Origin of the sequence: Sorangium aterium (genome assembly GCF_028368935.1) — a bacterium.
GTDB lineage: Bacteria > Myxococcota_A > Polyangia > Polyangiales > Polyangiaceae > Sorangium > Sorangium atrum.
Map to the genome: position 1 here is coordinate 1,612,722 of NZ_JAQNDK010000003.1, position 57,671 is coordinate 1,670,392.

At 72.6% G+C, this 57,671-nt stretch carries 41 protein-coding genes and 2 riboswitches (2 of these 43 cut by a window edge); of the genes, 21 read left to right on the forward strand and 20 right to left on the reverse strand.

All coding sequences use genetic code 11. The annotated features are described in order from the left end of the window. On the forward strand, positions 1 to 263 hold the end of the coding sequence (locus POL72_RS30365) for an FHA domain-containing protein (RefSeq protein WP_272100039.1). The gene continues 967 nt to the left of window position 1, outside the view; the window shows 263 of its 1,230 coding nt (coding positions 968–1,230); its start codon lies off the left edge, out of view; it ends in the stop codon at positions 261 to 263. 116 nt (positions 264 to 379) lie between these two features. On the opposite strand, the gene amrB is transcribed toward POL72_RS30365, so the two are convergent. Then, on the reverse strand, positions 380 to 1,921 hold the full coding sequence (amrB, locus tag POL72_RS30370) for an AmmeMemoRadiSam system protein B (protein WP_272099642.1): 1,542 nt from the start codon (positions 1,919 to 1,921) through the stop codon (positions 380 to 382). An 18-nt stretch (positions 1,922 to 1,939) separates the two neighbouring features. Between amrB and POL72_RS30375 the strand changes: the two genes are divergently transcribed. Further along, positions 1,940 to 2,542, forward strand: a complete 603-nt coding sequence (locus POL72_RS30375; protein WP_272099644.1) for a YkgJ family cysteine cluster protein — start codon at positions 1,940 to 1,942, stop codon at positions 2,540 to 2,542. Positions 2,543 to 2,552: 10 nt separating this feature from the next. Here POL72_RS30375 and POL72_RS30380 read toward each other — a convergent pair whose 3' ends face one another. Beyond that, positions 2,553 to 4,727: a RelA/SpoT family protein gene (locus POL72_RS30380; RefSeq protein ID WP_272099646.1), complete on the reverse strand. Its 2,175-nt coding sequence runs from the start codon at positions 4,725 to 4,727 to the stop codon at positions 2,553 to 2,555. 254 nt (positions 4,728 to 4,981) lie between these two features. Here POL72_RS30380 and hemW point away from each other — a divergent pair, with 254 nt between their 5' ends. Both hemW and POL72_RS30390 read left to right on the forward strand, forming a co-directional pair. Then, on the forward strand, positions 4,982 to 6,226 hold the full coding sequence (gene hemW, locus POL72_RS30385; RefSeq protein WP_272099647.1) for a radical SAM family heme chaperone HemW: 1,245 nt from the start codon (positions 4,982 to 4,984) through the stop codon (positions 6,224 to 6,226). Positions 6,227 to 6,307: 81 nt separating this feature from the next. Then, positions 6,308 to 7,249, forward strand: a complete 942-nt coding sequence (locus tag POL72_RS30390; protein WP_272099648.1) for a pyridoxal-phosphate dependent enzyme — start codon at positions 6,308 to 6,310, stop codon at positions 7,247 to 7,249. Between the two features lie 129 nt (positions 7,250 to 7,378). Here POL72_RS30390 and POL72_RS30395 read toward each other — a convergent pair whose 3' ends face one another. After that, on the reverse strand, positions 7,379 to 8,149 hold the full coding sequence (locus POL72_RS30395) for a carbon-nitrogen hydrolase family protein (protein ID WP_272100041.1): 771 nt from the start codon (positions 8,147 to 8,149) through the stop codon (positions 7,379 to 7,381). 103 nt (positions 8,150 to 8,252) lie between these two features. Further along, positions 8,253 to 8,699 (reverse strand): response regulator, encoded by a 447-nt coding sequence (locus tag POL72_RS30400; RefSeq protein ID WP_012236479.1) that lies wholly within the window; start codon positions 8,697 to 8,699, stop codon positions 8,253 to 8,255. A 270-nt stretch (positions 8,700 to 8,969) separates the two neighbouring features. On the opposite strand from POL72_RS30400, the gene POL72_RS30405 reads away from it, so the two are divergent. After that, a complete protein-coding gene (locus POL72_RS30405; protein WP_272099650.1) occupies positions 8,970 to 13,397 on the forward strand; it encodes a protein kinase domain-containing protein in 4,428 nt (1,475 codons plus the stop codon). A gap of 112 nt (positions 13,398 to 13,509) precedes the next feature. On the opposite strand, the gene POL72_RS30410 is transcribed toward POL72_RS30405, so the two are convergent. Further along, a complete protein-coding gene (locus POL72_RS30410) occupies positions 13,510 to 14,883 on the reverse strand; it encodes a hypothetical protein (RefSeq protein ID WP_272099651.1) in 1,374 nt (457 codons plus the stop codon). A 196-nt stretch (positions 14,884 to 15,079) separates the two neighbouring features. Continuing rightward, the gene (locus POL72_RS30415; protein ID WP_272099653.1) at positions 15,080 to 17,818 is read right to left on the reverse strand and encodes a transglycosylase SLT domain-containing protein; all 2,739 of its coding nucleotides are present in this window, start codon (positions 17,816 to 17,818) and stop codon (positions 15,080 to 15,082) included. 263 nt (positions 17,819 to 18,081) lie between these two features. Between POL72_RS30415 and POL72_RS30420 the strand changes: the two genes are divergently transcribed. The 3 genes from POL72_RS30420 to POL72_RS30430 all read left to right on the forward strand — a co-directional run bounded on the left by POL72_RS30420 (position 18,082) and on the right by POL72_RS30430 (position 21,127). Further along, entirely contained in the window at positions 18,082 to 18,564 is a 483-nt protein-coding gene (locus POL72_RS30420; RefSeq protein ID WP_272099655.1) for a MarR family winged helix-turn-helix transcriptional regulator, read from the forward strand. A gap of 354 nt (positions 18,565 to 18,918) precedes the next feature. Further along, complete coding sequence (locus tag POL72_RS30425; protein ID WP_272099656.1) at positions 18,919 to 20,085, forward strand: hypothetical protein; 1,167 nt, start codon at positions 18,919 to 18,921, stop codon at positions 20,083 to 20,085. 244 nt (positions 20,086 to 20,329) lie between these two features. Continuing rightward, positions 20,330 to 21,127, forward strand: coding sequence for a CDP-alcohol phosphatidyltransferase family protein (locus POL72_RS30430; RefSeq protein WP_272099659.1), 798 nt, complete (start codon positions 20,330 to 20,332; stop codon positions 21,125 to 21,127). Between the two features lie 21 nt (positions 21,128 to 21,148). Here POL72_RS30430 and POL72_RS30435 read toward each other — a convergent pair whose 3' ends face one another. Next, positions 21,149 to 21,859, reverse strand: a complete 711-nt coding sequence (locus POL72_RS30435) for a cob(I)yrinic acid a,c-diamide adenosyltransferase (protein ID WP_272099661.1) — start codon at positions 21,857 to 21,859, stop codon at positions 21,149 to 21,151. A gap of 96 nt (positions 21,860 to 21,955) precedes the next feature. Between POL72_RS30435 and POL72_RS30440 the strand changes: the two genes are divergently transcribed. Then, entirely contained in the window at positions 21,956 to 23,506 is a 1,551-nt protein-coding gene (locus POL72_RS30440) for a hypothetical protein (RefSeq protein WP_272099663.1), read from the forward strand. A gap of 206 nt (positions 23,507 to 23,712) precedes the next feature. Then, positions 23,713 to 24,876 (forward strand): molybdopterin-synthase adenylyltransferase MoeB, encoded by a 1,164-nt coding sequence (moeB, locus tag POL72_RS30445; protein ID WP_272099665.1) that lies wholly within the window; start codon positions 23,713 to 23,715, stop codon positions 24,874 to 24,876. Between the two features lie 75 nt (positions 24,877 to 24,951). Here moeB and POL72_RS30450 read toward each other — a convergent pair whose 3' ends face one another. Beyond that, positions 24,952 to 25,284, reverse strand: coding sequence for a hypothetical protein (locus POL72_RS30450; protein WP_272099667.1), 333 nt, complete (start codon positions 25,282 to 25,284; stop codon positions 24,952 to 24,954). A 183-nt stretch (positions 25,285 to 25,467) separates the two neighbouring features. On the opposite strand from POL72_RS30450, the gene POL72_RS30455 reads away from it, so the two are divergent. The 4 genes from POL72_RS30455 (at position 25,468) to POL72_RS30470 (ending at position 29,102) form a co-directional block, all read left to right on the forward strand. Further along, positions 25,468 to 25,920 carry a hypothetical protein gene (locus tag POL72_RS30455; protein WP_272099669.1) on the forward strand — a complete coding sequence of 151 codons (453 nt, stop codon included), beginning with the start codon at positions 25,468 to 25,470 and terminating at the stop codon, positions 25,918 to 25,920. Positions 25,921 to 26,187: 267 nt separating this feature from the next. Further along, positions 26,188 to 27,204 (forward strand): tetratricopeptide repeat protein, encoded by a 1,017-nt coding sequence (locus POL72_RS30460; RefSeq protein ID WP_272099671.1) that lies wholly within the window; start codon positions 26,188 to 26,190, stop codon positions 27,202 to 27,204. A 136-nt stretch (positions 27,205 to 27,340) separates the two neighbouring features. Beyond that, positions 27,341 to 27,556, forward strand: coding sequence for a hypothetical protein (locus POL72_RS30465; protein WP_272099673.1), 216 nt, complete (start codon positions 27,341 to 27,343; stop codon positions 27,554 to 27,556). Between the two features lie 64 nt (positions 27,557 to 27,620). After that, a complete protein-coding gene (locus POL72_RS30470) occupies positions 27,621 to 29,102 on the forward strand; it encodes a globin family protein (protein WP_272099675.1) in 1,482 nt (493 codons plus the stop codon). 6 nt (positions 29,103 to 29,108) lie between these two features. Here the strand turns inward: POL72_RS30470 and POL72_RS30475 are convergent, their stop codons facing one another. The 7 genes from POL72_RS30475 to POL72_RS30505 form a co-directional block, all read right to left on the reverse strand. After that, a complete protein-coding gene (locus POL72_RS30475; protein WP_272099677.1) occupies positions 29,109 to 30,932 on the reverse strand; it encodes an ArnT family glycosyltransferase in 1,824 nt (607 codons plus the stop codon). Then, positions 30,929 to 31,915, reverse strand: a complete 987-nt coding sequence (locus tag POL72_RS30480; RefSeq protein ID WP_272099679.1) for a hypothetical protein — start codon at positions 31,913 to 31,915, stop codon at positions 30,929 to 30,931. Before POL72_RS30480 ends, POL72_RS30475 begins: the two co-directional genes overlap by 4 nt. 8 nt (positions 31,916 to 31,923) lie before the next feature. Then, positions 31,924 to 33,999: a hypothetical protein gene (locus POL72_RS30485; protein WP_272099681.1), complete on the reverse strand. Its 2,076-nt coding sequence runs from the start codon at positions 33,997 to 33,999 to the stop codon at positions 31,924 to 31,926. A gap of 240 nt (positions 34,000 to 34,239) precedes the next feature. Further along, on the reverse strand, positions 34,240 to 35,748 hold the full coding sequence (locus POL72_RS30490) for a UDP-2,3-diacylglucosamine diphosphatase (protein WP_272099683.1): 1,509 nt from the start codon (positions 35,746 to 35,748) through the stop codon (positions 34,240 to 34,242). Between the two features lie 239 nt (positions 35,749 to 35,987). Next, the gene (locus POL72_RS30495; protein WP_272099685.1) at positions 35,988 to 37,397 is read right to left on the reverse strand and encodes a serine hydrolase domain-containing protein; all 1,410 of its coding nucleotides are present in this window, start codon (positions 37,395 to 37,397) and stop codon (positions 35,988 to 35,990) included. Positions 37,398 to 37,684: 287 nt separating this feature from the next. Beyond that, positions 37,685 to 39,046 carry a serine hydrolase domain-containing protein gene (locus POL72_RS30500; protein WP_272099687.1) on the reverse strand — a complete coding sequence of 454 codons (1,362 nt, stop codon included), beginning with the start codon at positions 39,044 to 39,046 and terminating at the stop codon, positions 37,685 to 37,687. Positions 39,047 to 39,516: 470 nt separating this feature from the next. Further along, positions 39,517 to 40,110 (reverse strand): Uma2 family endonuclease, encoded by a 594-nt coding sequence (locus POL72_RS30505; protein ID WP_272099689.1) that lies wholly within the window; start codon positions 40,108 to 40,110, stop codon positions 39,517 to 39,519. A gap of 49 nt (positions 40,111 to 40,159) precedes the next feature. Here POL72_RS30505 and POL72_RS30510 point away from each other — a divergent pair, with 49 nt between their 5' ends. Beyond that, a complete protein-coding gene (locus tag POL72_RS30510) occupies positions 40,160 to 40,648 on the forward strand; it encodes a type II toxin-antitoxin system RatA family toxin (protein WP_272099691.1) in 489 nt (162 codons plus the stop codon). Positions 40,649 to 40,675: 27 nt separating this feature from the next. Here POL72_RS30510 and traA read toward each other — a convergent pair whose 3' ends face one another. Continuing rightward, entirely contained in the window at positions 40,676 to 42,016 is a 1,341-nt protein-coding gene (gene traA / locus POL72_RS30515; RefSeq protein ID WP_272099693.1) for an outer membrane exchange protein TraA family protein, read from the reverse strand. 197 nt (positions 42,017 to 42,213) lie between these two features. Next, positions 42,214 to 45,081, reverse strand: coding sequence for a helix-turn-helix domain-containing protein (locus POL72_RS30520; RefSeq protein WP_272099694.1), 2,868 nt, complete (start codon positions 45,079 to 45,081; stop codon positions 42,214 to 42,216). A gap of 123 nt (positions 45,082 to 45,204) precedes the next feature. On the opposite strand from POL72_RS30520, the gene POL72_RS30525 reads away from it, so the two are divergent. Next, on the forward strand, positions 45,205 to 45,780 hold the full coding sequence (locus POL72_RS30525) for a prolyl hydroxylase family protein (RefSeq protein WP_272099696.1): 576 nt from the start codon (positions 45,205 to 45,207) through the stop codon (positions 45,778 to 45,780). Between the two features lie 33 nt (positions 45,781 to 45,813). On the opposite strand, the gene POL72_RS30530 is transcribed toward POL72_RS30525, so the two are convergent. Then, complete coding sequence (locus POL72_RS30530) at positions 45,814 to 46,680, reverse strand: NAD-dependent protein deacetylase (RefSeq protein WP_272099698.1); 867 nt, start codon at positions 46,678 to 46,680, stop codon at positions 45,814 to 45,816. Positions 46,681 to 46,805: 125 nt separating this feature from the next. Then, a riboswitch (cobalamin riboswitch) is annotated at positions 46,806 to 47,013 on the forward strand. 255 nt (positions 47,014 to 47,268) lie between these two features. On the opposite strand from POL72_RS30530, the gene POL72_RS52335 reads away from it, so the two are divergent. Genes POL72_RS52335 through POL72_RS30540 form a run of 3 tightly spaced genes read left to right on the forward strand, consistent with a single transcriptional unit; the run spans position 47,269 to position 50,791 of the window. Beyond that, complete coding sequence (locus POL72_RS52335; RefSeq protein WP_276597277.1) at positions 47,269 to 47,451, forward strand: hypothetical protein; 183 nt, start codon at positions 47,269 to 47,271, stop codon at positions 47,449 to 47,451. Then, positions 47,448 to 49,775, forward strand: a complete 2,328-nt coding sequence (locus tag POL72_RS30535; protein ID WP_308738136.1) for a ribonucleoside-diphosphate reductase subunit alpha — start codon at positions 47,448 to 47,450, stop codon at positions 49,773 to 49,775. The genes POL72_RS52335 and POL72_RS30535 overlap by 4 nt, the downstream gene beginning before the upstream one ends. After that, positions 49,772 to 50,791, forward strand: coding sequence for a ribonucleotide-diphosphate reductase subunit beta (locus POL72_RS30540; RefSeq protein WP_272099700.1), 1,020 nt, complete (start codon positions 49,772 to 49,774; stop codon positions 50,789 to 50,791). The genes POL72_RS30535 and POL72_RS30540 overlap by 4 nt, the downstream gene beginning before the upstream one ends. Before the next feature lie 29 nt (positions 50,792 to 50,820). Here POL72_RS30540 and POL72_RS30545 read toward each other — a convergent pair whose 3' ends face one another. Both POL72_RS30545 and POL72_RS30550 read right to left on the reverse strand, forming a co-directional pair. Continuing rightward, a complete protein-coding gene (locus tag POL72_RS30545; protein WP_272099701.1) occupies positions 50,821 to 52,053 on the reverse strand; it encodes a YncE family protein in 1,233 nt (410 codons plus the stop codon). After that, complete coding sequence (locus POL72_RS30550) at positions 52,047 to 54,041, reverse strand: TonB-dependent receptor domain-containing protein (RefSeq protein WP_272099703.1); 1,995 nt, start codon at positions 54,039 to 54,041, stop codon at positions 52,047 to 52,049. The genes POL72_RS30545 and POL72_RS30550 overlap by 7 nt, the downstream gene beginning before the upstream one ends. Positions 54,042 to 54,284: 243 nt before the next feature. Continuing rightward, positions 54,285 to 54,511: riboswitch (cobalamin riboswitch) on the reverse strand. 254 nt (positions 54,512 to 54,765) lie between these two features. Here POL72_RS30550 and dhbC point away from each other — a divergent pair. After that, entirely contained in the window at positions 54,766 to 56,016 is a 1,251-nt protein-coding gene (gene dhbC, locus POL72_RS30555; RefSeq protein ID WP_272099705.1) for an isochorismate synthase DhbC, read from the forward strand. Further along, positions 56,013 to 57,671, forward strand: partial view of a (2,3-dihydroxybenzoyl)adenylate synthase gene (locus tag POL72_RS30560; protein ID WP_272099707.1) — the 5' portion only. 12 nt of this gene lie beyond the right edge of the window; only the first 1,659 of its 1,671 coding nucleotides appear in the window; it begins with the start codon at positions 56,013 to 56,015; its stop codon lies off the right edge, out of view. The genes dhbC and POL72_RS30560 overlap by 4 nt, the downstream gene beginning before the upstream one ends.

The window sequence follows — 57,671 nt, forward strand, 5'->3', positions numbered from 1 at the left end:
CCGCAGCCCAGGCTTCGCCGGACGGTCCGCTCTCCGTCACGCCGATCGCGGGATCGCTCGCACGCGGCCCGCGCATCAAGCCGAACCTCCCGCCCGCGACGGATCCGTCGCTCGCGCGCGCCCGCCTCGAGGACGCCCTCGCCCGGGCCAACGGCTCCGTCGCGTCGGCTGCGCGTGCCCTGGGCATGTCGCGGCAGGCGATCTACCGCGAGGCCGACCGGCTCGGCCTCGACATCGCGCGCCGCAGGGTCCCGCGCGGCTGAGCTGACGCCCATCACACGGCCCGTGAGCCTCGCGTGGCGTCATCGCCAAGGGGGCTCTCGGCGCGCTTCGTGATGAAACGCCAGCGCGCGCCAGGCGGACGCCCAGGCGCGGATCTTCAACCGTAAAATCCGAGAGACGTATGGCTGACGATCGATCCCTCCTCGGGGTCGACGCACTGCTCGTAGTGCAGCATCTCGCCGCGCGATGACGGCGGGAGCGCGCGGAGCAACGTGTAGATGGGGCCGAGGCCGCAGACGCGACGGCTGGCGAGGTCCCGAGCCACGTCGACGAAGAAGCCCGGCGCATCGATCGACGTCGCGCGCTCGATCGAGGCGAGGTCGCGGTCGCGCAGCGCCGTCCGCTGGCGCTCGTCGAGGGGCGCAGGATCACCGAAGCGCGGGCCGACGTGGGCGAGGTCCGCTCCTGCGATGACGAGGACGCGACCGGGACGCTTCGCCAGGGCGTCGCCGAGCGCCCTCAGGAACGACTCGGCCCCATCATCTTGCGCGGGGTCGCGACGCCGCGCCTGACACTCCGAGAGGCCGCAGAGGATCGGCACGATCGACGCCGCGCGGCCGCCGAGGAGGTGCCGCACGAACACGGCCTGAAACTCGATCGAGTGCTCGTTCTTGTGGAGGTACTGGTCCTCGCGCACGTCGAAGCGGCTCGCCGCCGCGAGCTCCGCGATCATCTCTCGATCTGGCTCGAGAGGACCGAGCGGCGTCGCGAACGTCTTCTCGCAAACGGCGTACGGACGGCGCATCGCGGCGTGCGACGTCCCGAGCAGAACGAACGTATCGACGTTCTCGAGCCCTGGGCCTGCCAGCGCCTGCTCCAGCGCTGCGTAGGCGTGCCCGTAGCCCGTCGCGGCCCGCCAGAGATCCATGTGCGGCGCGCAGAGCCCGACCATGCGCGTCGGCGCGCTTTGCGATGCTACGGCGCGCGTCGCTCCGCCCTGCGGCCGCGCGACCTGGAGGCACTTTCGCTCGATGAAGTCGGCGAGCTTCCGCCGATCACCGTGGTACGCGCCGCCCGCGTGCGCGGCCATCCTGATCGGCGCCGCGTCGAACGATTGCACGACGCTCCGCCGGCGCGCGTGGAATCGCGGGCTGTCGAGCATCCACGCGCGTTCCAGCTCGTCGGCCAGCTGCGACACATGGGCGGCGTCCACGGGCTGGCCCGTCGACCGGGCGGCGTCACGCGCGATCTCGTCGATCGATCGCCTCCCGTCGAAGCGCGCGAGCACGGCAGCGCTCGCGCCAGGAACGACGACAGGAGCCGGCGCGATGCCCTCGGTGTCGCGCAGCATCAACGCGCGGCCATGGCGCTCATCCTGGATGACGACGATCTCTAGAGCTCGAAGCTTCGGGCGCAGCACCGGCATCCACCGCGAGAATAGCGCGTGCGCGCTCGCCGCCCAGCGCGCGGCATCGCAGCATCCGGAACAGGGAACAGCGCCGACGCCCCCGCGGTCACAGCGGCAGCTCGCTCCAGAACGGACGGCGCTGGTGCCCCGCGTCAGAGCGCGCGTCACGATCGCGGATTGCCGCTTCGCAGCGGCGCCGCGTGGAACTAGGGTCGCCCCTTGGAGCTCCGCCCTGCTCCCCCACCCCTTGCGCCGCAGCCGCTTCGGGCTGGCAGTACGTCCTATCACCACGAGAGCGCCTCCGAACGAATGCGTCGAACCACGCCCCTCGATCCACCCGTCCGTGAAGCTGATCTGCTCACCGAGCTCGCGGCCGTGTACCGCGAGGCGGAAGAGGTCTTCAGCGGCTGGACGTGCGAGGCCTCGACCGAGTGCTGTCGGTTCGGCATCACGGGCCGCGAGCCGTACGTGACGTCCGTCGAGCTCGCTGCCGTCCGGCGCGCGATCGCGGCTCGCGGGGGCCGCCGAGCGCTCGAAGGGATCGTGCGAGCAGACGGGGCGGGACCGCCCGAGCCGGGCGTGTCCGCCGGCGGCCCGAGCCGGCGACGCGCGCTGCCGCAGGCGTCGGAGCGGCGGTGCCCGATGCTCACCGACGCCGGCCGCTGCGCGATCTACGCGGCGAGGCCCCTCGGGTGCCGCACGTTCTTTTGTGATCGCGCCTCCGCTGGATCCCCGGTCCGCCACAACGACGTGACCCGGCTCGTCCGCAAGGTGCAGGAGATCGCCGCGCGACACGAGCCGAGTGGCGACCTCGGCCGTCCGCTCACCCGCGCCCTGGCGGAGGCCGGACCGAGCGCCGCGGGCGCGCCGCCCAGGACGAGCAGCGCGGCACGCGCTCGCCGCGGCCGCTGAGGTCCACCGCTCAGGTCCGCTCGACCGCCATCACGCCGGGGATCCGCTGCAGGCGCCGGATCACGCTCTTCAGCTGCGCGAGGTCGGAGCAGAGGAACGTGAACGTGTTCATCGCCCGGCCGTCGTCGCCCGCCCGACAGGTCGCCTCGCTGATGTTGATGCCCTGCTCGTGGAACGTATGGCCGACCGTCGCGAGGATGCCCGGCCGGTTCGCCGTCATCACCTTGATCTGTACGGGGCGGTTGATCTTCGCGCGCGCGTCCCAGGAGATCTCCACGCGGCGCTCCGGGTCCGTGTCGAACGCCTTGGCGCAGTTGCGGCGGTGGACGGTGATGCCGCGGCCGCGCGTGATGAAGCCGACGATCTCGTCGCCTGGGAGCGGGTTACAGCACTTCGTGTAGCGGACGAGGACGTCGTCGATGCCGTTCAGCCGGATGCCGTGGCTGTCGCGCCCGGTGACCTTGCGGACGAGCGACTCGATGCGCCCCTCCTTGATCGACTCGGGCGGCGGGGTCGGCGTGCCCTTCTCGTTCTCCTTGGGCGTGGGCGCGAGGAACTCGCACACCGCGCGGACGCTCACCTTGCCGTAGCCGACCGAGATGAAGAGCTCGTCGGCCGAGGCGACCCCGAAGCGCTCCATGACCTTGCGCAGCTCGCCCTCGTTCTTCGTGAGGCGACTCAGGCTCATGCTCCGCTGGTGCATCTCCTTCTCGAGGAGCTCGCGACCGAGCTTGAGCGACTTCTCCCGCTGCTCCGTGCGCAGGAAGTTTCGGATCTTCGAGCGCGCGCGGCTGGTCGAGACGTAATCGAGCCAGTCCTTCGAAGGGTGCTGGCTCGGGTTGGTCATCACCTCGACCACATCGCCGTTCCGGAGCTTCGATCGGAGCGGGACGATGGCGCCGTTGACCCGCGCCCCGGAGCAGTGCTCGCCGACCTGCGTATGGATCGCGTACGCGAAGTCGATGGGCGTCGAGCCGCGGGGAAAGACGCGCACGTCGCCCTTCGGCGTGAAGACGTACACCTCGTCCTGGAACAGGTCGACCTTGACGCTCTCCAGGAACTCGGCAGGATCCTTGAGCTCCTTCTGGAACTCCATCAGCTGGCGGAGCCAGCCGAACCGCGCGGCGTCCTTCGGGTCGATGCCGCCGGAGTTGTTCTCCTTGTACTTCCAGTGCGCCGCGATGCCCTGCTCCGCGACGCGGTGCATCTCGTGGGTGCGGATCTGGATCTCGATCCGCTCGCGCCCGGGTCCGATGACCGTCGTGTGCAGCGACTGGTACATGTTCGGCTTGGGCAGCGCGACGTAGTCCTTGAAGCGGCCGGGGACCGGGGTCCACTGCGAGTGGATCACGCCGAGCGTCGCGTAGCAGTCCGCCACCGACTCGACGAGGACCCGGAACGCGATGACGTCGTAGACCTGATCGAAATCGCACTGCTGCGCCTGCATCTTGCGCCAGATCGAGTAGAGGTGCTTTGCGCGGCCGGTGACGTCGACCGCGAAGCCCTGCTCCGCGAGCTTGCCCGCGAGCACCTTCGAGACCTCGTGGATGTACTTGTCCCGCTCCTTCGCGGTCGTCTTGACCTTCTGCGAGAGGTCCGACCAAGCCTCGGGCTCGATGTACCTGAACGACAGGTCCTCGAGCTCGCTCTTGAAGCGCGCGATGCCGAGGCGGTTCGCGAGCGGCGCGTAGATCTCCATCGTCTCCCGGGCGATCCGGTCCTGCGCCTCGGGCTTCATGAACTCGAGCGTCCGCATGTTGTCGAGGCGGTCGCACAGCTTCACGAGGAGCACGCGGATATCCCGCGCCATCGCCACCAGCATCTTGCGGAAGTTCTCGGCTTGCCGATCTTCCTTGGAAGCGAAGTTGATCTTCGAGAGCTTCGTCACGCCGTCGACGAGGAACGCCACCTCCTGGCCGAAGCTGTTCTCGATGTCGGTGGTCGTCGCGAGCGTGTCCTCCACGACGTCGTGCAAGAGCCCGGCGCAGACGCTCGCCGTGTCCAGCTTGAGCTCGGTGATGATCGCGGCGACGCTCGCCGGGTGGGAAAAGTAAGGGTCGCCGCTCTTGCGGGTCTGCCCCTTGTGCGCATCAGAGCTGTAGGCGTAGGCCCGGGCGATGAGATCGACGTCTGCAGCCGGCTGGTAGGTCCGAACGCGATCGACAAGCTCCGTCAACGTCAGCATGAAGAGTTCGGTGGGCGCAATGCGCCCCCTCCCTTTCGCACGCTAACACCGCGATCTAGACCCCGCAATTGTGTCACCATGCGCGGCGCGCGCGCTGCCCGGCGCAGGGCACGCGCGCTCCGCCGCGCGTCCTCGTCGTTCTCGTCGTCCTCATACGTGTTGCACGCGTCCTCGTCCTCCTCTCCGTTCATCTCGATTCATCTCGGAGTTTCCGCTTCGCCCGCCTGCGTCGGGTCGAAGGTTGTCGCGGATTCATGAAAACCATGGAGCCGATCACCGTCTACGTCCACTTCCCCTGGTGCCTCAAGAAGTGTCCCTACTGCGACTTCGTGTCTTTCGCGAAGGCGCGGGACGCGATCGACCACCGCGGCTATGCCGACGCCGTGCTGGCCGAGCTCCGGAAGCGGGAGGATGTGCTGGGCGAGCGCGAGCTCCGGAGCATCTTCTTCGGCGGCGGGACGCCGTCCCTGTGGGAGCCGAACGAGATGGGCAGGGTGCTGTCGGCCATCACCGCGGCCGCCGGCCGGCTCTCGCCGGACCTGGAGGTGACCGCAGAGTGCAACCCGACGTCGCTCGATGAGCAGCGGGCCCGAGCGTTCCGAGCGATCGGAGTGAACCGGCTCAGCATCGGAGTTCAGGGCCTCGACGTCGAGCGCCTCCGGTTCCTCGGGCGCCTGCACGACCCAGAGGGCGGTCTCGGCGCGCTCTCGGCGGCGCTCCGGTCCGGGATGCCGCGCGTGAGCGGCGATCTCATCTACGGTGTCGCGGTCGGAACGGCCGAAGCGGCGCGGGAGCAACGCCCCGAGCACGCCGCCGCCGAGGCGCGCGCCGTGGCCTCGACGGGGGTGACCCATATCTCGGCGTACAGCCTGACGGTCGAGCCCGGCACCTCGTTTGGAGAGCTCGCGCGGCGCGGTCGCCTGCCGCTCGCCGGAGACGATGGAGTGGCGGACACGTTCTTCGCCATCGACGAGGCCCTCGAGGCAGAGGGGCTCGCCCACTACGAGGTGTCGAACTACGCGAGGCCGGGCCACGAGGCGCGCCACAACCTCGGTTACTGGCAAGGCATCGACTACGTCGGGCTCGGGTGCGCCGCCTACGGGACGGTGTCGCGACCGGATCCGCGCTGGGGCCTGCGCTCGGGCGGCGCGGAGGGCCATGGAGGAGCGTTCGCGGTCCGGTACCGGAACATCGTGAGTCCGGAACGGTACATGGCTGCGATGGCCGATGGCGACGAGGCGATCGCCGTGGAGAGCGAGGAGCGGCTCGAGCCGGAGACGCGGCTGTCCGAGCGGATCATGCTCGGGCTGCGGCTGCGCGAGGGGCTCGATCTCGAGGCCGCTGCGGCGGCGCTCGGGGTGCCGGCGTGGCCGCCCTCGCGGCGGAGGGCCGCGGAGCGGCTCGAGCGCGCCGGCCGCCTGGAGGTGGCCGGCGGGCGGGTCCGCGTCCCGCGAGCCGCCTGGGTCTTCGCCGACGGCATCGCGGCCGACCTGTTCTGAAGTAGCGCCGCGAGGGCAGCGCCCGGGCGCTCGGCGCTCGCGGTGGACGCCGGGCCGCGACCGCGCTCCGATGATCGTCCCATGAGCCGTTTGCCTACCGTCGAGGACATCCGCGGCGCCGCCGTGCGCATCGCGCCGCACGCCCACGTGACGCCCGTCATGACCAGCCGGACGATCGACGGCATCGCGGGGGCGCGCGTCTTCTTCAAGTGCGAGAACCTGCAGCGGGTCGGCGCGTTCAAGTTCCGCGGCGCGTGCAATGCGGTGCTGTCCCTCTCGGACGAGGAGGCGCGGCGCGGCGTCGCCACCCACTCCTCGGGCAACCACGCCGCCGCGCTCGCGCTCGCTGCCCGCATCCGCGGGGTCGCCGCGTACATCGTGATGCCCGAGAACGCGCCGGCCGTGAAGCGCGCCGCCGTGGAGGGCTACGGCGCCCGGGTCGTGGGCTGCGCCCCCACGCTTCGGTCACGCGAGGAGACGATCGCCCGCGTGATGTCCGAGACGGGCGCGATCCTCGTCCATCCGTACAACGACGCGCGCGTCATCGCCGGCCAGGGCACGGCCGCGCTGGAGCTCGCGGCCCAGGTGGACGATCTCGACGCCGTTGTCGCGCCCGTGAGCGGCGGGGGGCTGCTCTCCGGGACGGCCATCGCCACCGGCTCGCTGTCGCGCGCGCGCACGATCGGCGCCGAGCCCGAGGCCGCGGACGACGCCGCGCGATCGATGCGCGAAGGGAGGATCCTCCCCTCGAACGACCCGGTCACGATCGCCGACGGCCTCCGCAGCTCGCTCGGCGAGCTCACCTTCGCGGTCCTGCGCGAGCGCGGGGTCGAGATCGTCACCGTGAGCGAAGAGGACATCGTCAAGGCGATGCGCGTCGTCTGGGAGCGGATGAAGCTCGTCATCGAGCCGAGCGCGGCCGTCGCGGTGGCGGCGGTCCTGCGGCGCTCGGTTCAGGGAGCGCGGATCGGGGTCATCCTGAGCGGAGGCAACGTCGATCTGACCCGGCTCCCCTTCACCTGAGCGCGATCGAGGGAGCCACGCGGGCGCCCCGGCTGCGCCGCGCCCGCGCGGGGCACGCGATCCTTTGCCCGAGCGCGAGCGAGCGTTCGATCCTCCCCGCGAGGGCGCGCTGGCGCTCCCCGCTCCCCCTCAGGTACCGCGCCGGTCTCGCGCGAAGCGCAAGGTGGCGCGCACCGCGCTCGACCCCGGGCCGGGCGGCGCCGCCGCGACCGACCGCCCTTGCGCGTCGAGGATGCGCGAGCCGCCCTGGCCTTCGAGCGCAGGTCGGGACGGCCCCCAGTTGGCGTTCACGATCGAGATGCGATGGCGCCGGGCGAGCGCGGGCAGGAGGTCGGCGCGCATGTCCCCTTCCCCGGGCGAATCGACCCACGCCGTGGGGAAGAGCAGCAGATCGGCCTCGTCGAGCGCGTCGCCCGCGTCTTCGGAGAGGAAGTGAACATCGAAGCAGATCGCGACGGTCAGCTTGATGCCGCGCAGCTCGACGATCGGGGTCCCCAGATCTCCAGGCGCCGCCCAGCGCTCCGGGAACCACGGATGACGCTTGCGGTAATGGCACACGCGCCGTCCGTCGCCGTCGAAGACGAGCAAGCTGTTGTAGAAGCGGCCCCCGCTCGCCTCGACGAGGGGGCCGGCCAGCGCGATCCCGTACCTTCGCGCGAGCTCGGCGAGCCGCGCCGCCGACTCGCCGTCGATCGGCTCCGCGAAGCGGCGCAGATCGCTGTCGCCGCGCGGCGAGACGTAGCCCGTGAGGATGAGCTCGGGCAGCAGCACGAGCTCGGCCCCCGCAAGCGCGGACGAGGCGAGGAGACGGTCGATCTCGGCGAGCACGCCCTGCTGGTCGCCGAAGCGCTGCGGCAGCTCGAGCGCGACCACGTCGAGGAGGCGATCGCTCAAGGGCACCACCGGACGCGCCCGCACCGCGAGCACGCTCCCGCGCCGCCCGGCGGCGATCCGGTCGCGTCGCCCTGGACAGCGCAGCGCAACGCCACGGAGCGCCCCCGGCTCAGCGGTGGTTCCGCGCGACCTGGAGCTGGTGGAGGCTCACCGCCAGGTCGACCTGGCGGCGCAGATCCGAGGCGATCCAGGGCTTCGTGATGATCCGGAAGGCCGCGCTTTCCCGGGAGATCTTCTGGATCTGCTCGACGTCCGTCGGGGCGCAGACCAGCACCGGGACGTAGCTCAGCCCCTGCCGGCGCAGCTCGCGCAGCAGCGCGAGCCCGCTGAAATGAGGCATCCGATAGTCGGCGACGACCACGGCGGGCGGCTCCTTCACCGCAGCCGCCAGCGCGCGGCGAGGGTCCCCGAAGGTGCGGACCTGGTAGCCGGAGCGGAGCGCCCGATCCATGAGGTCCAGGTTGAGCTCCTCATCGTCGACGGCGTAGAGGAGGGCTCCTTGGCCCCGACCACTCGAAGGTGGCGGCATGCTGCCGGAGTGCGGGGCATTGCCCATCAAGCGCGAGGGTATCAGACCTCTTCCTCCCGCACCACGCGCTCAAGCCGAGGCGATCTGGTTGCCTGCATCACGCCAGCGAAGGCAGCCGAGCGCACGACACCACGGGAAGGCCGGTAGAGGTGGGACTCGCGTCGACCCGACACCCGGCCGGCCCCGGCCTGCCTCGCGTCGCTTCAGCCGACCTCGAGGCGGCGCGAGCGATCAACCTGGACCGGCAGCGGCGTTCACGATCCACTCCGGCGGCGTTCGGCGGTAAGAGATCAGGAGATGCCCGCTCGCGATGGATTGCTCGAGGTCGGCGCGCTCGTGGACGGCCGGTATCAGGTGCTCGGCCACCTCGGGAGCGGCGGCCATAGCGTCGTCTACGATGCGCGCCAGATCGTGACCACCCAGCGCGTGGCGCTCAAGCTGCTTCGGCCCGAGGTGCTGCGGCGCTCGCGGGAGTCGGGCTCCCAGGAAGCGCGCTTCGAGCGGGAGATGCAGGTCATCGCCCAGCTGAGCCACCCGAACATCGTTCGCCTGCTCGACGCCGGGCGCCTGCCCGAGGGCGAGCTCTACCTTGCGCTCGAGTACGTCGACGGCGAGACGCTGACCGCGCGCTGCCAGCGTACGAGGGGGGTCGAGCCGAGCGAGGCGAAGCGGCTGATGCTGCAGGTGCTCGACGCCATCGGCTTCGCCCACGAGCGCGGCGTCGTGCACCGCGACCTCAAGCCGCACAACATCATGGTCGCCGGGTCGGGCAAGCGGACACACGCCAAGGTGCTGGATTTCGGCATCGCCGCGCTCATCGGCGAGGCCCGGTCCGCCGACTACCGCGCGCTCACCCCCACCGGGGAGTTCAACGGGACCCCGGCCTACATGGCCCCGGAGCAGCTCGTGCAGTCCACCCCGACCACAGCGGCGGACATCTATGCATGGGGGCTCACCTTTCTTGAGTGCCTGATCGGCGCGCCCGTGATGCACGAGGCCACGGTCGCGGAGGTCATCTTCCGCCAGCTGAGCCCCGAGCCGGTGCCGATCCCCCGCGCGCTCCGCGGCCACCCCCTCGGCGCGCTGCTCGAGCAGGCGACCGCCAAGTCGCCGGCGCACCGCTTCCGGTCCGCCCGCGAGGCCTACGAGCTGCTGGAGGAGTGCGACGTGTCGGAGATCCCGTGGCCGCTGCCGCCCGATCCCGGCCACGCCGCCTCGCAGAAGGAGCGCGGCGGCGCCCTGGAGCAGCGGGCGATCGCGACGCGACCGGCGCGGCAGGTCGAGGCCGAGCAGGAGACCCAGCTCGTGCCCTCCGAGCAGATCGAGCCGCCGCCGGGCACGGTGCGCAAATCCCCCGAGCAGCAGCGGCAGGACGAGCGGCTCGGCGCCGCGCCGACGCTCGCGATCCCAGGCCGCAACCTCGCGCCCGCCGCGGCGCCGGCGAGGCCGATCCGCAACGCGTCGATCCACCTGGGCGCCTCCGGGAGCCCAGAGACGGCGCCGGCGACGAACTTCACCTCCCGCCCCAGCGTCGCGCCCGGGACGCGGCCGATGTCCACCAGCGGGCGCGGCGAGCGCCGCCAGCTCACCGTGCTGGTCTGCGGGCTCGCCGGCGCCGAGCGCATCGCGGACACGGTCGACAGCGAGGCGTTCCACGAGCTCGTCCAGATGTATCAGGCGGTGTGCGCCCAGGTGATCGGGGCGCACGAGGGGGTCTTCCTCCGCTCCCCAGGCGAGGAGACGATCGCGTATTTCGGCCACCCCGTCGCGAGGGAGGACGACGCCCTCCGCGCCGTGCAGGCGGCGCTCGATCTGGTCGAGCAGATGTCCCGCCTGAACGCGCGCGAGCTCGTGTCCATGCCGCTGTCCGTGCAGGTCGGCGTGCACACAGGGATCGTCGTCGTGGCGGACAGCGACGCCGCGCCCTCGCTCGCAGGCCCGACCTTGAACGCCGCGACGCAGCTGAAGGCCCACGCGGAGCCGGGCACGGTGCTCGTCAGCCGCGCGACGCTGAAGCTCGTCGAGGGCTATTACCACGTGGACGCACTCGGCGAGATCAGCCCGAAAGAGGCGCGCCAGCCGATCGAGGTCTTCGCGGTGCACGGGCGCACGACCGCGCGGGACCGGCTGGACGCGAGGATGCAGCACGGGCTCACGCCGCTCGTCGGGAGAGACAGCGAGCTCGACGAGATCGCCGCCCGGTGGACGCGGGCCGCGGGGGGCGCGGGGCAGGTCGTGCTGATGACGGGCGAGGCGGGGATCGGCAAGTCGCGGAGCGTGCGCGCGTTCCGCGACCGGCTGGCCGGGACGCCGCACCTGTGGCTCGAGGCGCGCTGCTCGCCGCAGCTCCAGAACAGCGCCTTCTATCCGGTGATCGAGCTGCTCAAGGCGCTGCTCGCGGGCGATCGCGAGCGCGCGAGCACGCTGAGCGGCGCCGCGCCGTCGACGGAGCGCGGCGCAGGGATCGAGCCGCGCGAAGACCGGCTCGCGCGGCTGGAGAAGCTGCTCGCCGAGGCGGAGGCGGGGCCGCTCGCCGTCCCGCTGCTCGCCGCGCTGCTGTCGATCCCGACCGAGGGACGCCACCCCGTGCCGGCGCTCACCCCGCAGCGCCAGCGGCAGGAGACCATCTCTTCGCTCCTGCAGCTCTTCCTCGGGCTCGCCGATCGGCAGCCGCTCGTGCTCACGGCCGAGGACCTGCACTGGGCCGACCCGTCGACCCTGGAGCTGCTCGGCCGGCTCATCGACGAGGGGCGGCCGTCTCCGCTGCTGCTGCTCCTGACCGCGCGCCCGACGTTCGCGCCGCCGTGGCCGGTGCGTTCGCACTTCACCCAGATCTACCTCGCCCCGCTCAACGCCGAGCGAATGCGGGCGCTCGTCCAGCAGCTGGCCGGCGCGTACGCGACGAGCGGCGCGCCGGGCATGAAGGCGTCGCTGCCGGACGAGGTGATCCGGACGCTCGCCGAGCGCAGCGATGGCGTCCCGCTGTTCGCCGAGGAGCTCACGCGCATGGTGGTCGAGTCGGCCGCCGCGCAGGCCGCCGCAGGGGAGTCGACCGGCGCGCCGAGCGCCGCGCGCCCGGGGGTGGGCGCGCTCGAGATCCCGACCACCCTCCAGCACTCGCTGATGTCGCGCCTCGATCGCCTGGGCCCCGCCAAGGAGGTCGCGCAGCTCGGCGCGGTGTTCGGCCGATCGTTCGGCTACGAGGCGCTCGAGCAGTGCGCGGCGGGCAGCGCGGGCGCCGAGCCGCTGCTCATGGCGTCGAGCCCCGAGGCGCTGCGCGAGGCGCTCGCGCAGCTCGTCGACGCCGAGCTGCTCTTCCAGCGGGGGCGCCCCCCGCGCTCGACGTACACGTTCAAGCACGCGCTGGTGCAGGATGCCGCCTACCAGTCGCTGCTCCGCAGCACCCGGCAGGTGTACCACGCGCGCATCGCCGCCGTCCTCGCCGAGCGCTCCACGGATACGCCGCCCGAGCTGCTCGCGCGGCACTACACAGAGGCCGCGCTGATCGGCCCCGCCGTCGCTGCGTGGCAGCGCGCGGGCGAGGCCTCGCTGTTCTCGTCGGCGCACGCCGAGGCGATCAGCCAGCTCAGCCGCGGGCTCGAGCTCCTCAAGCAGCTCCCGGAGACGAACGAGCGGACGCGCCACGAGATCACGCTGCAGACCACGCTCGGCGTCCCGCTGATGATCACGCGCGGCTACGCCGCCCCGGAGGTCGAGGCGACGTACGCGCGCGCGCACGCGCTCTGCCGCGAGGCGGGCTCCTCGCCGCAGCTCTTCCCCGCGCTGTGGGGGCTCTGGATCTTCTTCCACGTCCGCGGCGACTACGCGCTGGCGGAGCAGCACGGCGAGCAGCTGCTCGCGCTCGCCGAGAGCACGGGCGACGCCGGCATCACGCTGGGCGCCCACCAGGCGCTCGGCGCGACGCGCTTCCTCCGCGGGCACCTCCGCGAGGCCCGCGAGCACTTCAACAAGGTGCTCGCGCTCTACGATCCCGCGCGTCACCTCCCGCTCGCCTTCCTCTTCGGCCAGGACGCCGCGGCGTTCTCCCTGTCCCACCTCGCCTGGATCGCGCTCCACCTCGGCGAGCCGGAGCGCGCCAGGGCCTCGGTCGACGAGGCGATCGCGCTGTGCGAGGAGCTGAACCAGCCCGTGAGCCGCGGCTTCGTCGAGCACTTCGCGGCCGTGCTGTGCTGCCTGCTCGGCGATCTCGCGGGCGCGGAGGCGCACGCGCACGCGCTCAGCAAGCTCTCCGAGGAGGTGGGCATGCCCCACTGGGCGGCGCTCAGCCAGATCGACCTCGGCTGGGCGACGGCGGCGCGCGCGGCCGATGGCCCGGCCGGCGAGGCGGCGCGCGCGCGCCACGCGGAGGGCGCCGCGCGCATCCGCGGAGGCCTGGCGATGCTGACGGGCGTCGGCAGCCGCGTGTCGCTCACCTACTGGCGGTCAGCGCTCATCGAGGCGGAGCTCGGCGCGGGCAACGTCGACGAGGCCAGCGCGCTGCTCGCCGACACGCGGGCCTTCGTCGAGAAGAGCGACGAGCGCTACTTCGAGCCAGAGCTCTATCGGCTCGAGGGCGAGATCGCCCTCGCGCGCGGCGCGCCGACGGCCGCGGAGGCGCGAGATCGGGCCGAGGCAGCCTTCCGGCGCGGGCGCGAGATCGCGGAGGGTCAGGGCGCGCTCGGCCTTCTGGCGCGTCTCTCCGAGCGCCGCGCGGCCCTCCCCTGAGCGGAGGGCGACGCGCTGGAAGAGATGAAGCAGCGCGCCCAGGCGGCGCGTCCCGCCGCGTCCCGCCGCGATGCGACCGCCGGAGACGCCGCAGGAGCTCCGGAGCGCGGCGCTAGAGCGCGCCGTGACTGGGCATCGGCACCCGCCAGGCGACGATCTCGGCGTGCTGCTCGCGGCTGAAGGGCCGCTCGAGGAGCCGCGAGCAGGACTGCCGTGAGCGGAACAGCTCGAGGATGTAGCCCATGCGCTCGGGCAGCGACGCCCAGTCCTCTGCGCCGCAGCCGTGCGTCGTCTGGTCGTGCGCGCCGTACTCGCTCAGGAGCTCGCGGAGCTCGCGATCCTCGATGGTCGCGAGCTCGGCGCAGTGGAGCGGCAAGCCGGGCGGCGCGGGCAGGTCGTGGCCGAGATCCAGGAGCTCGTCCGGCAGGCGCATGGTCATCATTTCCTTCGTGGCCAGCAGGCGCCAGAGCGCCTGCACCTTCTCGGCCTGCTCCCGGATGACGGACCTCAGCGCCTCGGGCAGGAGCCGTCCGGGGACGCCGACCGAGTCGCGCACGCAGCGGACGGGCGCGTTGAGCGCCCGCGCGATGTACGGCTGGAGCCGCACCTGCTCGTGCAGCCCGACGAGCGCATTGGCGAGGAGGATCAGCTCCGCTTTCCTGTCCTTGTCCTCCGTGAGCATCGCCTCGTGGTAGCGCACCACGGCGCTGCGGAGCAGCCCCTGTCCGCCCTCCCGAGACTCCCCTGTCTGCAGCCCGTCGAGCAGGGCGGCGAGCTGCGCGTCGCCGGGCCGCGGGCACTCTCGATAGAGCTGGATCATGCGGACGAACAGGGGTCCGAGCTCCTCGAAGACCTTGAGATTGCCGAGGGCGATGTCCGAGCTCAGCTCGCGCAAGATCCGCTCTGGGATCTCCATCAGATCGAGTCCATGACCCCACCAGGGCGTGAGCAGGTTGACGCCGCTGACGAGCGGAGCGCGCTCGGGCTCGCCCTTGCCGCGCCCCGTCGCGATGCCGGCGCGCTGCGAGATCACCTCCCGCTCGTCCTCGTCCGAGAGGATCAGCTCCCGGAGCACCGCCGGCACCTCCTCGTTGCGGATGAAACGCCCGGCCGTCTTCGAGGCCCACGTGGCGAAGGTGCACCAGTGGGCGTTGCGTCCGCCGAGCAGCTTCACGAGCTCCGCGGAGATCTCGTAGTAGCACTGGGTGATGAGCAGGTTGCGCAGCACCGGCTGCCGCTCCAGCGCGATGACCGCAGGCACATGGTCGAGCAGCGAAGGCAGCTCGGACACCTCCGAGAGCCGCACGCCAGAGTGCGTCCTCGCGGTGGTCCGCGCCGGGCGCTCCACGACGCCGCTTCGCGTCACCCGGAGCGCCGGCGCCTCCGCGGGCGACGAGAGGGAAGGCCGATAGACACCATCCTGGAAATGGCCGGAGTGCTCGCTCGCCGCTACCGCAGCCATCAGCGGCTTCACAGGGGTCGTCATTCTCCCGTGCTATCTCCAATCGCTACTAGCTGTCCATACCTGTCCATAAGTTCATGATGAAAAAGGCCGGCTGGCACACGGGATGCTGAACATGTGACGCCGGTCACACAGCGACATGTTCAGCGGCGTTCAGCCACGTTTAGCCACGCTCGGGCATGCTCGGCCGCGTTCGGCCGATTGAACAGGCCCAGCGGCCTCAGGGCTGCGGAGGAGCGGGCGGCGGGGGCGCTGAAGAGGCCGCCGTCGCCACGGCGCTTCCGCCGCGAGGCCAGGTCGTGACGCTCACCCGACGCTCTCGGCCGAAGGTCCGCGCAACGACGGCGCGGACGTCGGCCGGCTCGACCTCCTCGAGCGCGCGGAGCAGCCTCGGCAGGCTGCCTGGGTCGAGCGCAGCGCGCAGCCGCAGGTCCGTGATCGGCCGAGGGGACGCGGGCGGCGGCGCGACCGTGGCGCGCCGCGTGAGCTCTCTCTCGAGATCCAGCTTGAGCAAGGCCTTCGCGAGGGCCAGCTCCTTCCAGGTGGGCCCGGACGCCGCGAGCGACGCGAGCTCGGCGTCGAGGCGCTGCTCCAGCTCGGCGGCGCTGCGCGACGGCGCAGGGGTGAGCTCCACCGCCGCGACGCTCGCCTGGGCGCCGAGCGACAGGCGCCCCGTCACCGCCGACGCGAGCTGCCCCTCCGTCACGAGGGCCTTCGCGAGCCGCGCGACGCGCGGGCTGACGAGGATCTCCATCGCCACCCGGAGCGGCGCCTCGTCCGTGCTTCCCTCCGGCGGCGCGATCCAGCCATAGAGCAGCCGCGGCGCCGGCACCGCGTCCTCGATGACGATCCGCTCCTCGCGCGGATGCGGCCCGATGGGCCGCTCCGGCTCCTCGACGGCGCGCTGGAGCGAGCGCGCAAGCGCCTGCTCGACCGCCGCGCGAGAGACGTCGCCCGAGAGCGCGATCGTCGCCTGGGCCGCGGCGCGCTCGCGCCGGAGCGACTCGGTGAGCAGGAGCTCGCTCGCCGCGCCTGCGTCGCCGCGCGCCCCTATCAAGGTGCCCTCCAGCGGGTGGCCGGCGGGGAACAGCGCGTCCCCGAGCGCCAGCCACGAGGGGCCGTACGGCGCCCGCTCGAGCGCGCGCCGCGAGGCCGCGCTGGCCTGCCGCCTGAGCTCGGCCACGCGCGCGTCGCTCGCCTCGCCGAGCAGCATCCTGAGCCGCGCGGCGACCAGATCGATGCCGACGTCGAGATCCCGCGGAGGCACGGTGATCGCGACGCGCGCCTCGCTCGCGAGCGCGGGCCCCGCCGCGCCGGCGTCGCTCGCGGACCGCACCGGGACGGCGACCGCCGCGCTGATCGAGACGAGCGGCGCCGCGGGGTCTTCGCGCAGGTCCACCGCGATGCCGTTCGGGAGGCGGAAGCGCTGCACCTGCTCCTGGCCTCGCCCCGCGAGGAGGCCGATCTGCTTCTCGATCGCCGCCTCGCGCCCCTTGAGGGCGCGGCGCGCGCTCGGGCCTCCGACGTCGTCGAAGGGCGACGTCGAGGCGAGGCGCCCGCTGCGGACGCCGAGCGGGTCGTCCTCGAAGGCAGGGCGAAAGCCGACGCCGCCGCCGATCATCACGATCGGGAGCCTCGCGTCGAGCGCCTCCGGGTTGCCGAGGAGCGGCATGGGCGCCGGCGCCTGGCCGGGCGGGGTGAAGAGCGGGAGCCGGTTCCGACCGAGCGACACGGGGCGGGGCGGCAGCGACGCGCCGTCCAGCGCGAGCTCGCCCATCGCGGCGCGCTGCGGCAGCCCGGCGCTCGCCGCGCCGTCGCCCTCGTCCTCGTCGAGCTCCTCGTGGTCGAGGTAGGCGGGAAAGAGGGCCATCGCGCGCGCGACGCGATCGGCGGGCAACGAGATCAGGTGGTCGACGCGGCCGGGCGGGACACGGTCGCGCAGGAGCTCGGGGTTGTGCTCGCGCAGCACGGCCGTCGAGATGCCCGCGGCGCGCGCGATCGTGCGGAGCCGCGTCCCCGGCGGCACCGCGACCTCGCCGAGGTCGAGCGGCGGGAGCGGCGCGACGTCGGGCAGATCCAGCCCGAAGCGCCCGCGGTTCGCCGCGACGATCGCGAAGGCCATGATCTGCGGCACGTAGTCCGCGGTCTCCTTGGGGATGGCGCCGGCCTGCGAGAGCTCCGCGAGCCCGATGGGCCCGCGGGCCTCGGGATCGCGCGCCGCCGCGACCTTCGACAGCGCGCGGAGGACGCCCTCGTGACCGAGGTTGTACGCCGCCAGCGCGAGGTCCCAGCGGCCGAAGCGCTCGTACAGGTCGCGCAGGTGGGCGGTCGCGGCGTCCGTGGCCCGCGTGATGCCCATGCGGGCGTCGATCCACTCGGACTGCTCGAGCCCGTAGGCCTCGCCCGTCCTCGGCATGAACTGCCAGAGCCCCGCCGCGCCGGCCGGCGAGACCGCCCGCGGGTCGAAGCCGCTCTCGATCGCCGCGACCCAGAGCAGATCCTCCGGGAGGCCCGCCTCGCGGAGCGAGCGCTCGACGATCTCGCGGTACGCGCCGGCGCGCCGGAAGCGGCGCAGGAAGAGGGCGCGTCCCTCCTCGGACTGCGCGAAGAAGCGGACGAACCGCATCGCGCGGCGCGTGAGGGGCACGTCGAGGTCCGGCATCGCCAGCGTGGCCAGCACCGCGCCCTCGGGGTCCTCGAGATCCTCGTCCGCCGCGGGCTGGAACTCGTGCACGAGGAGCGCCGTGAGGGCGGGCGGCGCGTCGCCAGCGGGCGGAGGGCAGGCGTCGGCCGTCGCCGCGAGGGCGGGCGCGCGGTCGAGCAGGCTGGGATCGCGGAAGGCGCGGTACGCCGCCGAGAAGGACGCGCGCACCGACGGCGCCTGGCCGACGGCCGCGCCCGAGATGCAGAGCAGCGCGCCGAGCCCGGTCCACAGAGCGGCTCGCCGTGCCCAGCTCATCGACGTGGATCTTGCTCCGAAACCGCCCGCCGGCGCTACGGCAAAGCGCGGAGACAACGACGGCGCTGTGGGTAGCTCGACATCGCCGCGCTTCCCGGTGCGCGCCGGCGCGCCCGCGGCGATCCGCGGCTTCCGGCGATCTTCCCGCTCGATTTCCTCGGCGATCTGCCCCGGCGCCGCGCCCCGCGCGCGCCCGGGACCGACGGCCCTCGCTGCGACCAGCACTAGCCGCCCGCGTCCGGGCGAGCTAGCAAGCGTCAGCGATGCGCTCGTCTCAAGCCGGCCCCCCTTCAGAGAAGAGCTCTCGGCTGGGCGAGGTGCTCGACTTCATGAAGCTCCTGTGGGCCGTCGATCACGGCCTGCAGTCGACGTCGAAGCGCATGGAGGCGAAGATGGGCGTGACGGGCCCGCAGCGGCTCGTCATCCGCATCGTCGGGCGTTACCCCGGGATCTCCGCTGGGCAGCTCGCCGAGATCATGCAGCTGCACCCGAGCACCCTCACGGGCGTGCTCAAGCGGCTGCAAGAGCGCGGCATCATCGAGCGCCGGGTCGACCCGAAGGACGGGCGCCGCGCGCTCCTGGGCCTCACCGCGCGCGGGCGCGAGCTCGACAGCCTCCGCACCGGCACGGTGGAGGCGGCCGTGCGACAGGCGCTGAAGTCGGTGCCGCGACGCAAGCTCGACGCAGCGCAGGACGTGCTCGCGGCCGTCGCCGAGGCGCTGCAACCGCAGCAGGGCGACGAGTAGCGCGGCTGGTCGGATCGGCGCGCGCGGCGCGCGATCCAGCGAGGGCAGCGCCGGTCGGAGAATGCCTGCAGGCGCGCACGGCGCTGGAGCCGCCGCGCGCCGAGCGAACGGCGCTTCGCGCCCCGAAGCTCGGCGCGCGGGTGTGATCCGCGCGAAGCGCAGGGCTGGGCCGCGACCCGCAGCCCCTCCCGACATCGAACGGAGAAACGGCGGTCGTCCGCACGGCGATCCGCTCCTCGCCGTCTCCGTGACAGAGGATGTCGCCGCGCCGGACCCGTGAATCGAGGCATTCGGCGCGATCTCCGCGCGGCGCGCGCCGCGCCGAGCGCCTCTCATCACCACGACGGGGGAACAATGAGGCACTGGGTTCTTGGCTCCATCAGCGCGGCGATCCTCGCCGCGGCGTGGGGCTGCGGCTCCGACGAACGAGTCGGGAAAGCAGAGTCGGGAGGCGGCGGAAACGCAGCGGGAGGCGGCGGGCACGCAGCGGGAGGCGGCGGGACCGGGAGCCAGGCCGCAGCCTGCACGATCACGGCCGCGGGGCTGAAGGTGAGCAGCGGCCGCGGGATCACGCCCTCGATCGCGTGGACCGGGGCGGGCTTCGCCATCGCCTGGCAGGAGCGCGCGGCCGACGAGGGCGACATCCACCTCGCCATGGTCGACCCGGAGGGCAACAAGCTGCGGGAGGAGGTGATCGATGACGGGCCGGGCGTCTCCAGCCACCCGAGCGTTCACCGCGACGGGCAGGGCCTGCTCGTCCTCTGGCAGGATCAGGACGGCGCGGGCAGCGTCGTGCGCGGCCGCCGCGCGACGCTGGAAGGCGCGGCCGAAGGCGCGGCCTTCGATCTGGCCAGGAGCGGAGCGGCCGAGTCCTGGCCCACCGCGGCGGCGAGCCAGGACGGGACGCTCGTCGCGTGGATGGACACGGGCGGGTCGCAGCTCGGCCACCTCGACAGCGGCGCGCTGAGCAGCTCGGTGCCGCTGGATCAGGCGCAATTTCCAGCCGTCGCCTCGGACGGCGAGAAGACCGCGGTGGTCTGGACCCAGGGCGACGCGCTCGACTTCGCCAGGCCGGGCCAGGAGAGCGCTCCGCTCGATCCGATCGCGCACCCGGGCGTCACCGCGAAGCTGCCGCGCGTCGTGCTCGGCGGGGACGACGCCTTCCTCGTCTGGGAGGACACCCGCAGCGGCACGGAGCAGATCCGCGCGCTCCGGATCTCCGCGCAGGACGAGGTATCGCCCGAGGCCATCGTCTCGCGGGGCGAAGGCAGCGCCAACTGGCCGGCGCTCGCGTGGACAGGGCACGGCCTCGCCGTCGCGTACTACCAGTTCCGCGACGGCCCCCCGGGCGTCTTCGTCACGCTGCTGAGCCGGGATCTCGAGCCCGTGGGCGGCGAGCTCGAGGCGAGCGGCGGCGCGACCGCCCGGTACCCGGCGCTGGCCTGGACAGGCCAGGAGCTCGGAATCGCCTACACGGAGCAGGACCAGGGCATCCGGCTCTCGCGCGCCAGCTGCCCGTAGCTCGTCGAGCCCGCGCGGCGCGGCCCTCCACGAGGGGTCCTCGCATCCCGCGCCGCGCGCACGGCGGCGCGCGGGGACGCGGCCTGGCCGCCCGCGACGGCGCGAGGTCATCGCTCGACGCAGCGCAGCCCGATCGGCCGCGGCGAGGCGCCCGCGTCGCCTGACGCGGCCCGGATCGAACCCTGCAACCGCCCTCGATGTGGCCGTCCTCCCCTGCGCCGTTGCGATCCTAATCTGCACAGCCGTGCTCGGCGCCTACGCCGTGCGCGTCGCGCGCCACGGCCGACCCGCGATGCCGCGGCTCGGCGCCTCTCCAGGGAGCGCGCTGCTCCCGAGGCCGGTGGTCGAGGCCTTCTACTGGTCCTTCCACGCCCCCGCGCGCGCGCTCGTTCGCCTCGGCGTCTCGCCGGACGCGCTCACCTACCTCTCGCTCGGCCTGTCGCTCGCCTGCGCGCCGCTGCTCGCGGCCGGCCGCTTCCGGTCCGGCGCGGCGCTGCTCATCGCCGGCGCCGTCCTCGACGCGCTCGACGGCATGGTGGCGCGCGAAGGCGGCAGGGCGTCGCGCGCCGGGGCGGTGCTCGACTCCTGCCTCGACCGCCTGTCCGACGCCGCGCCGCTCATCGGCCTCGCCGTCTTCTACAGGGAGCACCCCGCGGCGCTCGCGATCCCGCTCGTCGCGATGGTCGCGTCGTCGCTCGTGAGCTACGCGCGCGCCAAGGCCGACGCCTACCGGATCTCGCTGCCCGACGGGCTGATGCGCCGGCACGAGCGGCTCGCCTACCTCGTCGCGGCGCTCGTCTTCGGCCCGGCCGTGCCGGCCACGCGGCTGACCGGCGCCCTCCCCTTCCCGATCACGCTCGGCTGTCTCGCCCTCGTGGCAGGCGTCGGCCTCGCCGCGGGCCTGCGGCTCGTGCAGCGCACGCGCGCCGCCCTCGCGGCGGCCGACGCGGCGGCGCTGCCCGGGCCGAGGACGACCGCGCGCTCCGGTGGAGAGCCCCCGCGCCTGCTCCGCGGCGGAAAGGCCACGAGCGCGCCGCTGTGATGCCGACCAGGGCGGCGCGGCTCAGGCCGGCGGCGCCTTGCCGCTCGCCGAGGCGTCGGGCTCCCAGAGGAGCTCCGGCGTGCCGAGGAGCGCGGCCGCCCAGCGGCTCCAGACGAAGAGCGCGTCGCTCAGGCGGTTCAGGTAGCGGACCGCGTGCGGATCGGCCTGGCCAGCCTGGGCGAGGCGCACGCAGCAGCGCTCCGCCCGGCGGCACACCGTCCGCGCGACGTGGAGGTCGGTGTTGAGCCGCGAGCCGCCGGGGAGGACGAACGAGCGCAGCGGCGGCAGCTCGGCCTGGCAGCTGTCCATCTCGGCCTCGAGGAGATCGATCTCGGCCTGCGTCACGCGCGGCTGCTTCGGGTGGACGTCCTCCGGGAGCGTCGCGAGGATCGACCCGAGGTTGAAGAGCTCGTGCTGGACGCGGAGCAGCGTGCGCCCGAGCTCCACGAGGCGCTGGGTGCCCTCGCCCGGCGCCCCCGGGAGCAGCTCGATCAACGTCTGCCGCGCGGCGCCGACGAGCGCGTTGAGCTCGTCGACGGTGCCGTAGGTCTCGATCCGCGCGTCGTCCTTCGGGACGAGCTGCCCGCCGACGAGCCGGGTCAGGCCGCCGTCCCCCTGCCGCGTGTAGACGCGGTTGATCGTGATCTTCGGCGCCTTGAAGACGCGCGCTCCGCTGCTCTCCCCGGCAGCCGGCGCGTGGTCACCCGTCCTGCGCGTATCGTCGTCGCTCACGGGGAGCTCACGTAAGGCGTCGTCGCACGAGGGTCAAGAAACGCCGCCGGAGGCGATGTTGACGTTCCTCCGGAGGAAGTGGAACAGTCCTGTCCTATGCGCTCAGCAGGGCCGCTGCTCCGTCATCCCCTCTCCCTCGTCCTCGTCCTCGCCGCGATCCCCGCCGCGGCGGGCTGCGCCGCCGAGCCCGCCGCGCGACCGGCGCCGCAGCCCGCCGTCACGGCGGAGATGGCGCGCATCGCGGAGAGCCAGCGCCGCGTCGACGAGGCGAGCCGCGCGCTGTCCGACAAGCGGTACGCCGAGGCGCGCGGGCTGCTCGACAAGGCGAGCGGGCTCGGCGTCGACTCGCACCGGTACCAGATCGGCGAGCTGCGCGAGAAGGTCGACAGGCGCGAGGCGAAGGACTGGGCCAACGACGCCGCCGAGCTGCTCGACCAGAAGGAGTGCGAAGCCGCGTTCGACAAGCTGTCGGCGCGGATCGACGAGCTGAAGAGCGAGGCGTTCACCCACGAGGTCCGGCGGCTCGTGGCGGCGCAGGCCGCGGCGTGCGCGAGCAAGAAGGTCGACGACGCGACCATCGCCGGCAAGCTCGCGGAGGCGCGCGCGTTCCTCGCGGCCCCGCCGACGAGGACGGTCCTCGGCGACGCCGGCACGGACCGGCTCACGGCGGAGCTCGACGCCACCATCGCCGAGGTCCTCTATGGCCAGGTCGAGGCGGATGTCTCGGCCGGACGCTGGGCGAGCGTGGTCGAGAAGCTCGACGCCGCCGTCAAGCGGGGAGACGTCTCCGAGGAGCAAGGGAGCGCGATCCTCGGGCGGGTCCGCGCGGCCGCGGCGCCACGGCTGGCCGAGCTCGCCGGCAGAGCGCTCGGCTCCCAGAACGCAGAGGCGACGCTCGGACAGCTCGACGCGACCATCGCGCTCCTGCGCTGGGAGGCGCTCGCGCCCGACGGGGCCGAGCTGCCAGGGAGCAGCGCGCTGCCCGAGCCGCTCGCGCGGAAGCGCGCCGCCCTCGCGGCGTGGGTCGAGGCGCGGAAGGTCGGGATGAAGCCCATGAAGAAGCCGGAACAGCGCTGGTCCCACGGCACCGTCCAGGCGTCGCCTGCGTCGGACAGCGACGGCGAGCCGAAGCGCAGCCTCCCGCCCTCGACCCCCGTATGGGTCATCGGCCAGACCAAGGACCTCGCGCTGGTGACCGCTGTCGACCCCGGCACGGCCGTGGTCACGGCGGCGTTCGACGTCGCGATCGGGTGGGTGCCGCTGGCGCGCCTCGCCCGGGAGCCGACCGTCGACTGGCTGCCGCCGAACGACCAGCTGAAGGGCGAGCGCGTGTGGGGCCCGCTCCGGGAGAAGCAGCCGACGCTCGAGCTCGGTGTGGTGAGCGACGTCCAGGGAGCCGATATCACCGTCCGGCGGCTCGCCGACGACGCCGAGATCAAGCTGCCACGCAAGCAGCTCCGCAGCGGGCGCCTCGCCCCGGGCACCAAGGTGCTCGCGCTCTGCAAGTCGGAGAACGAGCCGGCCACGATCATCGACGTGCCGCCCGCAGGCCGCGTCGCGCTCATCCAGTGCGAGGGAGGAATGCAGAAGGAGGAGCCCCTCGCCTCGCTCCGATCGCGGCCCGAGCTCTTGCCCCGCAGCCGCTAGCGCCGCGCTCTCGGAGCCCCGCCGGCCCTCCGGCCGCCGCCGGGCGGCTGGCTGCGCCGCGCCGGCAGACCGGGCCGCCGCGCCTCGCCTCTGCCGACGCGCGCGGCGCTCGCCCTGCCCGCGTGGCCACAATTATCGACCGCCGGCCGTCCGTCGTTGACTCGTAGCGCCGGGCACCTAAGTCTCTGCATCCCTGAGGAGCCACGATGCCCACGACCTATAGCGACCTCATCTCCGACGTCCGCAAGTCCATCCGCGAGCTCTCGCTGACTGAGCTCAAGCGCCGTCTCGACGACAAGGCCCCGATGGTGCTCCTGGATGTGCGTGAGAAGGAGGAGTACCGCGCCGGCTTCATCCCGGGCGCGATCTCGATCCCGCGAGGCTTCCTGGAGATACAGGTCGAGCAGAGGCTGCCGGACAAGTCGGCCCACATCGTGGCCTATTGCGCGGGCGGCACGCGCTCGGCGCTCGCCGCGAAGACGCTCCAGGAGCTCGGTTACACCAACGTGGAGAGCGCCAACCCGGGCTTCTCCCGCTGGAAGGACATGGCGTACCCGGTCGAGATGCCGCCCAACCTCACGGACGCGCAGCGGGATCGGTACTCCCGGCACCTGCTCCTGCCCGAGGTCGGCGAGGCGGGGCAGGCCAAGCTGCTCGCCTCCAAGGTGCTCCTGCTGGGCGCCGGCGGCCTCGGCAGCCCGGCGGCCCTGTACCTGGCCGCCGCGGGCGTGGGGACGCTCGGCCTCGTCGACGCCGACGTCGTCGACAACTCGAACCTCCAGCGGCAGATCCTCCACGCGACCTCGCGGGTGGGCATGCCCAAGGTCGACAGCGCCGAGGCGGCGATCCGCGACCTCAACCCCGACGTGAAGGTCGTGAAGTTCCAGGAGCGCGTCGACAGCGGCAACGTCGACCGCATCTTCGAGCAGTTCGACATCATCGTCGACGGCTGCGACAACTTCCCGACGCGCTACCTCGTGAACGACGCCTCGGTCTTCAAGAAGAAGCCGGTCGTGCACGGCTCGATCTTCCGCTTCGAGGGCCAGGTGACGACGTTCATGCCGGGCGTCGGCCCCTGCTACCGGTGCCTCTACCCCGAGCCGCCGCCCGCGCACCTCGCGCCGAGCTGCCAGGAAGCGGGCGTGCTCGGGATCCTGCCGGGGATCATCGGCATCATCCAGGCGACCGAGGCGGTGAAGCTGATCCTCGGCAAGGGGGCGCCCCTCATCGGCCGGCTCCTCACCTACGACTCGCTGCGGATGAAGTTCGGCGAGCTCAAGCTGCGCCGCGACAAGAGCTGCCCCGTCTGCGGCGAGTCGCCGACCATCACGAGCTACATCGACTACGAAGGCTTCTGCTCGCTCGGCTGAGCGCACACGCCACGCGCAGCGCGCTCGACGACGACCACGAGCGCCCGCGCCGTGCGGCGGGGGCGCTCCGCTGTGTCACGAGGGGTACTGGAGAACCGTGGCCTTCTCGGGCCGCTCGATCGACTCCACGCGGCTCGTGACGATCTGCCGCTCCATTCCGTCCTGATCCATCTGGGTGAAATAGATGGGGGAGCCGATGCGCGCGTTCTGCGGCTCCGGGATCACGACGCCGTTCGCGTTGATCCGAACCGCGCCCTGGAGCTTCAGGTGCAGCGCGAGGTGGGCCGGCCTGAACTTGCGCGCGGCCCGATCGCGGACCGCGACGCAGATGTCGTCGCGGACGTGATACTCCGTGTTGCGGGTGATGAAGACCCGGTGCTTGCGGCGCTCCTTGCCGGTGTAGTCCATGCTCGCTCCTTCGCGCCCTTCGGCGCGGCGCGCATCGTGGCAAGGCGCGCCGCGCGTGGCCAAATTCGTCGCGGCCGCGCGGCCCCCGGCGTCCCGCACGAAACCAGGCGCCGCAGCAACTTTGTGCGAATCTCCGCGCGCTTTTGGGACGCGGCGCGCGGCGGTGCCACGATCGCGATCGCCATGTCGCGCAGCGAGCGTCTACCCGGTCCCGGTCTGGCGAAGGTCCAGCGTCCCCCGCTCCTCCAGCGGAGGCACATCGAGCTCGTGACCTGCTCGACGGGGCGCCTCCACGCGCTGTTCGAGAGCGCCGACGTGCTGAGCGAGGGCAGCACCCGCGACGAGGGGGGCGCGCTCGTCTACTATGGGTCGACCAGCCTGCACGTCGCGCTGCCGTCGGACGCGCCGCTGGCGGCGCTGCTCGATCGGGCGCTCGCGCTCGACCCCCACCTCCGGCTGCGCGCGCTCCGCGTGGCGCACCGAGAGGCGGCCGCGCGCGCGGGGGGCCCGCTCGGGCCGATGCAGGCCGAGATCCGCTGCGGCTTCGCGCCACGCGCGGCGGCGGTCTCGTTCGCGCTGACCGTGGACGTCACGGCGCGCGTGCTGATAACGACGGACAGGACGGCGCGCGCGTGATGTCGATGCAAGGACCTTCCCGACGACCGCTCGGCGGCGCGCGTCCCTCGCGAGCGCGCCGCACGACGCCCGCCGCTGCAGGCCCGCGCTACACGGGCTCGAGCGTGTCGACCGTGTCAGCGGAGACCGTGAGCGCGACCGCGCGCCGTGCCCCCTTGACGCGCGTGTCCATGTGGAGAACGGGAGCAATCCGGCTCGAGGGGGGGTACGCTCCCCACGACGCGCTCTGCCCCCGCCGATCGTCGACGCGGAGCTGGTGACGCTGCGATGAGCAAGAAGGATCGTTCCGCCTCCGGAAATTCCGACAAGGTGATCCACGTCGTGTTCGGCCCGGGTGGCGGGCGGGTGTCGCAGCCCCCGCCTGCGCCGCGGGAGGGCGCGACGGAAGCGCCGCTCCCTGCGCCGGGCGCCCGCGAGCCGGTCACCGACATGTTCACCGGCACCGAGGTCGCGCGGCTGCTCGGCATCTCGCCCGGGCGGCTGCGCTCGCTCGATCGCGCCGGCATCGCGGCGCCGAGCGGCCGGCGGCGGGGGCGGCGCGCGTACACGTTCTCGGACCTGATCGCGCTGCGCGCCGCGCGCGACCTGATCGCCCGCAAGGTGCGCCTGCGCGACGTCGCGCGGGCGATCGAGAACATCCGGACCGCGCTCCCCAAGGTGACGCGCCCCCTCGCCGAGCTCCGCGTCGCCTTCGACGGCAAGGCGGTCGTGGTCCGGGGCGCGTCGGGCGCGTTCGAGCCGCTCACGGGGCAGATGGTGCTCGACTTCGAGGTGAAGGAGCTGCGCGACGACGTCGTGCGCGTGCTCCGCCCGAAGGTGGGCCGGGAGCGCGCGCGCACGGCCTACGAGCTCTACATGCAGGCCAGCCAGCTCGATGAGGATCCGGCGACGATGGACGAGGCCGAGGCGCTCTACCGTCGCGCGCTCGAGATCGACCCGTGGCTGGCCATCGCCTACACGAACCTCGGCAACATCTGCTTCCGGCGCAACGCCGAGGAGCAGGCCGAGGCGCTCTACATGAAGGCGCTCGATCTCGACGCGGCCCAGCCGGAGGCGCAGTACAACCTCGGCTACGTGATGCTCGAGCGCGGCCAGGCGGCGGAGGCCATCCGCTATTTCCGGGGGGCGATCGAGAGCGATCCGCGCTTCGCGGACGCCTATTACAACCTCGCGATGGCCTACGAGCAGATCGGCGATCCGACGAAGGCGCGCCCGTGCTGGCGCAGGTACCTCGAGATCGAGCCGACCGGCACGTGGGCCGAGATCGCGCGCAGGCACCTCTGAGGCGGGCGGTGAGCTCGGGGCGAGCGGCGCGGGCGTCGCCGACGCGCCCGCGACGTGGCAGGTCTTGGCGGTCGGAACCAGCGAGTGAGCGCGAGAGGTTGCTGCAGCGCGCTCCAATTCAGGAGAGGTGAACGAGATGAGCGACGTGGGATCGGCCCGGCGGGCCAAGGACGAGCTCAAGGCCAAGATCAGCGGCGAGCCGTGGTGTGTCGGCATCGGCGTCGAGCGGGAGGACGGGGTCGGCTTCATCGTCCGCGTCAGCATCCGGTCCGGAGGAGCCGACGCAGCGCGCGCGGTCATCCCGGAGCGCATCGGCGGCGTGCTGATCAAGGTGATCGAGAACGACCCCTGAGCACGGCCGATCCGCGGTCTTCAAATATCGCCAGGCCGCGCAAACCGTGTAAGCTGCGCGCCTCGTGAACGAGCGCAATCTCTCCCGCCGACTTTCCACGAGCATCGTTGACGCGTTGAAGGCGCACGGGCACATCCTCGTGGCCAGGGGCGGCGCGACGGCGCTCGCGCGCGAGCTGGAGGACAAGATGGCTGCGGACATCGCGGCCATCACGCCCAGGCTCGAGCCGTGGGCCCTCGTCGACGGAGAGCCCACGACCACGTTCGGCACCGACGAGATCGACGACCAGGTCGAGGAGCTCGTGGCGAGCCTCACGAGCACGTTGATGGAGTCCGAGCACGTCGAGGACATCTTCACCGAGGACAACGTGATCAAGCGGGATGTCTTCCGCGTGATGCGCGACGCGCTGCTCGGGCCGCGGCCAGAGATTGGCCTCGAGGACGACGGCCCAGTGCACGTGCGCCTGGACATGCTCGGCTACGTCGCCTCGACGGTCGGCAAGCGCGCGCCGGCGCAGGTGCTGCACGAATCGCTGACGCGGGCGGCCCAGAGCGCCGGCGGCAAGCTGACGGGCTACGACGCCGAGCTCCGCGAGGCGACGTTCTCGCTCGAGAGCAGCGATCCCGACGCGCGGCTCGAGATCGAGGAGGCGGTGGCCGATGAGCTCTCCGACCTCGTCGAGGCGAAGGTCGTGACGCTCCCGATGCTGGAGCGCCGCTTCGAGCTGCAGCGCAAGATCGAGGCCGGAGCGCGCGGCGGTCTGCGCCAGCGGATCGACTCCATCGCCTCGAAGATGCTGCGCGAGGGCGGCTGCGCCGCGTCGTGGGAGCTCGCGGGCGACCGCGTCCTCAAGCTCAAGCTCACGCCGCTGTCCGAGCAGGATGCGCTCGAGGTCGACAGCCACATGACCGACTTCAAGCGCGAGATCGCGGTGGTGCTCGGCGACCCGCTCGACGAGCTCGAGGTCGCCGGGAAGCCGGCCGCCGCTCCGCCGCGCAACGACGTCCCGCCGTCGCGGCGCCGCGAGCCTGCTCCGGTGGCGGTTGCGGTGGCCGTGGAGGAAGAGGACGAAGACCTCGACGACGAAGACCTCGACGAGGAGGACGAGGACGAAGACCTCGACGAGGAGGACGAGGACGAGGACCTCGAGGAAGAGGGCGAAGATCTCGACGAGGACGCGGACGACGAGGACGAAGACCTCGACGCGGAGGAGGACGAGGACCTCGACGAGGAGGAGGCGCCCTCCAGGAAGGCCGCTCCGCGTGAGAAGCCCCGCAAGCCGGCCGAGCCGGCGGTGGAGCAGCCCGCGGCGAGCAAGCCCAGAGCCGTGGCGGTCCGAGGCGCGAAGAAGGAGCCGGCCAAGAAGCCGGCGGCCGCGACCAAGAAGGCGAGCGCGCCGGCAGAGAAGGCGGCGACCGGGAAGACCGCGGCGCCGGCCTCCGTGAAGAAGGCGGCGGCGAAGGCGCCCGCCAAGAAGGCCGCGAAGGCGCCCGCCAAGAAGGCCGCGAAGGCACCTGCCAAGAAGGCCGCGGCGAAGAAGCGCTGATCGCGCTCAGCGGGCGCGGTTGCGGTAGACGAGGATCACCGGCACGCCGTCGGGCCCGGCGATGTGATCCGGGCTCGTGGTCCCGAACGCGACCCACGCCTGGTACGCCTGCCCCAGCATGTGCTTCTCGTGGTGGTAGAGGGCGAAGTCCGCGCCCGCGACCGCCCCCACGCCGCGGATGTCCTTTCGCAGGCGCCCGTCGCGCAGCAGCATCTCCCACGCCGGGCCGGCGGTGTCGTGGATGTACACAGTCCCTCGGGGTGGTACGTGCTCGTTGAGGTACGCGACGACCGCGCCCGTTGTGTACCCCCAGAAGGTGCGGTTCAGCCCGAGGTTCGCCGCGCCGGGCGCGCCGCCGACCAGCGGCGTGTAGCTCGAGAGCGCCCACGGGTGCGCGTGCAGCGTCTCGGCGATGGGCGCCGCGATCACCGCCGCCCCGAGCAGCGCCGGGACCAGCGGGCCGCGCGCGAGCGCGGCCGCGCGCGTGGCGACGCCGGCCCGCGCGCCGGACCCGCGTCGGGCGAGCAGCAGCGCGCGTAGACCGACGCGAGCGCGCCGCACGGCCGCGGAGAACGCGGCGCCGGCGAACAGGGCGATGAACGGGTAGGCCGTCATCCAGTGCTTCGTGCCGCCGAAGATCGGCGTGCTCGGCGAGAACCAGGCGCCGTACACAGCGGCGATGGCGAGGAACCAGAGGAGCGCCGTGCCGCCGGGGTCGTCCGCGGGCGGACGGAGCCGCGCGGCGAGCGCCCGCTCTGCGGCGAGCGCGAGCCTCCCGCCTTCCGGAGCGAGCCGCGCCGCCGCGCACGCGAGCGGATGGAGGAGGCGCTCGCGTGCCGCCGCGCAGAGCCCCGCGGCGAAGAGGCACAGGGTCACGAGGGGGACCGTCGCCGCCGTCATCACGGGCGCGTAGGCCCTCGGCATCGGGGGCGTCCAGTAGTTCCGGCCGAGGAACTCCATGTTGTAGTACTCGTGGTTCAGGTGAAACGACGCGTACTCGCGGAGGCGCGGGAGCGTGTCGCGCCAGATCCACGGCCAGAGCGCGTAGAAGACCAGGGGGCCGATCGTCGCCATCGCGGCGAGCGCGGCGAGAGGTCGCCGGGCGCCTCCGGCCCGCGCAGGCGAGGCCGCGGGCGCCGCCCCCGCCGCGCTGGCGCGCGCGACGATCCGGTCCCTGACCTCCATGCCGACGGCGTGCGAGACGCAGACGATCGGCAAGAACCAGGAGTTGTGCTTCGTGTCGAGCGCGAGGCCGAACGCGACCCCGGTGAGCACGGGCCACAGCGCGCCGCCGTCCCGCAGCGAGCGCCAGTAGGCGTAGGCGCACAGGGCCCAGACGGTCACGATCGGCGCGTCGAAGCAGGCGAGGTGCGCCTGGTAGAAGTACCGCGGCAGCATCGCGAAGAGCGCGGCCGCGGACGCGCCGGCGAGCCGATCGCGCGCCTGGGTGCCCCAGAGGTACACGAGCGCCACCCCGACGCCCGACAGGACCATCGCGGGGAACCGGTAGCTCGTGCCCTCCACGGCGAAGAGCCCGAGCCGCTTCTGCAGGACGAGGTTGGAGAGCGCGAAGAGCGACTTGATGAGGCCGGGGTGCTCGTGGTTCACCGACCAGGCGGCGTCGACGCTCTGCGGATCGAGCGCCGCGCGCGGCGCGTCGAGGAGCGCCTGGAACCACGCTCCGTAGCGGTTCGCGGCGAAGAAGTAGAAGCCCTCGTCGCGCGCGTAGCCCAGATCGCCCGCGGTCGCGAGCAGCAGGGCGACGTACGCCGCCGCGAACGCGAGCGCGATCAGGCCGTCGGAGGGCGCGAGGGGCGCCGAGCGCTTCATCGGGTGTCCGCCTCGAAGCAGTAGTGGCGGTGCGTGTAGTCGGCGGATCTCACGGCGAACTCCACCTCGGCCTCGGCCGCGCCCGCGTGGGCGCCGAGCGGGAACTCGAACACCGCCCACCCATCGCCGTCGGCGTGCGTCGCCTCGCCCACGGCCTCGCCGTCCACGCGCACGGACAGCGTGACCGGCGCGCCCCGCCGCTCCCGCTCGATCATCCAGTACATGCCCGCGTGCCCTCGGATCACCGAGCCGAGCGGGACGCCGCGGAAGCGCGTGACGATCTCGCCGTCCTTCGGCGGGTGCGACCAGATGCACCGGCGAGGGCGGAACTCCTCGTCCGCGATCACCGTGACGCCCACGTTGAAGAACGGGCCGCCGGGGCACTCGAAGCGCTCGGCGGGGAACGTCGGGTTCCCGCCGAGCCCGCCAGCGGCGATGCGCGCGCGCGGGTTCCAGCGGCACGCGGCCGGAGGATCCGTGACCCGCACGTCGGCCGACGCCGGCGCGACGTTGTCGACGAAGTCGTAGACGACGCGCGCGGGCGACGGGTTCACGAGGCGCCGGAGCACGAAGGGGCCGCGCTCCTGCCGCGCCGCCTCGCGGAAGCCCGCGAGCTCCTCGGCGCGCTGGCCGAGGACGCTGATCTCGACCGCGGCCGCGTAGCGGCTCTCGTCGGGCCGGGCGGCGTCGCGCAGCGGCATCAGCTCGTCCCCGAGCGCGCGGCGCGCGGCCGGATCGGCCCATCCCGGCGCGACGACCACGAGATCCCCGGGCTGCTTCATCGCCGCGAGGGGCGCCGCGACCTCGCGCCAGGCGTCGAAATCTGGAGCTCTTTCGCTGAAGTAGACGTGCGCCACGAGCTCTCCGACGCCGAGCGCCGGCAGGCCGAGGAGGGCGAGCAGGCCGAGGGCGCGGCGCCGGCCGCGCGCGCTCGTCGCTTCGCCCGCGGCCGAGGCGGTCTCGCGGGGTTTCGCCGGGATCACGGAGAGTCCTACAGCTCGATCGCGTAGACGACGCTGCCGAGCGGCATGCGCTGCATGCGCTCCTCGATCACCCCGCGGAGCGCCTTCCAGGCGCCGGGCTTGTCGACGTACGTCTCGCGCAGGCGCAGCGCGCCGGCCTTGTCGCCGCGCGCCTTGATCCCGAGCACCGTCCTCGCGAGCGCCTCGGCCGCGGCGGGCAGCTTGTCCGCCTGGATCGAGAAGCACCCCTTGTCCGCGCCGTTCGCCGCGGTCTCGCCGCGGTAGAAGCCGAGCGCTCCTGCGTCGAGCAGGCTGCCGAGCTGGATCGCGGCGAGCTGGCCGTAAGGACGCGCCTCGCCGCCTGCGGTGTACATCCCCTGCCCCGCCTGCCCGAGCGCCCAGATCACGTCCCTCACCTCGGACATGCGGGCGAGCGCAGGGTCGAGGACGCCCTTCTGCGCGAGCCAGCCGGTGAAGAAGAGCGCGCCGGTCTGGGCCTTGAGCTCCTCGAGCATCGAGGCGAGCGGCCCGCCGAAGATCTCGTCGTCGGTCTTGCCCTGCACCTTGTAACCCTGCGCCGGGCCCAGGTTGTGGGACGCCTCGTGCAGCACCGTCCCGAGCGCGGCCACCGGGCCCTCGAGGGACACGTTCTCCATCGTGGTCTTGCAGAAGAGCGACGCGGCGGCCTCCCGGAGGGCGGCGCGGCTGTCGTCGTCCTGCAGGAGGTTCACCATGACCACGGTGCGGCCGCGGCCTTCGGTCGCGACCGGCCCCCAGTTCGGCAGGCTCTGCCCCGACGTCCCGCCGGTCGCGGCGCGCGATTCGCCGGCGTTCAAGAGGATGTCGATGAAGTCGGGCAGGTGGAAAGCGACCTTGCGCGCCTTGTACGGCGCGCCCGCGAGGCTCGCGAAGGCCGCCTCCATGTCGGACTTCACCGGATCGAGCTTCTTCTGCCAGGTCAGCGACTCCTGGTTGATGCGCGCGAAGCTCACGTGGAAGCCCGCCTTGCGGCTGCACGGCTCCCAGTAGGTCTCGTCCGGCCCCACGCGCAGGTACCACGCCGAGTTCTCGGCGTTCATCTTCGCCCAGGGCTCGTCCGCGAGCTCCCAGCGGTTGTCGAGGAACGCCTGCGACGCCGCGAGCAGGTACGCCTTGAAGGCGGCCTCCTTCGGGCTCTGGATCGCCTCGGCCGCCGCCTTGAGCTCCCGGCTCACCGCCTCCATCTCGGGCTTGTAGGCCTCGCTGTAAGGGACGGCCTTGAGGGCGCCGCGCTCCTCGACCACCACGGTGAAGGGGGAGAGGAGCGTCTTCTGATCCGGGCGCGCCTCGAGCGCGGCGCAGAACTTCTTGTCCTGCTGGAGGCGCGCCGGATAGACGCCGGTGACGCGAGGCGGCCTGCTCGGCAGCGCGCTGCAGTTCGGATCGTCGCGCGTCCTGGGTTGCTGGCACCAGGGCCCCTGGTTGCGCCAGAACATCGCGCGGCTGGCGGGGTCGTCGGCCGGGATCTTGTCGGCCATGCCGGCGGAGCCGAGCTGCTTCGCGTGGATCTGCTCGATGAGCTCGGCCACCTTGAGCAGGTGGTCGACGACGGCGCGGTCCTCGGCCGACGCGCCGCGGAGGTCGGCCCGGAGGAGCGAGGGGCGGCCGGCCGCGAGCTCCGCGAGGACGGCATCGCGGCGGCGCACCTCGGCCTCGTCGAGGCCAGCGCGCAGGTGGCCCTCGGCCTTGACCTTGGTCATCGCCGCATAAGCCGACGTGAACGCCGGGGTGAAGGCCCCGGAGGCGACCCAGGCCGGCGCCGGGGAGTGATACCAGAGGGCGGAGACCTCGTCGGGGTCGACGGCGCCCGAGCCGTTGTGGTCCGCGATCCAGAACAGCGGGAGATCGAGCTCCACGGCGATGCGGTTGAACTCCAGCCGGGGGATCTGATCGAAGCGCGGGGCCTGGGGCGCGGCCTGGGTGGGTGTGGGCGCAGGAGGAGCGGCCTGGGGCGGCTCGGCTGGCAGAGGGGGGTGCGGAGCCGAGCAGGCGGTGCCCGCGGCGAGGGCGGCCAGCGCGACGAGCGGGGCGCGGCGGAACGGCGGGATCGGGAGGGGGATCTTCATGGCTGGAGCTCCGAGGGGCCCTTGACCTGCGAGGCGCGCGGGACGGCCGGGAGGCCAGCGAGGGCGAGGAGGCGCGCCGCGAGAGCGCCCGGCGCCCTGGTCGCGCCGCGAGAACGCCTCCCCGCGCGATCGGCCGCCGGACTGCCAGGCACGCGGGAGCGTAGATCAAGGACGCCCGGAGAGGGGGTGTTTCTGCGCGCTGGTTAGGAAGGAGCGTTAATCAACGACGCGGGAGCGGCCTCATGCGGAGGGACGGACGCCTGCCGCCCTGGGCAGCCGCTGCCCGAAGACGCCTGCCAGGAGCTCCCCCGCGCCGTAGTAACAGAGGTAGCCGGCCAGCGCGAACTTGAGCGGCACGGCCGACGCGGGCAAGAGCAGCAGGACGAGGCCCGCGACCGTCGAGCCGGCGCCGACGAGGAAAAGCCACCTCGACTCCACCATTCCCTTGAGCACGATCGACGCCGCGACGCGCAGCGCGCCGGAGATGAACGCAAAGAACCCCACGAGGACCACGAACATCTCGACCATGTGACCGCGACGGAGCACGACGAGGCCTAGAAGGAGGCTCGCCACGCCGCGCACGCGGGAGAGGAGACGTCGGATGGGCGGCTCCCGCAACGCACCGACGAGCGACAGGGCGCCGTCGACGAGCGCGTAGGCGGCGAAGGCCGAGACGAGCAGGCGCCACCCCGCGGAGGAGCCCTGACCGGCGGAGATCGCCAGGGCGCCGGCGCCCACGGAGAGCGCCAGGGCGCCTTGCGCGATGAGGATCCATCGGGAGCGCTCCGGGCGCGTAGGCTTCGGGAACATCGTCCTCGCGGCGGAGATGGCCGCGGCGACCGGGCTCTTCGTCGCCGAACGTGCGCGATCGGGCTTCGCGTCCGGGAGCACGAGGGGCATCGCGCGCTCGACGGCGCGACCGTCTTTCCACTCAAGATAGCGGACATGTCCGTCCGGAGAGATGCGAAGGAACGAGTTGAGAGGCCCGGCCCATGAACCGCTGTTGAAATACCAGTCACCGATGGAGCCTGCCTTGTGGGTGTGCCCGAGGACAGCCACGTCGTAGGCGCCCGTGTCGAGCTCCGCGCGGACGCCGACCACGTGCTCGCCGAGCCGATCCGGGTTCTGCGCCGGCGTCAATGCCCCGCGGGGGGACCGGTCCCTCTCCGTCACGCGCTGGCTCATCGTCGCCAGGGTGCGTTTCCAGATCGTCAGTATCGAGTCGCCGAATTTCTCGAGGACGTCCTCCACGCTCTCGCCGCCCTTGAGGAGAGGAGAGCCGTTCTCGTCCTCGGCGACGCCGGCGAGGATGGAGAACATGCGGCCGAAGCCAGGCTCGTCCCCGGCGTTGAACGGATCGGTCTCGTGCCCGTGGCAGAAGTGGAACCGCTTGCCGTCGAGCTCCCGGGTGAACGGCGCGCGCATGCACGCGAAGAAGGGGTGATTGAGGAGGTCCGTCTCGATGAAGTGCACGAGATCGACGTCATGGTTGCCGGGCACGTAGACGAGCCTCAGCGCGGCGAGCTGGTCGAGGAGCGCCCGCCGCTTCACGAACAGGAGGCTGAGGTTCATCTGCCAGAGCTCGAAGAGGTCCCCGAGGATGAAGAGCTCGCCCCCCTCGCTGCCCACGTGGTCGAGGAATGCACGCAGCTGCGACGTCTTCTTGCCTGCCTCGAAGTTGTCGCGCGCGCCGCCGTCACCGATGTGCAGATCGCTGATGACGAAGATATCCCTGGCTGCGCCATCCATTGCCCTGCTCCAGGGTGGAGCGATCCCGCCATGAGCGGCGGCCGCGTCCCCCGCCCCGCGTGCGTCGCAAGCCGCGTGCCGCGACGATCCGCAGGAGGGCGAGCGCCGGTCGAGCGGACGGCGCGGCCAGCAGCGATGCGCCCGCCGGCAGCGATGCGCCCGCCGGCTCGCCGCCGCTCGGAGCGCGCGAGCGCCCCCGGGCGGTCACTCGCACAGGGCGCGCGAGCGCCCCCGAGCGATCACTCGCACAGGGCGGTATCGACGAGGTCGAGGACGTCCATGTACGCCTGCTCGGCGCCCTCTTCGCCGTAGAGGAAGTACGGCAGCACCGTGATCGCCACGGTGACGGCGCGGCCGTCGTCGGTGACGCCGCCGCGGGTGTGGTAGCCGGGGATGTCGCCGCCGTGGCCCCAGACGAGGCCACCGCAGCTCAGCGGGGTGCTGACCACGCCGAGACCGTACCGAGCGCCGGGCCACATGGCGGGGGCGTCGACCGTGGTGCGGAGCTCCTCCAGCTGCGCCGGCTCGAGGAGCTCGCCGCCGAAGAGGGCGGTATAGAATCGGTTGAGGCCGCTCGGGGTCGCGATCACCTGTCCGGCGGCCCATCCCCATCCCGGGTCGAGCTCGGTGATGTCTTGCAGCGGCTCACGGGGCACGTCCGTGTGATAGCCCTTTGGATGGCACCCGCGGATGCCCTGCTCGCCGACGCCGGGGAGGTAGGTGTGGCGCAGCCCGATTCGCTCGATGATCCGGCGCGTGATCTCCTCGTTCAGAGGGCGTCCGGTGACCTTCTCGATGATCATGCCCGCGAGAACATAGTTGGTGTTGCTGTACGCCCATTCGGAGCCGGGGGTCTTCCCCGGCTGCGCCAGCGCCATGTCCAGCAGCGCGTGGGGATCGAAGTAGGTGTGCTGGAGCTTGAAGACGCCCTCGGCCAGGAGCACATCGTCGTAGTCGGGCAGCCCGCTCGTGTGCTGCAGGAGCTGCCGCACCGTGATCTCGCGGCCGTCGATGCCGTCGCCGCGCACGAGGTCCGGCAGGTAAGTCTCGATCGGCGCGTCGAGGTCGACCTCGCCCTCGCCGACGAGCTGGAGGACGACCACCGCGGTGAAGCTCTTGCTGCTGCTGCCGATGCGCACTTGCCCGTCGACAGGCACTTTCGCCTCGGTCTCCAGGTCGCCGACACCTGAGGTGTAGTGACGGGTCTGCCCGTCGCGATCACCGACCGCGACCAGGACAGCGGGGAACTCGAGGTCGCCCACGAGATGATCGGCGCCTTGCTGCACCGGATCGTCGGGATCGGTGTTGGCGCCGTTCGTGGAACCATCGGTGCACTCGCCCGACGGATCGCCTCCGCAGCCGCTGCCGGCATCCTGGCCGCCACTGCCGGCGCCTTGACCGCCGCTGCCGGCATCCTGACCGCCGCTGCCGGCGTCCTGACTGCCGCTGCCGGCGTCCTGACTGCCGCTGCCGGCGTCCTGACCGCCGCTGCCGGCGTCCTGACCGCCGCTGCCGGCCTCTCCGCCCACGCCGGTGCCGCCGCCCGTGTTCTCCGGCGTCCCACCGGCGTCGGAGCAGCCCGCGAGCAGGGCCGAGGATCCGAGCAGCGCCGAGACGAGGACCATCGAAAAGACGTTTCGCAAGCTCATCGCTGCTGCGCTGGCAGCCGGGGCTCTCAGAGAAGTGAAATGACGGTGCAGAGATCTCATGATCGGCTCCTGGTCGCGTGCGGGCGCCCTCTGTTCGTCGCCGCGAGCCGGCGGCTTGCGCCACCGGGCCTCGCTGCGTTCATCGGAGAGCGCCCCTCGTTTTCGTAACGCTGTTCCCGGACTCGTGAGGTTCGTTCATGCCTCCAGCGAGCCCGTCCTCAAAACTCGGCATGTGGATCCTGCCGACACCGCTGTCGTGACCACCGGCCTGGGAGCGGGCCCGGGGCTCACTCGCACAGCGCGGCTTCGGAGAGCGCGAGGACGTTGGCGTACGCGGCGTAGGCCTCCTCGCGGGTGTGGACGCTCGGCACGGCCGAGGGCAGCGCCGTGACGGCGACGGTGACGGCGCGGCCGTCCTCGGTGACGCCGCCGCTGGTCTCGTAGCCGAAGATGTCGCCGCCGTGGCCCCAGAGGACGCCGCCGCAGCTCAGCGGGCTACTGCTCAGACCGAGCCCGTACCGGTAGCCGGGCCACATGGCGGAAGCGTCCACGGTCGTACGCATTTCCTCGAGCTGCGCCGCATCGAGCAGCTCGCCGCCGAGCAGGGCGGAGAAGAAGCGGTTCACGTCGCTCGGCGTGGAGATGATGTTCCCGGCGGCCCCCGCCTGGGACGGGTCGAGTTCCGTGACGTCGCGCAGCGGCTCACCGAGCGCCGCGTGATAACCCCTGGGATGGCACCCCCGGATGCCCTGCTCGCCGACGTCGGGGATATAGGTGCTGCGCAGCCCGATGCGCTCGATGACCCGGCGTGTGATCTCCTCGGCCAGAGGGCGGCCGGTGACCCTCTCGACGAGCAAGCCGGCGACGATGTAGTTCGTGTTGCTGTACGCCCATTCGGCGCCAGGGGCGAACGTCGCCGGCTGCGTCAGCGCCAGGTCGAGCAGGGCGCGGGGCTGGAAATAGGTGTGCAGGACCTCGAAGACGTCCTCGCCCAGGGCCAGCCCGACGTAATCGGGCAGGCCGCTCGTGTGCTGCAGCAGCTGGCGCACCGTGATCTCGCGCCCGTCGATGCCGTCGCCGCGGACGAGATCCGGCAGGTACGTCTCGATCGGCGCGTCGAGGTCGACCTTGCCCTCGCCGACGAGCTGCAGGACGACCACCGCGGTGAAGGGCTTGCTGTTGCTGCCGATGCGCACCCGCCCGTCGACAGGCACGCTCGCACCGGTCTCCAGGTCGCCGACACCGGCGGTGTAGTGACGGGTCTGCCCGTCGCGGTCACCGACGGCGACCAGGACGGCGGGGAACTTGTCGTCGCGCACCAGGCGGTCCGCGCCTTGCTGCACAATGTCGTCGGGATCCATGTTGGCGTGGAGGGTGGGATCGCCGGTGCACTCGCCTGACGGTTTTCCTCCGCCTCCGCCTCCGCCGCTGCCGCTGCCGCTGCCGCTGCCGCTGCCGCTGCCGGCGTCGTCGCCGCCACCGCCGCTCTCGTCTCCCCCTGCACCGCTCTCGGCGCCGCTGCCGCCCGCGCCGCTTGCGGCGTGCGTCGTCGCCGGCGCCCCGCTGCCGTCGGAGCAGCCCGCAAGCAGGGCTGAAGACCCGAGCAGCGCCGAGACGAGGACCGTCGAGAGCACGCTTCGCATACGCATGGTTGCTGCGCGGGCGGCCGGTGTTCTCGGGGAAGCGAAGCGATGGTGCGGAGATTTCATGATCGGCTCCTGGTCGTGTACCGGCTCCCTCGAATGACCGTCGCGAACCGGCGGCTCACGCCCCCGGGCATCGCCACGTTGCTCGAAGCGCGCCGCTCGATTTCGGAGCTCTGTGCCCGGACTCGGAAGGATCGTTCACGTCCGGAGGCGAAATTTCTCTCCAGGACGCCGTCGATGGCGTGTGAGGGACGTTGGAACGCCCTCGGCGCCGTCGCGCATCACCACGGCAGGTTCCACGTCGACCTCGCCGCAGCGGGAGGGCGGGTGGTCGTGTTCCGTCACCGTCACCTCATGAACGGCGAGATACGCATGGTGTCACTCCGGATGCCCTGCTCTCAACGGGAGGACGCACGTAGTGTCACCCGGCAGGACGCCGCGGCGGTGGAGGAAGCTCATCACCAATACTGGAGTCACCCCTCCACCTCCGTCGCGACCTGGGCGAGCGGGTCCCGGTAAACCTCGTCGACCGACAGAGCGCACCCGATCGCCTCGAGGTGCACGCCCTCTCCCGCGCGGGCCTCCCGGAGCGTCCACGAGTCGTCCTCGTTGCGGTGAAACACCTCGATGCGCTGCTCGTGCTGCGAGACGAGCACGTACTCCCGGAGCGAGGGGATCCGCCGGTAGTGCGCGAACTTCTGCCCACGGTCGTAGGCCTCCGAGCTCTCGGAGAGGACCTCGACCAGAACGATCGGGTTAAGAGCTGCGTCCTTGTCCTCGAGATCGCACTCGAGCCTCCCGCAAACGACGCTGACGTCAGAGTACGTGGAGAGCCCGGTCGCCTGGACCCGGACGCGCAGATCAGCGGAGTAGACCGCGCAGGGCCGCTCGCGGAGCTGCGCCCGGAGTTCCGCGATCACGTTCGCGCACAGGCGCGCGTGCTCCGGCGTTCCACCGGCCATCGCGAAGATCTCGCCGTTCCGGAACTCGTGCTTCGTCGGGCTCGCCCGCTCCTGCTCGAGATACTCGGCGTATGTCCAGACGATCCCGCGCGCCGGCTCGTTCATGGTCCCGCAATATGCCACGCCAGCGCGTCGCGACCCTATGCTCGGCGCCATGCCCACGATCCAGAGCACCGCCGAGATCGACACCGCCTGCGACGCGCTCTTCGCGCTGTCCCAGGACTACGATCTCCGGCTCGAGTGGGACCCGTTCCTCCGCGAGATGCGCTACCGCGACGGCGCGACCGAGCCCGCCGTCGGCGTGCGGGTGTGGGTGCGGGCGAAGAACGGGCTGTCCATGGAGGCCCGTTACATCACCCTGAACCCGCCGGAGCAGGTGGCCATCACCATGGTCGAGGGGCCGCGGATCTTCCGCCAGTTCTCGGGCGCGTGGCTCTTCAAGGCGCTGTCCCCGCAGCGGACCCGCGTCACGTTCCGCTACAACTTCACCGCGCGCCCGCAGGTCCTCGCCCCGGTGCTGGAGCCGGTGATGGCGGCCGTGCTGAAGCGCGACATCGAGCAGCGCCTCGCCGGGCTCAAGCAGAGCGCCGAGACGACGGACATCCTGCAGCGGCTGCCGCGGCGCGGCCCGGCAACCGTCTGACGCGCGGCAAGGCCGCGCTGCAGGAGCTCAGCGCGAGCCGCGCTCCGTGGCCGCGCTCCACCGCGAGGCCGCGCGCGTCCGGCGACGAGCGCCCGCGAGCCCGAGCCCGAGCCCCGCGAGCGCGAAGGCGAGCCCGCCGCCCTGCCGCCCCTCGCCGCCGACCCGGCATCCGCAGCCGCCGTCACCGCTCACAGAGACAGGCTCGGACGCCCCGCCACCGCCCTCCCCGCCCCCACCCGCGCCGGCGCCGCCCGCGCCGCCGGAGCCCGCGTCGGGGCCCGGCTCGGGCGGCGGCGCGACGCAGGCGTGCGCCACGGAGTCGCAGACCTCGCCGTCATCGCAGTCCGCATCGCTCACGCACGCGACGCACGCCGGCGTGCCCTCCACGAGGGCGCAGCGCGGCGCCGCCGCGCTGCACGGGTCGCACGAAGGCCCGCAGAAGGCGTCGACGGCGCACGGCGCACACAGCGCGGCGTCGTTGCAGTAGGAGCCCGCCTCGCAGCCGTTGTTTCCGCTCTGGCCGATGAACTCGCGGCCGCACTGCGCACAGGCGTCCTCGTCCGACGCGGAGGCGTCGCCCGCCACGCTCCGATGGAACGCCGCCGGCTCGAGCAGCGTGAAGCCGGACTCGGCGAGGTTCGTGCTGGCGGCCTCGCCGGCCCTGAGCTGAAAATCCGCGAACTCGCCTACCAGGAGCGACACCTCGAGCTCTGAATGCTCGACGATCGCGGCATAGAGGATCTCGACGGGGTACAGGCCCTCCTCGGCGAACGTGACGGTATTCGTCATTCGCCAGCTGGGTGCGCCGAGCGCGGGTGGCTGCACCAGCACCGGATAGGCGGCCTGCGCCGAGTCGTAGATCACGAGGGCCACGGCGTCGTCGGCGTAAATGCCAAAGTGGACCGGCTGCTCGACATACTCGGGCGGCACGGCAAGGTAGCCGCGCAGGCGCATGCCGAACGCCACGTCGGGCTCGTTCGCGACGAAGTCGCACCCTCCTGCCGGGCAGTCGGAGGCAGCGTCCAGAAAATCGCCGAAGCTCACCTCGCCCCCGGCGCCGTACTTGTTCGAGAGATCGAGCGGTGTGCGCACCACGGAGCTCACGAGCTCTTCCTGCCCCGCGTCGAAGAACGTGTTCATCTTCTCGATGAAGCCCGCCCCGTCGCTCGTCGAAACCCAGAAGTCGACATCTGGCTCGGACGATGACCTTTGCGCGCCGCACAGGCCCGTTCCTCCCCCGGCGGGGAGCGGAGCTACAGGACCTCCTTCGATGATCACCGGCTCGGCGTTCGCGGAGCCCGGTGCTCCCAGCGCCGTGGAGAGGGCGAGCACGAAAGAGATCGTCAGCTTGGGACGTCGGTGGAACATGGTCGCTCCTGGCAAGGGAAACAGCGCAACTACGCGGCCGCTCGCATGCAACCCGCGGCGCACGGCACGTCACGTTATCCCGTGCTGGTAAGGCGGAGCCCATAGATCCCCTTCGCGGGCAAGATCCCGACGGCGAGCAGCGGAGTGTCCGCCCGCGGCGCTCCGTTCGTCGCCGGCGCGCGCAGCGGGCCACGCCCTCATCCGCCTGGCCGCGCGAGCGCCTCCCGCGTCGCCGCGGCCCCGGGGTGGCGCAGGCGCGCCCGCAGCGCCGCCGCCTCGGCGAGCAGCTCCCGCCCTCGCGCGCGCTCCTCGCCGCGCGCGGCCGCTGCGCGCGCGACGCCCGCCCAGTGCAGCGCGTCCGCCCTCGCCCACGCGTCCTCGCCCGCCCACGCAACAGCCGAGTCGGCGAGCGCCGTCGCGGACGCCGCCGCCCTCGCGCCGCGGGCCAGCGCGCACCGCGCGGCGACGACCGCGAGCCGGGCGCGGAACGGGCCGAACCCGCACGCTTCCGCGACATGCAGCCCCTCCAGCGCCTGCCGCGCGCCGTCGTCGAGCCGGCCAGCGGCGAGCGCGATCCGCGCCGCGAGCTCGTGGCACCGCAGCGCGACCTCCACCTCGCCCGTCGCGGAAGCCCAGCGGCGCGCCTCGACGAGGTGCGCCTCGGCCGGCGCGACATCGCCGTCGCCGCCTCCGTCCAGCAGCGCGAGGCCGAGCAGCGTGTGGCCGTGCGCGACGTGCCCCTCCCATCCCCTCCGCCTGCACTCGGCGATGTTCCGCTCCGTGGCCTCGCGCGCCTCGTCGCGGCGCCCGAGCGCGAGCGCGTGCTCCGCCTCCCAGAGCGCGCGGCGCGCCACCGGCGCGTCGCCCAGCTCCCGCAGGCGCGCGAAGCGCTCGCCCGCCGCGTCGACCTCGCCGAGGTCGTGCAGCACCGCGGCGAGCAGCGCCAGCGCGCGCACGGCGTGGACCTGGTCCGCGGCGCGACGGGCGCTCCCCGCGGCGCCTCCGGCGATCTCCGCCGATCGCTCGAGCAGGCCGCGCGCCCCGGTCAGGTTGCCCCGCAGCCGCTCGGTGTACGCCAGCGTGCGCAGGCCCATCGCGAGCAGCGCCGGGTCGCCCAGCGCACCGGCGAGCTCGTTGTGCGCCTCGTAGCAGGCGCAGGCGAACGCGAGGTCGCCGAGCGCACCGGCGTAGAGCCCCGCGTCGTACGCGAGCGACGCCCTCGCGCGCGCCGGCAGCGAGGCCGGCATGTCCCGAGGGTCGTCGCCGCCGGCGAACGCGCGCAGGATGCGGGCGCCGCGGGCCATGTCGCCGAGCTTGAGCCCGAGGTGCGCGAAGCCGCCGAGGGCGAGCGCGTAGATCTCGTACGCCTCGCCCGCCCGCCCGGCGCCGAGCAGCTCGGTGAGGATGGCCTCGTACGCGTCGACCGCCTCGCGTTCCCGCGGCGCCCGGCGCGGCGCCTCGTCGAGGCGCGGCGGCGGCGCGGCGCTCCCCGCGGCGTGGACGCGCTCCGGCGGCACGCCGAGCAGCGACTTGAAGTGCTGCCGCACGAAGGGGTGCGTCGAGTAGCAGCGCTCGCCCGGGCGCGCCGCGAACACGAGCCCCAGCCGCTCCAGCCGGGCGAGCCCGCGCGCGAGCTCCGCGGCGCCCCACGCCGCCATGGCGCCCGCGATCTCGCCGCCGGCCCGCACCAGCTGGAGCAGCGCCTCCTCGCCGGCGCCGCCGGGGAACACCGAGAGGCGCGCGAGGAGGTCCCGCTCGCCCGGCGGCAGCGCGCGCGCGTAGGCCGACAGCACCGAGCTCAGGCGGCGGGCGAGGACGTCGTCGTGCTCGGCCTCGGCGAGGTGCGCCGCTTGCGCCGCGGAGAGCCGCCCCGCGTCGCCGCCGAGGAACGCGCCCACGTAGGAGCCGAGGACGGCGACCGAGAGCGCGTGGCCGCCCGTCCTCTCGAACAGCGCGCCGAGGGCGCCGTCGTCGCCGCGGATGCCCCAGCGGCGCAGGAGCGACGCGGCGTCGCCCTCGCAGAGCGGCTCCGGCCGGATCGCCGCGAGCCCGCCCTCTGCCCAGGCGGACAGATCCGCGAGCTCGAAGCGCGACGTGACGAGCGCCCGCGCGCCGCCGAGCCCGGACGCGACCGCGCAGAGCAGCCGCCGGAGGAGCGCGTCGTGGAGCTCGCCGTGCGCGCGCCCTGCGCCCCCCTCGGCCTGCACGGTCTCGAGCCCGTCGAGCACGAGCAGGTGCGGCGGCCCCTGTCCCAGCGCCTCTTTCAGCCGCGCGAGCTGCTCTCCGGGCGCCGCCGGCGGCCGCGGCGCCACCGGACTCGAGGCGCCCGCGCCCTGCGCGAAGTAGGCCGCCGCCTGGTCGAGGAACGCCTCGGTCCTGGGATCGTCGTAGAAGCTCCAGACGAGCACCCCGCCGGGCCGCGGGGTGTCGCCGAGCCCCTGGAGGAAGCGCTCGGCGATCGCGGTCTTGCCCGCCCCGCCGATGCCGAGGAGCGCGATCACCCGTGGGGACGGCGGCGAACCGTCGGCCCACGTGGCGAGCCGATCGAGGGTCTCCGCGCGCCCGACGAAGTGCCGCGCTCGCTGGAGCGTGTGCGCGTGCAGCGGGCGCCACGCCGGGGCGGCTCCCTGCAACGGCGCGGGCCCGCCGGCCGGCGCCTTCCCCCCTGTCTCCTCGTCGAGCGCCCTCCCCGCCCCCGCGGGCGCCTTCCCCGCCCCCGCGGGCGCCTCCGCGGCCTGGCTCGATGCTCCCGCTTCCTCTGCGGCGGGCTCCGCCCCCGGCGCCGCCTCGGCCCCGACGACGAGCAGCTCCGCCTCGGCGAGGCCGAGCTCGGCGCCGAGGCGCTCGATGATGCGCCGCCGGGACGGGCTCCGGACCGAGAAGCCGAGCCGCGGATCGTTGACCGCGCCCGACTCGTAGCGGCGGTAGGTCCGCACGTCGACGCCGATCGACGCGGCGACCTGCTCCTGCGTCAGGTCGAGCTCGAGCCGCGCCCGCTGGAGGAGCGTGTGGTTGAAGCGGACCGCGGGCTCCACGCCGCCGCCCGCCCTGGAGACCCGTGCCATTGGTGCGAGCGCTCGATCATCGGCGATGCTGCGCTCTCCTGTCCACCGCGCTGCCCGGTCCTGCCCGGTCGTGCCCGGGTCCCGCCCTTCCGGATCCGGTCCGCCCGGGCCCACGCTCCACGCATGAGCACCCTGCACGCCGAACGAACCGCCCAGTGCACCGACTACACCGACGATCTCCGCATCTTCACGGTGACGAACGTCCTGTCGCCCGACGAGTGCGAGGGCTTCATCGCGCTCGCCGAGGCGCGAGGCTTCGAGCAGGCGCCGATCGGAGGGACCGAGATCATCAACCTCGAGGTGCGCAAGAACGGCCGCGTCATCGTCGACGATCCGGAGCTCGCCGCGAGCCTCTGGGAGCGGCTCGCGCCGTGGACGCCGCCGAGCTTCGGCCTCCACCGCGCCGTCGGGCTGAACGAGCGCTTCCGCTACTACCGGTACACCAAAGGCGAATATTTCAACTGGCACGGCGACGGGTCGTTCGTGCGATCCGACGGCGAGCGGAGCCTGTTCACCGCGATGATCTACCTGAACGACGACTTCGAGGGCGGCACGACCGATTTCTGGGGCGGTCGGAGCATCGCCCCGCGGCGCGGGATGGCGCTCCTGTTCGAGCACCGCCGGCTCCACCGCGGGGCCGCCGTGACGCGGGGGAGCAAGTACGTCCTCCGCAGCGATGTGATGTACCGGCGCGGGTGATCCAGCGCCGCGCGTGCGCCGGCGCTCGGCGCCTCACCGGGGCGCCGCGGTCGCGCGGACGCCGAGCGCCTCGGCGAGGCGCGGCAGCACCTCGCCGGCCCGGGCCTCGATCTTGAGCGCGCCGAGCTCCTCGCCGCGCGCGGAGCCGAGGTTGATCATGGCGATCGGCATGCCCCGCTGCGCGGCGCGCAGCACGAAGCGGTAGCCCGAGAAGACCGCCAGCGACGAGCCGACGACGAGGAGCGCGTCCGCCGCGTCCACGAGCGCGAAGGCCGCGTCGACGATCGGCCGGGCCACGTTCTCGCCGAAGAAGACGACGCGCGGCTTGAGCGGCCCCTCGCAGCGGAGGCACGGCGGCGCCCGGAAGCCCGCCACGTGCTCGGCGGGCAGGTCGGCATCGCCGTCGGGGGCGAGGTCGGCCGCGCGGCGCAGCCAGCCGGGGTTCTGCGCGAGGAGCCGCTCCTGGAGGGCGGCGCGCCGCTCCATCGCGCCGCACTCGAGGCAAGCGACCTCGGAGAGCGTCCCGTGCAGCTCGATGACGCGGCGGCTGCCCGCGGCCTGGTGGAGGCCGTCGACGTTCTGCGTGATGAGGCCGTCGAGTTGCCCGCCGTGCTCGAGCTGCGCGAGGGCGCGGTGGGCGGGGTTCGGCTCGGCCCTGGAGAACCGCTCCCAGCCGATCACGGCGCGCGCCCAGTACCGCTGCCGGATCTCGGCCGAGCGGGAGAACTCCCGCCCCTGGATCGGGTTCCGCGCGCGGCGCCGCGTCTCGGGACCTCGATAATCCGGGATGCCGGACTCGGTGCTGCACCCCGCGCCCGTCAGCGCCACGATCCGCTTGCCGCGCAGGAGCGCGACGAGGTCGTCGAGCGGATCCGCGAGGAGCGCTTCGCTGAGCGGCATACGCCCGGGTTGTGGCCCGCCACGGCGCGCACCGCCAGCGTCGACCGCGCAACCATGCAACCGACATGCAACCGAGCAAAGGAGCTCCCCCACAACATCTCGCTTGACCGGCTCACTGCACCACCATATGTAGTGCCCATGTTGGTGCCTCGGGCTTCGGCCCGGGGCTCAAAAGGGAACCCGGTGTGAGTCCGGGGCTGCCCCGCAGCGGTAAGCGAGAACGATCTCCACGACGCGCACTGGCCCTCGGGCTGGGAAGCGGTGGACCGTAGGAATCCGGCGAGAGCCGGAGCGCTCGTGAGCCCGAAGACCTGCCAACATCCTGCGCTGGGGAGACATCCCGCGCCGGTTTGACCTGGAAGCCTCGTGGGAGGCGGGTAGGTCCGAGCTGGCGCAGACTCTCGCGCTTGTCCCGGTTCCGACCCCCTCCCGCGTTGTCTTCCTTTCGTCCGCGGGGGCGAGCGGTCGGTCCGAGGGCTCCTCCAAGGAGCCTGGCGCACCCGTGCGCATCGGCTGGCTTTCTCGTTCTCGCGGCATCGACGCGAGCGGTCCGGGACCGCTCGGAACGAGCACGACGAGGAGGATGCCATGCTGAACGAACCGTTGGTGAAGAGCAACGGCGCGGCGCCGTTGCGCGCGCTCCACGCGCCTCACGCGCCCGCCATGACGAGCGCCGGCGCGGAGGAGACGCTCCCGCACACGACGATGCGTGTGAAGAAGCGCAACGGCTCGAGCGAGCCAGTCGACGTCAACAAGATCGTCGGGCGGTGAGCCGCTCCTGCGCGGCCCTGTCCGACGTCGACGCGCTCCGCGTCGCGACAAAGACCATCAGCGGCCTCTACGACGGCGCGACGACGCGCGAGCTCGATCAGCTCTCCATCCAGACGGCGGCGTCGCTCATCGCCGATGAGCCCCAGTACGCGAAGCTCGCCGCGCGCCTGCTCGCGACCTACATCGACAAGGAGGTCCGCAATCAGGAGATCCACGCCTTCTCGCAGTCCATCGCCGTGGGGCGGCGGCTGGGCCTCATCAACGACCGGCTCCACGGCTTCGTCGCGCAGAACGCCCGCAAGCTGAACGACGCCATCGAGCCGGGGCGCGACCACGAGCTCGAGTACTTCGGCCTGCGGACGCTCTACGACCGCTACCTGCTCAAGCACCCCGAGGCGCGCCTCGTCATCGAGACGCCGCAGCAGTTCTTCCTGCGCATCGCGTGCGCGCTGTCCGAGACGGCGGCGCAGGCCATCGAGCTCTACCGGCTCTTCTCGTCGCTCGATTACCTGCCGAGCTCACCGACGATGTTCAACTCCGGGACGAGCCACGAGCAGCTCTCGAGCTGCTTTCTGCTCGACTCGCCGGACGATCACCTCGAGACCATCTACCAGCGCTACACCGACGTCGCGATGCTCTCGAAGTTCTCGGGCGGCATCGGGCTCGCCTACCACCGGGTGCGCTCGCGCGGCTCGCTCATCGAGAGCACCAACGGGCACTCCAGCGGGATCGTGCCCTGGCTCAAGACGCTCGACGCGTCCGTCGCGGCCGTGAACCAGGGCGGCAAGCGCAAGGGCGCCTGCTGCGTCTACCTCGAGCCGTGGCACGCCGACGTGGAGGAGTTCCTCTCGCTGCGCGACAATACGGGCGACGAGGCGGCGCGCACGCACAACCTGAACCTCGCGAGCTGGGTCCCGGACCTCTTCATGAAGCGGGTCGAGGCCGACGGCGAATGGAGCCTGTTCGACCCGAAGGACGTGCGCGATCTCCCCGATCTCTACGGGGAGGAGTTCGATCGTCGCTACGTCGAGGCCGAGCGGGCGGGCCTCGCCAAGAAGACGATGAAGGCCCGCGAGCTCTACGCGCGGATGATGCGCACGCTCGCGCAGACGGGCAACGGCTGGATGACGTTCAAGGACAAGTCGAACCGCGCCTGCAACCAGACGGCGCTGCCGGGCCGGGTCGTCCACCTCTCGAACCTCTGCACCGAGATCCTGGAGGTGACCTCGAACGAGGAGTCGGCCGTCTGCAACCTGGGCTCGATCAACCTCGCTCGCCACACGACCACGCTGGCGGACGGCGCGATCGCGTTCGACTTCGAGAAGCTCGCGCGCACGGTGCGGACCGCGGTCCGCCAGCTCGACCGCGTCATCGACCTCAACTACTACCCCATCCCCTCGACGAGGCGATCGAACCTCCGCTGGCGGCCAGTCGGGCTCGGGCTCATGGGCCTGCAGGACGTGTTCTTCCAGATGCGCCTGCCCTTCGACGCTCCCGCGGCGCGGGAGCTCTCCAGGCGGATCTCGGAGGAGGTGTATTACCACGCGCTCTCGACGTCCGCGGACCTCGCGGCGGAGAAGGGGCGACACCCGGCGTTCGACGAGACGCGCGCCGCGCGCGGAGAGCTCCAGTTCGACGCGTGGAACGTCGTCCCGGAGGACACGGCCCGCTGGGAGGCGCTCCGCGCGCGCGTCCAGGCCGAGGGGCTCAGGAACTCGCTGCTGGTCGCCATCGCGCCGACGGCCACCATCGCGTCGATCGCGGGCTGCTACGAGTGCATCGAGCCGCAGGTGTCCAACCTCTTCAAGCGCGAGACGCTCTCCGGGGACTTCCTGCAGATGAACCGCTACCTGGTCGCGGAGCTCAAGCGGCTCGGCGCGTGGAACGACGCGGCGCGCACCCGGCTCAAGCTCGCGGAGGGCTCGGTCCAGGGCATGGACGAGCTGCCCGAGCAGCTGCGCGCCGTGTACCGGACGGCGTGGGAGATCCCGATGCGCTCGCTCATCGACATGGCCGCGGATCGCGGCGCCTTCATCGATCAGAGCCAGTCGCTGAACCTCTTCGTCGAGAACCCCACGATCGGCCAGCTCTCGAGCATGTACTTCCACGCATGGAAGAAGGGGCTCAAGACGACCTACTACCTGCGATCGCGCCCCGCGACGCGCATCGCCAAGGCGACCGTGGAGGCGGCGCCCGACCGCACGCCCGAGGGCGGCGCCGCGCCGCGACGCGAGGGCGGCTGGGGACAGGCGCCGCCGGCGAAGGCGGCCGCGGACGTGGCGTGCGCGCTCGAGAACCCCGAAGCCTGCGAGGCCTGCCAGTGAGCCGCGTCAGCCGCCCCGCGCGCCTCCTGGATCCGGGCCAGTGCCTCACCCTGCGCCCGATGGCCTATCCGGCCTTCTTCGAGATGTACCGCTCCTCCATCAAGAACACGTGGACCGTGGAGGAGGTCGATTTCTCCACGGACGTGGGCGACCTGCGGAAGATGACCGACGCGGAGCGGCACCTCGTGCAGCGCCTCGTCGCGTTCTTCGCCACGGGAGACTCCATCGTGGCGAACAACCTCGTCCTCAACCTGTACAGGCACATCAACGCCCCGGAGGCGCGGATGTACCTGTCGCGGCAGCTCTACGAAGAGGCGCTTCACGTCCAGTTCTATCTGACGCTCCTCGACACGTACATCCCCGATCCCGAGGACCGTCACCGCGCCTTCGCGGCCGTCGAGAACATCCCCTCGATCCGCCAGAAGGCCGATTTCTGCATGCGGTGGATCGATTCCATCGAGTCGGTCGGCCGGCTGGACTCGCGCGCCGATCGGCGGCGGTTCCTGCTGAACCTCATCTGCTTCGCCGCGTGCGTCGAGGGGCTCTTCTTCTTCGGCGCGTTCGCGTACGTGTACTTCCTGCGCTCGCGCGGCCTGCTCCACGGGCTCGCCGCGGGGACGAGCTGGGTCTTCCGCGACGAGAGCGCGCACATGCGCTTCGCCTTCGAGGTCGTGAGCACGGTGCGGCGCGAGGAGCCCGAGCTCTTCGACGCCGGGCTCTCTCAGTCGATCCTCGACATGATGGATGAGGCGATCGCCTGCGAGGCCCGGTTCGCCGAGGATCTCCTCGGGGCCGGCGTGGCGGGCATGTCGGCGCGCGACGTGCGCCGCTACCTCGAGTTCTGCGCCGACCAGCGGCTCGCCACGCTCGGCATGCCGAAGCGCTACGGAGCGAAGAACCCGTTCTCGTTCATGGATCTGCAAGACGTCCAGGAGGTCACGAACTTCTTCGAGCGCCGCGTCTCCGCGTATCAGGTCGGCGTCTCCGGCGAGGTCGTCCTCGACGCCTCGTTCTGACGCGATCAACCTACCGCCCGCAGGGCCGATCAGAGCCCGCCGATCCCTCGCGGCGGGAGCCCGATCTCGGTGTCGACGGTCGCGTCCTCCAGGGGCTCGAGCGCGCCGTTCGCAGCGACCTTCCAGCGCCGGAGCTTGTTCTTCTCCGCGTCGCTCAGCAGGCAGACGTCGCCGCAGCCGGGCGAGCAGTGGACGCCGCCGAAGGCGTAGGCCTGGGTTGCCAGGGCGAGCGTCGTGACCTCGCCCGTGGCGATGCTCACGGAGAAGGCGCGGTCCCCGGCGGACGCGCTGCCCGCGTAGGCCGTCCCGAGGAGGACGTCCTCGGAGGCGAAGGCGAGCGAGGGCTGGACCGCGGCGCCGAGCGCCCTCGCCACGCCGAGCCGCTTGATCTCCTCCGGGGGCGAGGTGCGAGCGTCGTAGATCACGATGTCGCTCGTCGCCGGGGTGTACTCCATCGTTTCGGCGTTGAAGCGGCTCGAGCAGGCCACCGCCAGCCGCTCTCCCGAGGGCGACACGGCGAGGCGCCCGCAGCCGTAGAGCCCCTGCACGTCGACCGTCCATGTGACGGCGCCCTGCTCCGGCGAGACGCCCACGAAGCGCCCTTCGCCCGCGGTCGAGAGGTCCGCGGCGAGCCGGCCGAGCGATACGACCACCTCGTCACCGACGCGCGCCATCCCCGACGGGCGCGGCAGGAGCCCCTCTTCCTCCTCCGGCAGGGCGATGCGCCCCGCGATGGAGTACTTCTTCGTGTCGACGATCAGGAGATCGCCGCCCTCATCGAACGGCTCCACGCCCGGGCTCGGGTTGCTCCCGTAGCGCGACACGAGCGCGCGGTCCGCGCCCACCTCGATGTAGTCCTGCGGGTTCGACTCGAACCCCTGCCCGACCGGGAGCTGCGCGAGGACCTCGGCGGTCTCGAGATCCATCCAGGTGATCACGTTCGTGCCGAACCGATCGAGCAAGACCACGCGGCCGGAGGGCGGCGCCGCCCTCGGGACGTCGACGTCGCCGGACAGCGCGAGGCTGAGCCCCGGCTTCGCCGCGCCGCTCGACACGAAGGAGGGCGACAGGGTGGTCCCGTCGAGCTCCGACACGACGATGTTCGTCGACTGGTAGTCGCTCGTCACGATGACGACGCCGCTCTCACACGCGTCGCCGTCGCCGCCGCCGTGGACGCCGCCCGTCGACGGCGGCGGTGAATCCACGTTGCACCCGAGGAGGGGAATCGAGATCGCGATCGCAGATAGACTGATCTTCACCATGTTGACTCCAGTGTGAAAAACACGCTCCGTCCCGGGAGCGGAAACCCGACGACATCCGTGCGCCGCGCGTCCAAGAGGTCCGCGACGCGACCCCTCACCGCGAGGTGCCCGCCGAGCCACCTCGCCTCCGCGTCGAGGTCGAGGGTCGCTTGCTCCGCGATCACGCCGAGGCCTGCGGGATCGGCGTACCGGCTCGACTGGTACACGGCCCGGAGCTCGCCCGACGCGCCCGAGAACACGGCGCCGTCCGGGCGGTTCCACTCGGCGTGCAGGCGCGGCGCGACGACGAGGCGCGAGCGGAACGGGAGGATGTCGTTCCTCGTCGTCCGCCCCGGCGTCGTGTCCCGCGGATCGAGAAGCGTCGCCGCAACCTCGGCGCGGAGGAACGGGGTCACCTCGACCCCGGCCAGGAGCTCTGCGCCCACGACGCGGGCGCGGCCGACGTTGTATGGGCTCACGTAGCCCTGGCCGGATCTCTCGTACGCGACGAGCCCGGAGACCGCGCTCCCGAACGCGAACGCGTCGATGAAGGCGCCGCGCACGACGGCGCCGCGCCCCGTCTGCGCCCGGATCCCGGCCTCGATCGTGGCGCCGGACTCCGGCTCGAGCTCCACGTTGCCGTGGACGACGCCGGAGACGCCGTACACCTCGCCGAGCGTCGGGACGCGGACGTAGCGGCCCACGGTCGCGAGGAGCCGGATCCGGTCGCTCCCCGCCTCCACGCCGACCCGCCCGGTCGGGACGAGCACGTCGCAAGGGCGCTCCCGGTCCGCGCCGGTGGCGTGGCACTCCCCGCTCGCGAGGGCGTGCAGCGCGAGCCCCTCGCCGAGGCGCACCTCCGCGCTGACAGCGCCGCGCGCGAACGAGCGCCGCGCCCGCGCGAGCGGGACGTCGTCCGGCGCGCGCGAGATGCCCTCGCGCGCGACCGAGAGCACGGGCCGCACCCGGAGCCGGTCGGCGAAGGAGAGCGTCGCCCCGAGCGTCTGCTCCAGGCGGCGGCCGGCGAGGCGGAGCTCCGGCGTGAGCAGCGCGAGCTCGAAGAGGGGGTCGTGGACCTCCGAGCGCGCCTCGATGAAGGAGGTGCGCGCCTCGATCGCGTGCTGCGCCTCGCCGCCGAACGGCACCCGCGCCACGACGGACGTCAGCGCGCGCCGCGACTCCCCCCGCGCCCTCCGGGACGGCAGGAGCGCGAGCCTCGGCATCCCCTGCTCGCGGTCGGTGCCGTTCGCGATCACGTCGACGATCGCGCCGCCCCCGAGCTCGACGCGCGCGAGCGCCCAGGCGTCGATCGTGCGCACGTCGGCGTTCTGCCGGCGCTCCAGGGTGTCGTCGCTCTCGTCGAAGAGCGTCCCGCGATCGTCCACGAACGCGTAGCGGTTCTCCGCGGCCTCGGCGCTCACCCCGACGATCGAGCTCACCGGCCCCGCGCTGGCGCCGGCGAACGCCCACCCGCGCCGCGCGCCGAGCGAGCCCGCCATCGCCCCCACGCCGGCCGTCGTCCGGGAAGGCCGCCGCGGCTCGAAGAAGATCGCGCCGCCGGGGCCGAGGCGGTCGGCCTCGATGGGCGCGTTGCCGCGGTAGATCTCGACGCGCTCGATGAGCCAGAGGGGCACGAGGGAGAGATCCGCCGTCCCCACGACGTCGTCGTTCAGGCGGACGCCGGCGAGGTACACAGGCGTCTGCGTGGCGGTCGCTCCCCGGAGGGCCGCGGTCGCCGGCCCGCCGAAGCCGCCCGACTCGATGATGAGGACGCCCGGCTGCGTGCGGAGCACGTCCGCCGCTCCGAGCCCCGCGCCGGTGAGGCGATCGCGGCTTAGCACCGACCCCGCGACGGACCTGTCCTTGGGCGGCGCGGGCGCGCGCAGGCGATCGCCCTCGACGCGCACCTCCAGCGGGGCTGTCTCCGGCGGAGCGACAGCGCGATCGCCCCCCTGCTCGCCCGCCGGCCTGCGCCGATCGTCGGCGCGGGCGGCAGGCGAGGCTGCCATGACGCTGCCGACCGCGAGCGCGAGCCAGCACGCCGCGCCGGCGCTCCGGCGCCGACGCGACCGACGATCCGAGGAATCAACCATTCACGCGCCGCCTGCCCGCGTCGACCCAGCGCTGCTCCGGGTGAGCCGAGAGCCGAAGCGAGGGGGCTGCGTGACGGGCCACGGCACCGCGCGCGAGCGAGGTGGTCGAGAGCCTGCGCGCCTTCCCCTCGAAGGCTCAGGTCAGCGCGCGCCAGCGCACCGGCGCGCGCACCTTCGGCAGGTCTTCGGACTCACGGGCGCTGCGGCCATCGCCGGCCGCTCTCCTACGGATCACCGCTTCCCAGGCTGCTCTGGTGCATGCCCAGTGCTTCTTGGTGATCGTCGTTCCCGTTCACCGCTGCGGGGGCAGTCCCGGATTCTCACCGGGTTCCCTTTTCAGCTCGCCCGGCGATGGCCGGACGAGCACCGATGGCGGGGCGACTCGTCGCACCCGTCACGCAGGATGTCAACGCAGAAGCGAAGGCCCGGGGCGCCCCGTCCACGGGCCCCACCGACGGCACACACCCGAGACAGAATCGGGAGTCCCTTGACAGTCTTGCTCGGCCGTGCCATGAGTTACTTGAAACTGATTTTCTTTATCAGAATCAAGCGGCCCGAGACCTGACGTCCAGCGCCCGATGACCCGAGCCCACGTGGCTCTCGACGCCCATCGGAGCTGAATGTGACGAGTTCCATCTCGATGTCGGCCTCTGCCGCGCTGCCCGCGGTGAACGCAGGGCAGCTGTTGAAGCAATACACCCCTGAGTCGGCGTTCTTCTTCGCGTCGCCGACACGCACCCTCCTCGCGCAGGGCGTACACGACATGATCCTCGAGCCGAACGGCGCGGATCAGGGCGATCGCCTCGCGGACCGCGTCACAAGGGTGCTCGCGGCGGCCTCGAGGGCCGGCGCCGGCCAGGGCCTCCCCATGGTGGTCGGCGCGGTGCCGTTCAACAGCACGTCGCCCGCTCACCTCATCGTGCCGCGGACGATCCAGAGCGCAGGCCCGCTCAACCACACGTCGGAGTCGCCGAGAGCGCACCTGCCGATGGCCATCCAGGAGCTGCGCCAGGTCCCGGAGCCCCGCGACTACGTGCGCGGCGTCGAGACGGCGGTGGGCCTGATGCGGTCCGAGGTGCTGAGCAAGGTGGTCCTCTCCAGGATGCTGGAGATGGTCCTGCGAGAGCCGGTCGATCTCCGCCTCGTCCTCCAGCGCCTCTCGCAGCAGAACCGCAACGGCTACACCTTCGCCGCCAACCTCTCGGATCCGACCGCGGGGCTCTCCGGCGCGGAGCGCGGCGGCGCGACGTCGCGCGCGCGGACGCTCCTCGGCGCGAGCCCGGAGCTGCTCCTGTCGCGCTCCGGGCTCCGGGTGATCGCCAATCCGCTCGCCGGCTCCGCGGTCCGCAGCCCGGACCCCGACGAGGACCGCCGGCGGGCGATCGCCCTGCTCGCGTCCGAGAAAGACCGGCACGAGCACGCCATCGTCGTCGACGCCGTCGCCGCCGCGCTCCGGCCGTTCTGCCGGCGCCTCAGCGTCCCCGACGAGCCTTCGCTCACGCAGACCCCGACGCTGTGGCACCTGTCGAGCCGGCTCACCGGGGAGCTGCGCGATCTCTCGATCTCCTCGATGAAGCTGGCCACAGCGCTGCACCCGACCCCCGCGGTGTGCGGATACCCCACGGACCGCGCCCGCGACGCCATCGAGGCGATCGAGCGGTTCGACCGCGGGTTCTTCACGGGGCTCGTGGGCTGGTCCGACGCCAGCGGCGACGGCGAGTGGGCGGTCGTCATCCGCTGCGCCGACGTCGCCGGCCGGGCGCTCCGCCTCTACGCCGGGGCCGGGATCGTCATCGGCTCGAGCGGCGAGCACGAGCTCGCCGAGACCACCGCCAAGCTCGGGACGATGCTGAACGCGCTCGGCCTCGACAAGGCGCCGGAGAGGGCATGAGCTCTCAGGAGGAAAGCCGGCAGGCGCCCGCGCAGGCGCGAACGCAGGCGCTCGACGGCTGGACTCCGTGGCCGGCCGAGATGGCCGATCTCTACCGGCGCGCCGGCTACTGGCGCGGCGACACCTTCGGGCGCCTGCTCCGCGAGCGGGCCGCGCGGCACCCGGATCGGATCGCGCTCGTCGGCGGCGATCGCCGGCTGAGCTACGGTGAGCTCGATCGGCGCGCCGATCGCCTCGCCGCGGGCCTCCTGCGCCTCGGGCTCCGTCCGAGGGATCGCGTCGTGGTCCAGCTCCCGAACATCGCGGAGTTCTTCGAGGTGTGCTTCGCGCTGTTCCGGCTCGGGGCGCTCCCCGTGCTGGCCCTGCCCGCGCACCGGCGCGCCGAGATCGCGTATTTCTGCGAGCACACCGAGGCGGTCGCGTACGTCATCGCCGACCGGGACGGCGGGTTCGATTACCGGGAGCTGGCGAGCCAGATCCGGCGCGACGTCAGTACCTTGCGGCACGTGCTCGTGGCCGGCGAGCCGGGCGAGCACACGGCGCTCTCCAGCCTGGACCGGGAGCCCGTCGAGCTCCCGGAGCCCGCCGCGGGGGACGTCGCCTTCTTCCAGCTGTCCGGCGGGAGCACCGGCGTACCGAAGCTCATCCCGAGGACGCACGACGACTACCTCTACAGCGTTCGGGCCAGCGCGGAGATCTGCGGGCTCGACGAGGGCAGCGTCTACCTCGCCGTCCTCCCCGTCGCGCACAACTTCACGCTCAGCTCGCCAGGGAGCCTGGGCGTGCTCCACGCCGGCGGCCGCGTGGTGCTCTGCCGCCGCCCCAGCCCGGACGAGGCGTTCCCGTGGATCGAGCGGGAGCGGGTCACGCTGACCGCGCTGGTGCCGCCGCTGGCCTCGGTCTGGCTGGAGTCGGCCCGGGCGGCGCGGCACGACCTGTCGAGCTTGAAGGTGCTCCAGGTGGGCGGCGCCAGGCTCCCCGCGGAGGTCGCGCGCCGCGTGGGGCCGACCCTGGGCTGCAAGGTGCAGCAGGTGTTCGGGATGGCGGAGGGGCTCGTCAACTACACCCGCCTCGACGACCCCGACGCCATCGCGCTCGAGACGCAGGGTCGGCCCATCTCGCCCCACGACGAGGTCCGCGTCGTGGACGACGAGGACCGCGACGTCGAGCCCGGGCAGGTCGGCCACCTGCTCACGCGAGGGCCCTACACGATCCGCGGCTATTACAGGGCCGACGCGCACAACGAGAAGGCGTTCACGCGCGACGGCTTCTACCGCACCGGCGATCTCGTGCGGCGGACCCCAGAGGGCTACCTCGTCGTGGAGGGCCGCGCCAAGGATCAGATCAACCGCGGCGGCGAGAAGATCGCGGCCGAGGAGGTCGAGAACCACGTCCTCGCCCACCCGGCGGTGCGCGACGCGGCGCTCGTCGCCATGCCGGACGCCCACCTCGGCGAGCGGTCGTGCGCGTTCCTCGTGGCGCGCGGGCAGCCGCCGCCGGCGAGGGAGATCAACGCCTTCCTGCGCGAGCGCGGCGTCGCCCCGTACAAGGTGCCCGATCGCATCGAGTGGCTCGACGCCCTCCCGACGACGAGCGTCGGCAAGGTGGACAAGAAGGCGCTCCGCCGCTGGATCGCCGACAGGCTCGCGCAGGGA

Excerpts from the sequence above, each read along its gene's own strand:
- POL72_RS30375 (WP_272099644.1), top strand. The coding sequence starts at position 1,940 with ATGCGTCGAACCACGCCCCTCGATCCACCCGTCCGTGAAGCTGATCTG.
- POL72_RS30380 (WP_272099646.1), bottom strand. The coding sequence starts at position 4,727 with ATGCTGACGTTGACGGAGCTTGTCGATCGCGTTCGGACCTACCAGCCG.
- hemW (WP_272099647.1), top strand. The coding sequence starts at position 4,982 with ATGAAAACCATGGAGCCGATCACCGTCTACGTCCACTTCCCCTGGTGC.
- POL72_RS30390 (WP_272099648.1), top strand. The coding sequence starts at position 6,308 with ATGAGCCGTTTGCCTACCGTCGAGGACATCCGCGGCGCCGCCGTGCGC.
- POL72_RS30400 (WP_012236479.1), bottom strand. The coding sequence starts at position 8,699 with ATGGGCAATGCCCCGCACTCCGGCAGCATGCCGCCACCTTCGAGTGGT.
- POL72_RS30405 (WP_272099650.1), top strand. The coding sequence starts at position 8,970 with ATGCCCGCTCGCGATGGATTGCTCGAGGTCGGCGCGCTCGTGGACGGC.
- POL72_RS30410 (WP_272099651.1), bottom strand. The coding sequence starts at position 14,883 with ATGACGACCCCTGTGAAGCCGCTGATGGCTGCGGTAGCGGCGAGCGAG.
- POL72_RS30415 (WP_272099653.1), bottom strand. The coding sequence starts at position 17,818 with ATGAGCTGGGCACGGCGAGCCGCTCTGTGGACCGGGCTCGGCGCGCTG.
- POL72_RS30420 (WP_272099655.1), top strand. The coding sequence starts at position 18,082 with ATGCGCTCGTCTCAAGCCGGCCCCCCTTCAGAGAAGAGCTCTCGGCTG.
- POL72_RS30425 (WP_272099656.1), top strand. The coding sequence starts at position 18,919 with ATGAGGCACTGGGTTCTTGGCTCCATCAGCGCGGCGATCCTCGCCGCG.
- POL72_RS30440 (WP_272099663.1), top strand. The coding sequence starts at position 21,956 with ATGCGCTCAGCAGGGCCGCTGCTCCGTCATCCCCTCTCCCTCGTCCTC.
- moeB (WP_272099665.1), top strand. The coding sequence starts at position 23,713 with ATGCCCACGACCTATAGCGACCTCATCTCCGACGTCCGCAAGTCCATC.
- POL72_RS30450 (WP_272099667.1), bottom strand. The coding sequence starts at position 25,284 with ATGGACTACACCGGCAAGGAGCGCCGCAAGCACCGGGTCTTCATCACC.
- POL72_RS30455 (WP_272099669.1), top strand. The coding sequence starts at position 25,468 with ATGTCGCGCAGCGAGCGTCTACCCGGTCCCGGTCTGGCGAAGGTCCAG.
- POL72_RS30460 (WP_272099671.1), top strand. The coding sequence starts at position 26,188 with ATGAGCAAGAAGGATCGTTCCGCCTCCGGAAATTCCGACAAGGTGATC.
- POL72_RS30465 (WP_272099673.1), top strand. The coding sequence starts at position 27,341 with ATGAGCGACGTGGGATCGGCCCGGCGGGCCAAGGACGAGCTCAAGGCC.
- POL72_RS30475 (WP_272099677.1), bottom strand. The coding sequence starts at position 30,932 with ATGAAGCGCTCGGCGCCCCTCGCGCCCTCCGACGGCCTGATCGCGCTC.
- POL72_RS30485 (WP_272099681.1), bottom strand. The coding sequence starts at position 33,999 with ATGAAGATCCCCCTCCCGATCCCGCCGTTCCGCCGCGCCCCGCTCGTC.
- POL72_RS30490 (WP_272099683.1), bottom strand. The coding sequence starts at position 35,748 with ATGGATGGCGCAGCCAGGGATATCTTCGTCATCAGCGATCTGCACATC.
- POL72_RS30495 (WP_272099685.1), bottom strand. The coding sequence starts at position 37,397 with ATGAGCTTGCGAAACGTCTTTTCGATGGTCCTCGTCTCGGCGCTGCTC.
- POL72_RS30500 (WP_272099687.1), bottom strand. The coding sequence starts at position 39,046 with ATGCGTATGCGAAGCGTGCTCTCGACGGTCCTCGTCTCGGCGCTGCTC.
- POL72_RS30505 (WP_272099689.1), bottom strand. The coding sequence starts at position 40,110 with ATGAACGAGCCGGCGCGCGGGATCGTCTGGACATACGCCGAGTATCTC.
- POL72_RS30510 (WP_272099691.1), top strand. The coding sequence starts at position 40,160 with ATGCCCACGATCCAGAGCACCGCCGAGATCGACACCGCCTGCGACGCG.
- traA (WP_272099693.1), bottom strand. The coding sequence starts at position 42,016 with ATGTTCCACCGACGTCCCAAGCTGACGATCTCTTTCGTGCTCGCCCTC.
- POL72_RS30520 (WP_272099694.1), bottom strand. The coding sequence starts at position 45,081 with ATGGCACGGGTCTCCAGGGCGGGCGGCGGCGTGGAGCCCGCGGTCCGC.
- POL72_RS30525 (WP_272099696.1), top strand. The coding sequence starts at position 45,205 with ATGAGCACCCTGCACGCCGAACGAACCGCCCAGTGCACCGACTACACC.
- POL72_RS30530 (WP_272099698.1), bottom strand. The coding sequence starts at position 46,680 with ATGCCGCTCAGCGAAGCGCTCCTCGCGGATCCGCTCGACGACCTCGTC.
- POL72_RS52335 (WP_276597277.1), top strand. The coding sequence starts at position 47,269 with ATGCTGAACGAACCGTTGGTGAAGAGCAACGGCGCGGCGCCGTTGCGC.
- POL72_RS30545 (WP_272099701.1), bottom strand. The coding sequence starts at position 52,053 with ATGGTGAAGATCAGTCTATCTGCGATCGCGATCTCGATTCCCCTCCTC.
- POL72_RS30550 (WP_272099703.1), bottom strand. The coding sequence starts at position 54,041 with ATGGCAGCCTCGCCTGCCGCCCGCGCCGACGATCGGCGCAGGCCGGCG.
- dhbC (WP_272099705.1), top strand. The coding sequence starts at position 54,766 with ATGTCGGCCTCTGCCGCGCTGCCCGCGGTGAACGCAGGGCAGCTGTTG.